The sequence below is a fragment of the Aeromonas sp. S41-2 genome, assembly GCF_027705845.1.
GTDB classification, from domain to species: Bacteria; Pseudomonadota; Gammaproteobacteria; order Enterobacterales; family Aeromonadaceae; genus Aeromonas; species Aeromonas hydrophila.
Genome location: NZ_JAPDCG010000003.1, coordinates 115151 through 172502, shown reverse-complemented (window position 1 = coordinate 172502; position 57352 = coordinate 115151). Strand labels below are relative to the sequence as shown.

The following is a 57352-nucleotide window of genomic DNA, read 5'->3' as shown; positions in this document are numbered from 1 at the left end:
AAGATCCCCTACCTGCAATCCCTCGGCGTCACCGCGGTCGAGCTGCTGCCGGTGTTCCAGTTCGATCCCCAGGACTCCCCCAGAGGGCTCTCCAACTACTGGGGTTACAGCCCCATGTCGTTTTTTGCCCCCCACGCCCAGTACGCCAGCGGCGAGGATCCCCTCACCGAGTTTCGCGACATGGTCAAGGCGCTGCACCGGGCCAACATCGAGGTGATCCTGGACGTGGTCTACAACCACACCGCCGAGGGGGGCGACGATGGCCCCACCTTCTCGTTTCGCGGCATCGACAACGAGGCCTACTACATCCTCGACGCCAATCAGAAGGACACCAACTATTCGGGCTGCGGCAACACCTTCAACGGTGCCCACCCGGTGGTGCTGCGCATGATCATGGACAGCCTCCACTTCTGGCGCCAGGAGATGCACGTGGACGGCTTTCGTTTCGACCTGGCGGCCATTTTGTCGCGGGACGAGTCGGGCCAGCCCCAGGCCAATGCGCCGACCCTGCGCACCATCGATACCGATCCTCGCATCGCCGACATCAAGCTCATCGCCGAGGCCTGGGATGCGGGGGGCCTCTATCAGGTGGGCAGCCTGGCCGGCGCCCGCTGGCGCGAGTGGAACGGCCAGTTCAGGGACGACGTGCGCCGCTTTCTGCGCGGGGATGACAATGCGGTGATGCCCTTCGTGGAGCGGCTGTGCGGCAGCCCGGACATCTACCACTACCATCACGCCGATCCGGAGAAGAGCATCAACTTCGTCACCTGCCACGATGGCTTCACCCTGTGGGACTGGGCCAGCTACAACGGCAAGCACAACGACGCCAACGGCGAGCAGAACCGGGATGGGTGCGATCACAACTTCAGCTGGAACCACGGCCAGGAGGGACCGAGCGAGGATCCCCAGATCAACGCCCTGCGGCTGCGACAGGCCAAGAACATGATGGTGGCCACCCTGCTCTCGGTGGGTTCCCCCATGCTGCTGATGGGGGACGAGGTGCTGCGCACCCAGCACGGCAACAACAACGGCTACTGCCAGGACAACGACACCTGCTGGATGCAGTGGCAGCCCGACGTCATGGGCCAGGAGATGTTCCGCTTCATGAAGGAGCTGATCCAGTATCGCAAGCACCTGTTCCAGCGCCCGGAGCAGGAGAGCATGCCGCTGTCGCTGACCGAGATCCTGCGCCACAGCGAGATCTGCTGGCACGGGGTCAACGCCGCCCAGCCGGACTTCAGCCCCCACTCCCACGCCATCGCCATGTCGGCTTTGTCGAGCGAAACCAGGCTGGCCCTCTACGTGCTGTTCAACGCCTACTGGGAACCGCTCACCTTCAACTTGCCGAGCCCCCCCAAGGGAGTCGGTGGCTACTGGCGCCGGATCCTGGATACCGCCCTGCCCTCGCCCGAGGACATCAGCACCTTCGGCATGCCGCTGGAGGGGCTGACCCGGGAGTACCTGGCCCAGCCGCGCAGCAGTTGCCTCTTCATCTGCGGCGCCGACGACTTCTACTAAGAGGTGGCTTGCGGCCAGCAAAAAGCCCACCCCGGGCAACCGGGGTGGGCTTTTTCATGACGCCAGTCTGTCAGGCCAGCTGGTGCAGCACGCTGGTCGCCGCAAGCTGGGCGATGATGAGGCCGCACAGGGCGGTGGAGACCACCACCGGCGCCGTCTCCTGCTGGCGATAGAGCGGGCTGAACCAGAGCAGCAAGGCCGCGATCAGCAGGGCAGCCTGGGTCAGCACGCCAGGGATCAGCGCATCGAGGCTGGCGCTGCTCCCCTGCCAGCCCACCAGCACCGCCAGCCAGAGCAGGCTCAGGATGGCGGCCACCAGCCCGGCCAGCGGCAGCAGGGTATTGAACGCCTGCAGGCGGTGACGGGCCCGCAGCAACATCAAATGGGCAAAGGCCGCCCCCAGCAGCACCATCTGCAGCAGACCGCCAAGCCAGCCCTGGATCTGCAGCAAGCCGATGCCATAGACCAGCAGCGGCATGGCCGGCAGCCAGAACAGCGTGGCGGGAATGGCGCGCTTGCCCTCCAGCCTGGATTGGGCCAGCGACAGCACCACCCCCAGGATCAGGGCGGCAGCACCGCTCCAGATCAGCCAGTCGGCCGCCTTGGCCTCCACCGCCAGCATCAGGGAGAGGCCGGTGATCACCCAGACCGAGAAGAGCTGGGTGGTGATCCGCGAGCGCTGGCCCGGGCAGAGATCACCGCGCCAGAGCACCAGGCCCAGCGCGATGAGGGCCCCCAGCGCCATCAGGCCAGTCAGGGGAAAGAGCCAAAAAGGGAGTTGGACGAACATGACGCCTCCAGCAGCAAGGATTCAGAACGCGCCGATGGGCGCCGGATGAAGGGGCCGAGTATACCCAAAGCCGCCGCCATCCCCAATCCCTGCCAGGAGCGCGTCCGTCATTGATCAGTGGCAATCAGGCATCGGCAACGGGCGCCGGCCGCCTTGCCTGCCAAGATTTCAAGGCCCTCGCCATCCGCTGCGACCAGGGCCGACAGCGGTCAGCCCTGGCCGCGGGCCAGCGCCACCACCCGGGCGAACATCTGGCGCAGCACCGGCGGAATGTGCTCGCCGCCGAGTCGCTCCGCCTCCTCCACCACCGCCAGCGCCATGCCCGGCTTGCTGCGATGATGAATCGCCTTGTTGATGATACGCCCGGCGTTGAGGGTCGAACGCCCCCCCACGCCGGCTTCACGCCGGAACACCGCCTCGAAGCCGTTGTGATAGAGGTAGTGCTCTATGTCCGCCGCCGGCAACTGGGTCAGACGATCCCGCTCCCGCTCCCCCTTGAGCAGGGAGCGGGCCGAAGTGGCGTACTTGACCCCCGCCTCGTCGCCGTCGGTGAGCAGATGCCACTCGATGCCGAAATCCCGCGCCACCTTAATAAGCGGAGACTGGCCGCACTGGGCGAACTCGATGATCCGCACCCCCTCCGCCCGCAGGCTGTAGCCGCAGATCTGGGCAAGCTCGGAGAGCAGCCAGATCTCGGTCTCCCCCTCCACCAGCAGCCAGCAGCGGGCAAACATCGACATGGGGCGGTTGATGCGCACATGGAAGGCTATCTTGCGCAGATCGTCGCTGCTGTAGCGCTCGCCCCCCAGCTGATGGCAGACGATGTCCTGCTGGCGGCGCACCAGCCGGCGGATCTGGTTGAGGGGCAGCGAAGAGAGCAGGTCCCCCGAATTGGTGGTGAGCAGCTTCTGCCCCGGCAGCTGCTCCAGCAGCCCCCAGGCCAGTGCCAGCATGGTGGGGTGCAGGCGGCTCTCCGGGTCTTCCAGGATCATGATGGGGCGCGCCCCCTGCTCCAGCTCCCGGTTGCCCCGCGCCTGCAGCAGGGTGGCCGCCATGCCCGCCATCGCCAGTTGCAGCGCCCGATTGTCGGCATTGCGCAGCAGCGCCTGCAGGTTGCCGGGGTTGCGCAGGGTCATGGGGCGATTGACGATCTCCCGCTGGCTGCGCGGCTTGTTCTTGATGGGGGCCAGCGCGTTGAAGTAGTGATCCATCAGCTGGCGCACCGCCTGCAACGCCTCCTTGAGCTCGGGCTCGCCGATGCGCTGAGGCTCGTCGATCAGCTTGTCGGCCAGCTCGCTCAGCCGGTGCTCGGAGAGATCCCCCCACTGCAGGGTCTCCACCCCGTTGCGGGCGGTGCGGGCATCCCGCAGCCGGAACACCGGGTTCATGGTGATGAGCAGGCAGACCAGCTCATGGGCATCGTCGATGGGCAGGCTCTTGCCGATGCCGTCGAGAAAGTCGTGGGTGGTGGTGACGGTGCCGTCACTCTGCAGTTCGGCGCTGGCGCGGTAGTGAATGCGGTGAAACTTGTCCTTGTGCTTGACCCAGGCCGCACCAAGTCTAGCCAGCCGGCGGGAGTGCAGGCACATCTGGGGTCTGTGCTCGCTGAAGGTGAGCACCAGTTGCAGGTGGCGGGCCGGCTCGAGTTCGGGGTCTTCGGGCTGGTGAAAGTCATCGCTGCTGAACTGATAGGGCTCGGCATCCTGACCCAGAAGACACCAGAGGGCGCGCAGCAGGCTGGACTTGCCCCAGGCGTTTTCGCCGATAAGCACTGTGGTGTTGTCCAGCCCGAGCGAGAGGCGATTTATTCCGCGAAAACCTTTGACTTCAATGCGTTCCAGAAACATGCGGCCATATCCAGTCCATCCTGATGGCGCAATAGTGGCAAAGTTGTCGGGAAAATCCTATCGGGTCGTGGCGATTTTCAGCGGGAACTGTGAGGAACGAGCGGTTCGGGCGGGGTCGGCATGCCAAGGCGGCCCTGAGGGGCATTCCAGTGGCTGAACCAGAGGTGGCGGGTACGGGTCTGACGTTTGCGATGATTCAAGGGCAACTCCTGTGCAGGTTGAAGGAACGAGGCTCCTCCTCGTTGCCAACCAATCTGCCGCCTATCTGTGACAGGAGGATGACAGCTGGCTGCGCCACTGGCCTGGGGTCAGACCAAACGCCTCCCGGAAGCGGTTGCCAAGATGAGCCTGGGACGAGAAGCCGCACTGGATGGCGATGCTGGCCAGGGAGTCGGCGCCGGCCAGCAGCTGCTTGGCCCGCTTGAGCCGCAGCCCCAGCAGGTAGCGATGGGGCGGACAACCCAGGCTCTGGCCGAACATGCGGGCGAAGTGGTATTCGCTCAGGCCCGCCTCCTGCACCAGCTCGGCCAGGGTGACAGGTTCGGCCAGATGGGCCAGCAGGTACTCCTGCACCCGCCGGATCACCGCCGGCGCCAGGCCGCCACGCACCTCGGGCAGGGGCGGCGCCTCCCGGGTGTGGTGGCGATAGGCGTGCAACATCAGCATCCAGGCACCGTGGGAGAGCGCCATCCGATCCACCTGGTGCTGCCAGTCCAGCTGCATCAGCTGGCCCTGCACCAGGGTGGCGGCCTTGGGATCGTCGATGAAGGTCTTGTCTTCCAGCAGCAGGTGGCGCCCCTCCTTGTCGCACACCTCTTCAGCGATGCGGGTCAGGTGGGCCGGGGTGAAGTAGAGGTGGAAGAAGCGAAACTCCTCGCGCACCAGCCACTCGGATCTGTGGTGATCCGGCATGATGCACACCTTGCCGGTGCCGCCGTGGCCGCCCGGGCCGTCCAGCCGCTCGGTCTGCTCGCCCCCCTGCAGGTAGACGCTCAGGGTATGGTGGCCCGGCTTGTGGTAGCGGGTCTGATCGTAACAGTTGCGCCAGCTGGCAACGCCAAGGCCGGGTTCCAGCCAGCAGGCGTTCTCCAGTCGCGCGCCCGTGCTGACCAGTGCATCGAATACTCCCGCCGGCTTAGTCTGCAGCACCCGCTCCGTTCCTCTTGTTGCTTGCCTGATGGCCCTTGTGCGCCATCTTAACGCGGCGCGGCGGCAAAGGCTGCGGCTGCCCGCAAAAAACCGCAAGATGGTGTAAGCCCGCCGCCACCGCCCCCTGCATGCTGATCCCATGTCGTTGTCATCTCACCGGATACCCCATGAATCTGATTCTCTATCTTGCCACCGTCCTTATCTGGGGCAGCACCTGGATCGCCATCGCCTGGCAGCTTGGCCCCATTCCCATCGAGGTCTCGGTGCTCTATCGCTTCGCCCTGGCGGCGCTAGCGCTGTTTGCCCTGCTCACCGCCAGCGGCCGTTTCCCGCGCCTGCCCTGGGCGGGTCAGCGTTATGCCGCCCTGCTCGGCGGCCTGCTCTTTTCCACCAACTTTCTCTGCTTCTATCACGCCACCCTCTACATTCCGAGCGGCCTGTCGGCGGTGATCTTCGCCAGTGCCAGCATCTTCAACGGCCTCAACCTCTGGCTGTTCGAGGGGAAAAGACCCGGCCTGCGCTGGCTGCAAGGATCCTTGCTGGGGCTCCTTGGCACCCTCTTGCTGTTCTGGCCGGTGCTGGCGGATGCGCAACTGGGTGCAAACGGCTGGAAGGGGCTGCTGCTCGCCTGCGGCGGCACCCTCTGCTTCTCGCTCGGCAACCTGGTCTCGGCCCGCGGCCAGCGCCAGGGCTACCATGTGCTGCAGCTGGTGCCCTGGGGCATGGTCTACGGGGTGGTGTTGCTGCTGGGCTGGGTCACCCTGCTCGGCCAGCAGCTGGTGATCCCGACCGACGGTCACTACCTGGCGGCCATGGTCTATCTCGCCCTGTTCGGCTCGGTTATCGCCTTCACCGCCTACCTCACTCTGGTTGGGCGGATCGGCGCCAGCAAGGCCTCCTACGCCACCGTCTTGTTCCCCCTGGTGGCGCTGACGCTCTCCACCTTCTACGAGGGGTTCGTCTGGCAGCCGGTGTCGGTGGTGGGGGTCATGATCAGCCTGCTTGGCAACCTGGTGATCTTCGCACCGCCCCTGCGGGAGTGGCGCCTGCGCCCCGTCAGGGCGGCGAAGGATGCTTGATCCCAACCCCGCCAGCCCCTAAGGTAACGCCTTCCTATGAAGATGACGGGAGGCGATATGTTACTGGAAGGGCTGGAGACTCTCTGCCTGCTGGCCAGCGAAGGCACCATGGCCAAGGTGGCCAGCCGGCTCTATATCAGCCAGTCGGCGGTGAGCAAGCGCATCGCCCAGCTGGAGCAGCGCCTCGGCAAGAAGCTGGTCGAACCGGACGGGCGCCAGATAAGGCTCACCCCTCAGGCACAAGAGCTGCTGGCCCGGGTCGCTCCCAGCCTCGCCGAGATGAAGGGGGTGCTGGCCGACAGCCAGACCCTCACCGACCTGACTCCCCTGCCCGTCGCCTGCTCCGAGACCCTGCTGGCGGGCTACCTCGCCCGCTTCATGCACGACTACCTGCGACAAGATCCCCACCTCGCCCTCTCCACCCACCATACCCCGGTCATTCTGGCGCGGGTGCGCAGCGGTGATGCCCTGCTCGGCATCTGCGCCGGGCGCCTGCCACCGGGCCATGGCCTTGAGGCCAGACTGCTGCTGGAGGAGCCCTTCTATCTGGTGGAGGGCGATCAGCGCGAGGGGGAAAACGCCGATCAAGGGCTGCGCCAGATCCTCACCATGGACCTGGACAACCCCTCCAACCGCTACCTGCGCGAACCGCTGGCGGCCCTTGGCCTCATCCCCGCCATGGAGCTCGACTCCTACCTGGCGTTGATCGAGCTGGCCAAGGCCGGCATCGGCCCTGTGCTGCTGCCGGCCGGCCTGCTGGCGCTGGTCGGCGCACAGGGGACCCAGGCTCGCCCCCTCGCCGGGCTCGCCCGCCCGCTGCACCTGGTCTATCGGCCAAACAGCCTCAAGCGTGTACGCATCGCCCAGCTGGTGCAGGCCCTGCAAGCCCACTTCCAGCCGCTGGCCGGCTGAACGCCACAATGCAAGGGGGCCCGATCTTGCTGATCGGGCCCCCTTGTGTAGACAGCCATGACTGTCGTTGTCAGCGAAAAGCGCTTACCCCAGCCAGGCAAACAGTTCGGGGTACTGGCTCCACACCAGCTTGGCGGACATCAGCAAGGAGACGGTCACCAGCAGCGGCTTGATCAGCTTGACCCCTTGCTTGAGCACCATTTTCGAGCCGAAACGGGCACCAATGAACTGGCCCAGCGCCATGCAGAAGCCGACGCTCCACACCACCTTGCCCCCCAGCGCGAAAAACAGCAGCGAAGCGATGTTGGAGGTGAAGTTGAGCAGCTTGGTGTGGGCGGTGGCCCGCGCCATGCCAAAGCCTGCCAGCGCCACGAAACCGATGGCAAAAAACGATCCCGTGCCCGGTCCGAAGAAGCCGTCATAGAAGCCCACCCCGCCGCCCACCAGCAGGGCGAACGCCATGGGAGCGAGGCGGCGGGAGCTCTCGGCATCGCTCACCCGGGGAGAGAAGAAGAAGTAACAGGCGAAGGCCATCAGCAGGAAGGGCAGCAACCGCTCCAGGATGGCGGCGTCGATGGTCTGCACCGCCAGGGTGCCGAGCGCCGCGCCGATGAAGGTGCAGATCACCGCTGGCCAGATGATGTGCCACTCCAGCAGCCCCTTGCGGGCATAGAACCAGGTAGCGGAGAAGGAGCCAAAACTGCTCTGCAGCTTGTTGGTGCCGAGCACCAGCGCCGGCGGCATGCCGGTGGCGAGCAGGGCGGGCACCGTCAGCAGGCCGCCCCCGCCGGCAATGGCATCGATAAAGCCGGCCACCAGGGCCACGCCGAACAGGGCAAGCAGGGTAAACAGTTCCAATTCCATCCATAGCCTCACAACATTGACGGGGCCGGCAAGGGCCCGCACGGCGCAGGCTCGCCATGAGCCTGATGAACAACGCTGGTCGCTATCCTAATGGGGCTTGGCTCATGAAGCTAACGAAACAGTGGCAGGCAATTGATTCCTGATTTTCATCAATTAATCATCCCTGTGAAACGGCTGGCAAGCATGCCGGCTCCCTCACCCCCCTGCTCAGGCAGCATCGGGGGCACAGGTCGCCTCATTGCCCTTGATGTCGGCCAGCGCCTGCTGCAGATGAGCTTCATCCTCGCCGGGGGCCCGGCTGACCCGGCCCGCCATGTAGCGGCTGCTGAAGAGATTGAACCAGAGCTGCAGTGCCTGTCCCGCCGCCAGCTCGCCGGCCACCTCCAGCACGCAGGCCGCCACTTCGGCGGTGCACAGGTGCTCGTCGCAGTGCGCTACCCGCATGCCATAGGTGGAGAGCGCATCGGGCTTGATGGAGAGCACCGGCAAGCCGTCCAGATAGGGGCTTTTGTTGAACATCTTGCGCGCCTCGGGCCAGGTGCCGTCCAGCAGAATGAACAGCGGCTTCTTGCCTGGGAGCGGGGTCACCACCGAGGTGAGCCGGGCCGGCTCCTTCTCGCAGGCGGGAAACACCACATAGGGTTGCCAGACGGGATCCGCCAGCAGGGCCAGCAGCTCGGGATGGGGCTTGGTACGCGACCAGAGAAACGCCCAGGTGGTATCCGGCAGCACATCGGCGATGAGACGGCCGGTGTTGGAGGGCTTCATCGGCTCGCTGTCGTACATCAGCAGGCAGAAGCCGGCCTCGGCCTTGAGCTCGGGGCGCCATTCGCAGGCACACCAGTCGTGGCGCAGCTGACAGGCTTCGCAGCGCGGCACGCTGCCGCCACGGGCGAGAAAGGGTCGGGTCGAGACGCTCTTGCGCCAGATGCGCAGGCGATTGACGGCGTGATCGGGAATTGGCTTCATGGAACGCGGCTCTGGCGATGCCTGTGGCAGGACAAAAAGGGGGCAGATTGTAACGAGCCGTCCACCGCGCAGCAAGGCCCCCCATCCGGGGCAAGCCGGGAGGCCACGCCTCTCTATACTTGGTCGTCAACCCATGCACCCACGCATGGGACACAGGAGGACGACGATGGCAGAACAAGATATTGCCCGCGAGCACGCCCTGGCCGAAGGCACTACCTTCACCTGGCACGAGCTCTATCTGCCCGATGCCGAGGCCGGGATCCGTTTCTACACCGAGGTGCTCGGCTGGGAGAGCCAGACCATGGCGATGGAAGGCGGCGACTACCCCATGCTGGTTGCCAATGGCAGGCCGATCGCCGGCGTGCAGACCACCCGGGGCAATCCCGAGATGGCCGGCGTACCACCCCACTGGGCAACCTATATCGCGGTGGATGACGTCGATGCCAGAGTGCTCAGGGTCAACCAGCACGGCGGCAGCGTGGTGGTGCCCGCCATGAATATCCTGGGGGTCGGGCGCATGGCGCTGATCGCAGATCCACAAGGGGCGCACATCTGGCTGTTCACCCCTGATCCCATGTGACATCGCCCACCGCAACAACGACAGAGGGGCCCGCAGGCCCCTCTTCATCATTCAGCTCGCCCTGCTCGGGCGCCGGCCTCAGACCGCCTTGCGCAGGATCTGCACAAGGTAGTCGGCGAAGCGGTGACCGTGATGCTCCAGCAGTTTCGGGAACATGGAGATGGAGGTCATGCCCGGGAAAGTGTTGATTTCGTTGAGCAGGATCTCGCCCTCTTCGGTCAGGAAGAAGTCGATGCGCGACAGGTGGGTCAGTTTGAGCTGACGGAACGCCTTGAGCGCGTACTCGTGAATGGCATCAGCCTGCGCCTGGGTCAGCCCCTCGGCACGCAGTGCGGTCTCGGTGTGACTGGCGCTGCTGTACTTCTCTTCATAGGTGTAGAACTTGTCCTGCGGCACGCAGATCTCGCCCGGGTAGGTGGCCACCAGCTCGTCACCGTACTGGTACACCGCCACTTCCAGCTCGCGCGGCTTGACTGCTTTTTCGATCAGTACCTGCTCGGAGTAACCGAAAGCATCGGCAATGCCCTTCACCAGATCTGCTTCGTTGCTGGCGGAGTAGCAGCCGACGGAAGAACCCTGGGAGGCCGCCTTGATGAAGACCTTGCCCCACTTGGCCAGCGCGGCTTTCGCCTCGCTCAGCGCCGCGTCATTCTGCTCGGTCAGGAACAGATAGGGGGTGTTGGGGATGCCGATGGCGGAGAGCCACAGCTTGGTGCTGATCTTGTTGAAGCAGATCTTGCTCGCCTCGGCATCGCAGCCCAGATAAGGCAGGCCCGCCAGCTCGAGGAAGGATTGCAGGTCGCCGGTCTCGCCAGGGTAGCCGTGGATGCAGGGCACCACGTAGTCCACCGGACGGGCCACGCTGTCAAACGACAGCAGCTTGTCCAGCCCCAGCTTGCATTCGCGGCCGTCGGCGCTGAGCCAGCGGTCGGCAAACATCTCGACCCGGGTCACGTCGACCCCAGGCAAAAGACCGAGCTGTTGCTCGAGAAAATTTGCGCTTCGCAGAGAAACTTCGTGCTCGGAGCCACCGCCGCCGCACAGCAGCAAGACATGCATGTTCTTCATTAGATGTGATCCCTTGGGAAAAGCGGCTTCGCCATCACCATTTAAAACCCAACCGCATTAAAACCGGACGAAGCCAGATACGAAGATAAGTGCGGGCCAGTGTAGCAAGGGAGATCGAGCCTTGTCAGCCGATGGGAGCCCCATCCGCCGACAACGGCCATAAAAATTCCCGCCTGTGTCAGAAATTGGATGAAAAGAGTTCAGCGCGGCGGATCGAGCCGGCCGTTGCCGCTGCCGTTGACCCGAAACCAGCCGGCGATGCTGTAGCGCTCCTGGTTGGCGGGCAACACCTCGTGGGGGAACTCTTCGGATAAAAACAGTACCAGCCGCCCGCCCCGGGGCGAGACATCCATCAAAAACTGCTCGTCGTCATCGTACATCCGCAGCACCCCGCCCGCCTGGGGTTGCCAGTCGTTGTTCAAGTAGAACACCGAGGTGAGGCGACGGTTGGAGCGCCCGGCGAAGGCGTCGCGATGGGTGGCATAGAAGTCCCCGCTGCGATAGCGGGCAAAGTGGGCCTCGTAGTCGAACAGCCCCAGCATCAGCATCCGGTTGGCGGCCAGCCGCAGTGCTTCCATGCGGGCCAGATAGTCGGCCACCGGCGCGCCGAGGGAGGGTTCGAGCCAGTGGATCTGATCCCGGCGAATGGCGCGATTGTCCTGATGCAGGGCATCGCGGCCGATCCCCGCCGGCCGCCACGCATCCGGCAGGCACGCCTTGAGGGCATCCACCTCGGCGGCGGTTAAAAAATCATCCACTATCACCCATCCCCGGGTGTATATGGCGTCCATGACGGCTTGATAGTCCAAGATTGACTCGCAACAAGTGGAGAGAGGGCGCTTTTTAGCGACTTCCAGGGCAAGACACAAACCGGTTTGCTTATCCTCAGAAGTCCCACCATCAATACGCTATCCGGGCGCACAAGGCCCCCATTATCTGGTCGCCCTCGCCAGCCTGTGATCCGGCGCACTCAAATGGCCTCAGACCGGGCCAGATCTTTCATGGCAAAGGGGAAAGTGGCGCTTGCTCCGCGCCGTCGCGCCCGTTACCGTGGAGCGATACGCCCTGAATGGGCCCCATGCAACAGGAGTGCTTCATGTCATTGCCCGACCTTATCCTGCAACGCCTTGACGGTACCGAACTGCCCTTGTCCACCCTGCAAGGCCAGGTCGTGCTGGTGGTCAACGTCGCCAGCCGCTGCGGCTTTACCCCCCAGTACACCGGACTGGAGGCGCTTTATCGCGAACTGGGCCCACGCGGGCTGGTGATCCTGGGCTTCCCCTGCGATCAGTTCGGCCATCAGGAGCCGGGAGACGCAGAGGAGATCGCCCGCTTCTGCTCCCTCGACTATCCGGTCAGCTTCCCCATCATGGCCAAGTGCGAGGTCAACGGCGAACAGGCCCACCCCTTCTATCAGTGGCTCAAGAAGGAGAAACCGGGCCTGCTGGGGCTGGAGAACGTCAAGTGGAACTTCACCAAGTTTCTGATCGACCGGGACGGCAAGGTGGTTGACCGCTGTGCCCCCACCACCAAACCCGAGAGCCTGCGAGACGATATCCTGGCCCTGCTCTGAGGCCGCGGCACGCGGCGGCCGGACAACGCGACACGGCTGCTGCGTGCAGGGCGCGCATCTGCTATATTACGCCCCCGTTATCATTTCCATCTTGTGGCGGGTGCCAGCGCACCTGCCATCCGCTGAGCCCAAGGCTCACCAGAGGAGTCTCTCTCGAACATGTCATTCAACGAACTGGGTCTGTCTCCGCACATCCTGCGGGCCGTCAAGGAGCTGGGTTACGAACAGCCAACCCCCATCCAGCAACAAGCCATCCCCGCCATTCTGGCCGGACAGGATGTGCTCGGCGGCGCCCAGACAGGCACAGGCAAAACGGCCGGATTCACCCTGCCCATGCTGCAGCGCCTGCTGGCCAACCATGGCCGTGGCCGCCGTCAGGTACGGGCCCTGGTGCTGACCCCGACCCGCGAACTGGCTGCCCAGGTGGGTGAGAGCATCATCAAATATGCCCACCACCTGCCGTTTCGCACCCTGATCGCCTACGGCGGCGTCAGCATCAAGCCCAATCTGGACGCCATCAAGCTCGGCATCGACATCCTGGTGGCCACCCCGGGCCGTCTGCTGGACCTGCTGACCCAGGGGGCGCTGACCCTGTCCGAGCTGGAAGTGCTGGTGCTGGACGAAGCGGATCGCATGCTCGACATGGGCTTCATCGTCGACATTCGCCGTATCATGAAGGCACTGCCGGCCGAACGGCAGACCCTGCTGTTCTCCGCCACCTTCTCAAGCGAGATCAAGGCGCTGGCGGATGACCTGCTGAGCGACCCCACCCTGATCGAGGTGGATCCCAGCAACACCGCCGCCGAGCAGGTGACCCAACGCATCATCCAGGTCGACCGGGAACGTCGCCGCGAGCTGCTCTCCCACATGATTGGCCGCGGCAACTGGCAGCGGGTGCTGGTGTTCGTGCGCACCAAGCAGATTGCCGATCGCCTGGCCCAGCAGATGCAAAAAGACGGGCTCGATACCGTCGCCATCCACGGCGACAAGAGCCAGGGTGCCCGCAACCGGGCGCTGGCAGATTTTCGGGAAGGCAAGGTGCGGGTGCTGGTGGCGACCGACATCGCCGCTCGCGGCCTCGACATCGATCAGCTGCCCCACGTGATCAACTTCGAACTGCCCCAGATGGCGGAGGATTACATCCACCGCATCGGCCGCACCGGCCGCGCCGGTCGTGGCGGTGAGGCCATCTCGCTGGTGAGCCAGGACGAGCTGGGCCAGCTCAAGGGGATAGAGGCGCTGATCGGCCAATCCCTTTCGGTGGAGATCCTGGAAGGGTATGAGCCCAGCGGCAAGCCGAGCCGGCAGACCCTGCCGGGCAGCAAGCCGGTACAAAACCCGCCGCGCGCCCGTGGCGCCGCCAATGCCAAGGGCGGCAACGGCAAATCCGCCGCAGGCAAGAGCAAGGCAAAGAGCGATGGCGGCAAGAAGCCAGCCCCAGCCCGTAAGCGGGAAGTGGTGGGCGAGGATATCGGCTTTACCCCCATGCGCCGCCTGCCCAAGGCCCAGCGCGACGACTATCAGGACAACTCCAACGAGGAGTAACAGGCCGACCTGAGCCCGTCATAACAAAAAACCGCCCTCGGGCGGTTTTTTTCATGATGGCGTCACTGGCCTGTCAGTGCCAGCTGTCGCAATGGACATGTGCAGCAACGGATAGGGTCTGCCCTGCCCGTCCAGCGCCGAGCGCCCCACCACCTCGAAGCCCAGGCGGCGGTAGAAGCCGAGCGCCTGCTCATTCTGCTCGTTGACGTCCAGCCGGGTCGCCCCCAGCCGGTCGATGGCATCGGCCACCAGCAGGCGACCCACCCCGCCTCCGCGCAGCGCCGGGTCGATGAACAGCATCTCGATGTTGTCCTCGTGCACTCCGCAAAAGCCGGCGATCCCCTGCTCACTGCGGGCGCAGGTGAGGGTCACGGCGTCAAAGTAGTGTTCCAAAATGAGCTCGCGCAGGGTGGCGATCTCCTCATCCGGTAAGAAATGGTGGGTGGCGCGCACCGACGCCTCCCACAGCGCGATCAGGGCCTGATAATCCCCGCGCTCTGCCTGCTCCAGTCTCATATCGTACTCACTCAACAGATTGGTTGTTCGGGGCCTGCCCAGCCGGCGCCATGGCGTCGACCTGCTTGAGGACAAACCCCTTCTCGATGCCGGCCTTGAAGCCGAGCGACGCATAGAGCCGGTGGGCCGCCTCGCGCCCCTCCCCCGACAGCAGCATCACCTTGTAGCAATCCTGCTGCCAGGCGAGCGCGAGGGCATGGGTCAGCAACTGCCGGCTGATGCCCCGGCGCCGAAACGCAGAGGCCGTCACCACGTGCTCCACCATGCCAAACGGCCGGCCGCCGTTGGTCAGGGTCGCTACCACGCCGAGCTGGCAGGTGGCCGCCAGCTGGCCATCCACCTCCGCCACCAGCAGGTGGAGATGGGGCTGCGCCAGCAAGGCCGTCAGCGCCGTGCGGGCCGCATCCGGCGCAAGCGCAGGGTCATGGGGGCGCAATTCCCGATAGAGCGCCAGCAGACCGGCCATATCCTGTAGGGTACAGGCCCTGATGAGCGTCATCCTTCTTCTCCTTGAGCTGCGGGCGATGCGGCTTCACGCCTCGCGGGGGGCAAACATGATGATGGCCATGCCGCACAGGGCCACCAGCGACCCCACCAGATCCCACAGGCTGGGCCGGATGCCGTCCACCAGCCAGAGCCAGAGGATGGCCACGAAGATGTAGACACCGCCATAGGCGGCATAAACGCGCCCGGCCGCAGTCGGGTGCAGCGACAGGAGCCAGGCGAACAGCATCAGGCTCAACCCCGCCGGCAGCAGCAGCCAGACGCTGCGCCCCTGGGTCAGCCAGAGATAGGGCAGATAACAGCCCAGGATCTCGGCCAGCGCCGTCACCAGAAACAACCCCATGGTTTTCAACTCGCCCATCGGCTACTCCATTGTTTGACAACCTGCTCGACAACGTGTTCGGCAAAAAGAGCAATGGTAAGCCAAATGGCCGGGCCGGGTAAGCGGGATCAGGCAACAAACCCGAGGGGGAAGGATAGCGGATGCAATGCGCGGCCGGCCTCCCCCCGCCAGCACGGGGGAAGGCCTGGTCATCAGCGGGTCTTGACCGCCTGCAGCAGCACCGACAGATCCGGCCCGAACTGACGGGTGCGAATGGCCTCACGGATATCACTTTCGCTATAACGGCTGGCCGGATAGAGCAGCACGCAGGCGGTGTCGCCGGGCTTGAGGAAGTGGGTCTCGCCAAACGGGGTATAGCGGGTGGCGCCGATGCTGATGAGGGCATGGGCCGGACGCCCGGCCTGGGCCAGCAGCCCCTGGATGTGCTCGGCCGGCCCCTCGTCCTGCTGATGGTTGAACTTGTCGATGGCCCACGTCAGCAGCTGGCCGTGGAAGTAGCTGTAATCCACCGCCGCGCTGTCGACCCCGTAGGGGTGCAGCTCGCCGTCCCGCTCCAGGTAGCAGGCGATGCGGTAGTCATCGAGCTCGCAGCCGGCGGCAAAGTGGGACAGGGGCAGCAACGCGGGGGCCAGCCCCTTGCTCTCTTCGCCCCAGTTCTTCTTCTCGCTGATCTTTTTGGCGTTGGGACGGCGGATGGAGCAGTCGTTGTAGGCACCAAAGGTGCGCGGGTGGATGGCCACCACCTGCTCCCCCGCGTACTCCAGCTCGCACCAGAGCGCCACTTCCGGCTCTATCTGCACCTTCTCATCGCCGCTCACCGCTGCTTCCGGCAAGAAGATGGCGTTGCCGCTCAAGGGGAAGACGCCGAGCTGGCCGGGGTGACCCGGCACATAGAAGGGGAACAGCGCCTTGGGGGCGCTGGTGTCGCGCACCACCACCGCCACGAAATCCGAGGCCTCGCCGGCCTGCTCCAGATGACCGGCGAAATTGCCCGCCACCCCGAGTCCGATAAACTTGCTCTCTGCTGTCACTTGCATTTTGCTCACCTGCCTCTTGCCAAAGCGAAGGCAGCGGCCCGGCACGGGGCGGCTGCCGCAAACGTGGCGAGGATTAAAACACAAGGGTCTGCCCTCGCCCAGCCTGCACGCCCCATCCTGTGCGCCAGCGCGAACTTTTGCCGGCCGCTCGGCGAGCTTGTGAGCAACCGCCATGCCCGAACTGGCTCGACCGTGTGCGGTGCCTGCCCTTGATCACGGCGACAGGCTGCGCATTGATCAACCATGGCCCCCGGAAACAGATCGTTTCCACATCCTGCCGCCTTGCCCCTTGGGCCAGCCCGCCAACTTTGCTAGGCTGCCCGCCATGCCAATCTGCACACTCAAGGATGCCTGCCGATGTCAGCACAGCACTTTCAGGGCCGCTTCGAGGTCGAGTTCAAATACAGGCTCGGCGATGTCGAGGCCTTCACCACTGCCCTCGCCGCCCTCAATCCCGAGGTGATGCTGGAGCGCAACCAGGAGCAGGACACCTACTTCGACACGCCGGACCGCAGCCTGAGCGCGGCGGGCAAGAGCCTGCTGATCCGCGCCATGCAGCCCTCCGGCATCCGGCTCTGGATCGTGAAGGGGCCCGAACCCGATCGCTGCGAGGCGGTCAACATCACCGACGCCGACAAGGCCATCAGCATGCTGCACACCCTGGGCTACCAGCCGATACTGACCCTTCGCAAAGTACGCAGCATCTATTTCGTCGGCCCCTTCCACGTCACCCTGGATCACCTGGCGGGGCTCGGCGATTTTGCCGAGCTGGCCATCATGACCGATGACGAAACCCTGCTGCCAGATTATCGCCGGCAACTGCTGTCCCTGGCCGCCCAACTCGGGCTGGACCCGGAACGGCTGGAGACCCGCTCCTATCGCACCCTGTGCGAACAAGCCACCACCCCATCACCAGAGAGACGTTCATGATCGACAAACTCGCCTGGCTGACCTTCAAGGATCAGCAACTGCTCTGTGCCCGCTCCCACGGCAAGCAGATCTACTACATTCCCGGCGGCAAGCGCGAAGCGGGAGAGAGCGACGAGGCGGCGCTGATGCGCGAAATCGAGGAGGAGCTAGCCGTGGCCCTCAAGCCCGACACCCTGGCGTTTGCCTGCGAGTTCAGTGCCCAGGCCGACGGCAAGCCGCAGGGGGTCAACGTCAGGCTGCGCTGCTACACCGGCGAGGCTGACGGCACTCCCGTCGCCTCGGCGGAGATCGCCGAGCTGCGCTGGCTCGACAGCCGCCATATGGCCGAGATCTCGCCGGTTTCCCGGCTGCTGTTTGCCTGGCTGGTCGAACAGCAGCTCATCCGCTGAGGGAAACCCGCCTGGAGGGCGTGATCGGGCGCACCCGGCGAGCGACAACGACTTGAAATTGGTGGCAGAAACGGCGAGTCTAGCCAGTCATCCTGCCGCCGGTCCCGTTGGCGGCAGGCGCCGCGGCAGACCGGGCCGACGGCGTGAACTTCGTTGACAAGGACTCCTGATGGACATAGTTGAGGTTGATACCACCCAGGGCATCAAGCCTGCCCTCATCACTTTGCTGCAAGACAGCGTCGCCAGCGGCGCGTCGGTGGGCTTTCTGCCGCCGCTGACCGAAGAGCAGGGGCTCGTCTATTGGCAGGGCATAGAGACGGAGCTGGCCGCGGGCAGCCGCCGGCTCTGGGTCGCCTTCCTGCAGCACCAGCTGGTCGGCGCCCTCCAGCTCTCGCTGTGCACCAAGGCCAATGGCCGTCACCGCGCCGAGGTGGAAAAACTGATGGTGCACAGTCTCCACCGTGGCAAGGGGGTCGGCCGTGCCCTGATGGCCAGCATGGAGCAAGGGGCCAAAGAAGCCGGCCGCAGCCTGCTGGTGCTCGACACCCGGGTGGGCGATGCCGCCTCCCACCTCTATCGCCAGCTCGGCTACCAGGAGGCGGGCCAGATCCCCGCCTTTGCCCGCAGTGCCGACGGCACCCTGGCGGCCACCCTCTTCTTCTACAAGCAGCTCTGAGCCGCGCACCGCCTCCGCTTCGCACGCCTCTACACTGCTCGCCTCTACTCTGTAACCACAGTGCGCCCTCCCCATGGAGGGCGCGTTGCGTTATTCTCCTGGCCGCAGAAAACAATCAAAATAGCATCAAGATTAATTTTGAGTCTGCTATAGCCCCATTTGTGTATGATTGTTCCTTCACCTCACCCTAGACGAGGCGTATGGTGTGGCAGAAAGACCCGTTTGCATACCAATCGGATACCGCTCACTGCCTTAAGGAATACTGCATGCCTATCCTGCCTCGTACCGTCACCTCCCCCAAAAAATTCATCATCGGCCACGATCTGCTGCCCCAACTCCATGATCACGTAAAAGATTTCGGCGACAATGCCCTGCTCGTCAGCGACGAGTTCATTCTGGAGCGGGTGCGAGAGGAGGCGCTCGCCGGCCTGCTGCAGGCAGGCCTGAAGGGGACGGTCGAGAAGTTCAACTACGAATGCACCGACATCGAGATCCGCCGCCTGTGCGATCTGGCCGAACAACAGGGGGCCAACGTCATCGTCGGCATCGGCGGCGGCAAGACCCTGGATGTCGCCAAGGCGGTGGCCTTCTACCTGCGCCGCCCGGTGGTGCTGTTTCCCACCATTGCCTCCACCGATGCCCCCTGCACCGCCCTCGCGGTGATCTACAACCCGGCGGGCGAGTTCGAGCGCTATCTGTTCCTGCCCCAGAACCCGGATGTGGTGATCGCCGACACCGCCATCATAGCGGCGGCCCCCGCCCGCTTCTTCGCCGCCGGTGTGGGCGATGCGCTCGCCACCTACTTCGAGGCCCGTGCCTGCTACCGGGCGGACGGTATCAATCTGGTGGGCAAGCGCCCCTCCCGCACCGGTCTCGGGCTGGCCCGGCTCTGCTACGAGCTGCTGGGGGAGAACATCGAGCTGGCGATGGACGCGGTGCGCCACCATGTCACTACCCCGGCGCTGGAGCAGACCATCGAAGCCACCATCTATCTGAGCGGCGTGGGCGCCGAAGCGGGCGGCCTGGCGGCGGCCCATGCGGTCAACAACGGCATGTCGGTGGTGGCGGATCTGCACCGGGCCCAGCACGGCGAGAAGGTGGTGTTTGGCCTGCTCACCCAGCTGGTACTCGAGCGCGCGCCCCAGGCCGAGCTGGACGAGGTGATGCGCATCATCCAGCTGGCCGGCCTGCCCATGACCCTGCAGGAGATGGGGCTGAGCCGTTTCGTGGAGAGCGAGTGGCGCCAGGTGGCCAAACTTGCCTGCGATCCCCTCGACACCATGGGTAACATGCCGATGAGCGTCAGCGAGCAGGATGTCTACCACGCCATGATCGCGGCCAACGCCATGGCCGAGCGCTACCGGGCCCGCCACCCACGCGCCTGATCGGCACTCAAGCAAAGCCGTGATCACGCCGACAAGGCCGGCCCCAGCGGCCGGCCTTGTCATTCCCTGCCCGACCTGCTGCAATGGCCCCTTTATCCTTGGGACAAGGAGTCACCATGATATTGGAAGTCGCCCCTCTGCAGGTCATCCCCGGTCAGGCTGCCGCCTTCGAGCTGGCATTCTCCCGGGCCCAGCGCATCATCAGCACCATGCCGGGCTACGGCGGACACCAGCTCCAGCGCTCGCTGACCGCTCCCCACCGCTATCTGCTGCTGGTCCACTGGCTGCGCCTCGAAGATCACACCCAGGGCTTTCGTGGCTCGCCCCAGTACCAGCAGTGGAAGGCCCTGCTCCATCACTTCTACGATCCCTTCCCCACGGTCGAGCACTACCAGCAGGTAGTATTCGATGAGGCAGAGCAGCGGGAACAGGGCAACGGCCAGATCTGAACCCGATGCCCGGCGTCAGGACCAAGGTGACGGCTGAGGCGGCATTGCCTCGCTCGGTGTGCAAGCAGATAAGCGGCGCAGCGGGGAGCTGGTAACTGATAGATGAGGAAGAGTGATCAGGCGGCCAAGCTGGGCGCGGATCATCCGCGCCCAGGCCCTTCCCCTGATGGCCAGATCAGGCCAACCGTTCGGCCCGCGCCTTGATCAGAGGGGCGGCAAAGGCCTCCTGGGCCGCGATCAGCTGCAACTCATAGGCATCGGCCTGCCAGGTGTGCAGCAGTACCGTATCCACCGCCGCATTGGTGCGCTCGAACGCGCTGACGGCATCGTAACCCGCCTGCAGATTGGCCAGCATCAGCGCGCTGATGAGGTCCCCCACTCCCACCGGCTGGCGGACAAACTCGTAGAGCGGGCGGTCGATCAAATAATCCCCCTCGGTGGTGGCCAGCAGCATCTCGAAACGACCCGGCTCGCGAGCGGCGCGTCCAAGATGCTTGACCAGCACCATCTTCACCCCGCGCGCCAGCAGCTGATGGGCGGCGGCCCGCGTCTGCGCCAAATTCGTCAGATGGACGTCGCACAGGGTCTCCAGCTCCAGCAGATTGGGGGCCATGATGTCGGCCGCCGGCAGCGCCTTCTCGGTCAAGAAACGGGTCACCCCAGGAGCGACGATGCACCCTTTCTCCGGGTGACCCATCACGGGATCGCAGAAATAGATGGCGGCAGGATTGGCGGCCTTGACCGCGGCCACTACCGCCAGGATCTCGTCTCCCTGCTCCGCCGAGCCCAGATAACCGCTCAGCACGGCGTCACAGTGGGCCAGCACCTCGATATTCGAGAGCCCTTCGCACAGGGCGCTGATATGCCCTGCGGGCATCGCCATTCCTTGCCATCCGGCCGCATATTGGGTGTGGTTGGAGAACTGCACCGTGTTGATGGGCCATACCTCCATACCGAGACGGCGCATGGGAAACACGGCGGCGCTGTTGCCGGCACAGCCGAACACCACGTGGGACTGGATAGAGAGAATGCGTTTCATCGACATCACCGCAGAGAAGAGTCAGGGGAAAGGCGCAATATATCGGATGAAGATATTGATCTTCCACCCTTGATCAGCATAAACCCTTATTTGGTCGGCAAAATTCTCGATGACGCCCTGGTTGCCATCGCCATCACCGGCCCCCTCTTTACTGACATGCCGCAGCTTGCAACCGCGAGCATGGCCGGCATGGCCTGATAAGGGGGTACAAAACTCTTGTTTGATGGCATATGAGATTAATAAATGGGCTTTTGGTGCGCAGAGCCATCTGATGGCGAGTAAACAAGTGGGTGTCTGTGGCAGCCCCGGCCCTCAGGCAGCAAGGCAGCAAGGCAGCAAGGCAGCAAGGCAGCAAGGCAGCAAGGCAGCAAGGCAGCAAGGCAATGTAGTGGAAGGAGGCAACGGCGTCGGTGCAAGTAAAGAGATCACCAATCGACCAGAGGCTGGATCGGGCTGGTCGGCCCGATCCGGTTCATCAAGGGCGAGCGAAGTGGTAGACCCAGCCCTCGTCCAAAGCCATCTCGGCGGGCGGCGCCACCAGAGCCGGCAACAGGGAGACGCTCCCCTTGGCGGCGTATTGCAGCGCCATCAGGGCGCAGATGGCGGCATCGTAGCGATCGGTCCCCGCCGTCACATCGGCCGGTAGATGCGCCAGCAGCTCGGCGCGCACCGCCGATGCCTTGCCACCCACCTTGGCGAGAGCGGGATAGACCTCCAGCACGGCGCGATCGGCCTGTGGTTGCTGCTTGGGCACCAGCTGCAAATCGGCCAATCGGGGCAGCATGGCGAGCGCTAGGGTCGCGTTGTTGCCGAGCCTGTCGAAGGTGGCCGAGAGCGGCTTCTTGCCATATTGCCGGTGCAGCCAGCGCTCGCAGTCCCGGTAGGCATAAGGGTTGTCTATCTCGCGCTGGGGCACGGCGCACTCGGTCGCCCTCCCCGCCAGCAGCTCTCCCAAGGCGCGAGGAAACGCCAGTGGCGCGTCGATCCCCAGCGCCAGCTGCGGGCAGGCCAGCACCTGCAGCAGGTGGATCTCGTCGTGCAGTGCTGGACGCAGCAAGGCATCCAGATCCGGCGCAACCCGTGAGCTCAGTCGAAACAGGGGCGATACCCCAAACCAGTGCAGTCGCTGTTCACGCGCCTGCCACCCCACCACGGCCACCGCCTGGGCACTGCCCTGCCAGCCTCTTACGTCCCAGCCGATGCCGATGGCATCCATGTGTTCCATTGTCATGCCAGTGTCACCTCTGCACGCTATCAATGCAGCACAGGGTAATGGCTGGAGCCCCTAAAGCAAGGTTGGCGGCGCCGCTTAGAAGGATTTCTTGAAATTGATCAGCGGCAAGATGGGGAAAACCCCGTTCTCGGCGTAGTTGGCGAGGCCAATCTGCAGACCGTCCAGGTGCTTGGTGGCGTTGATGAAGCCCAGCTGGAAGGTGGTGCGCTCGGCATAGTTGACGAAGCCGACGTTGGCCAGGGCATTGCCCTTGGCGATGTTGACGGCACCCCAGTTGAGGCCCTGCACATTGTTGGTCAGGTTCACGAAGCCAAGGTTGACGCCCTTGTCCTGGCCCTCGTGCCAGTTGACCGCGTTGATGGCCACCCCGCCAAATTGGTGGCGTACCCGGCCGGCACCGAGGAAGATGCCAAGCTGCAGACCGGTGAATTGATCCACGTCGGAGAGGGCGAAGACCGGCAGATCGATCCCCTTCACCTGACCGGTGCGGCCATAGAGAACAGAGGCTCTGGCCCCCTCGACCTGATGGGACGCGGGCAGATTGACGCCGGGCAAGGAGAGCTGGACAGGGGTACTGGCGTGGGCAACGCCACCAAGGGCCGCAGCCCCCAGGGCAAGCAGCAGGCGAGCAGGTTTCATCGATGCATTCCTCAAGGCTCAGGGAGTGGCGTCAGCCTACCAGCCCCGCGGCCTGGGAACGAGACCCGACGGACGTGGCTGCGTCACCCCTCGTCTGAATCGGGCCAATCAAACTGGACAGACCAGAATCAATATTTCGCCAAAAATTAACATTTATATTATTTACATCAAGCCTCATTTGGTAACACAATACCTAAACGTGCGTTTGAACAGAGCAAACGACACGTGACGACTTAAGGATGTAGTCGAACGGATGTAACCGAAGAATGGGCCCATCGGCCTTTTGCAATACCCTTCTGCCAACCACGGAGACACGCGATGAATATGGACGTAATCAAGACCTTTACCGAGCAGATGCAAGGCTTTGCTGCCCCCCTCACCCGTTATAACCAGCTGCTGGCCAGCAACATCGAACAGCTGACCCGGCTGCAGCTGGCGTCCGCCAACGCCTATGCCGAGCTGGGACTGAACCAGCTGCAGGCCGCCGGCAAGGTGCAGGATGCCCAGAGCCTGGCGGCCCTTGGCACCGTCCAGCTGGAGACCGCCAGCCAGCTCTCCCGCCAGATGCTGGACGACATCCAGAAGCTCAACACCCTCGGCCAGCAGTTCAAGGATGACCTCGACGCCCTGGCTGCCGACGGCATCAAAAAGAGCACGGGCAAGGCCTGATATCCCCCTGGCTGCCCGCGACGGGCAGCCACATCTCCCCATGCTCCGTCACGACAGGCTCGCCCTGCGCCGGGGATGGGTGAAGGAGAGAACATGAGCCAATCATCTTACGGCCCGCTGTTCGAGGCCCTGGCCCACTACAACGACAAGCTGCTGGACATGGCCAAGGCGCAGACCGAGCGCACGGCCCAAGCCCTGCTGCAGACCAATCTCGACGACCTCGGCCAGGTGCTGGAGCAGGGTAGCCAGCAGCCCTGGCAACTGATCAATGCCCAGATGAACTGGTGGCAGGATCAGCTCAAGCTGATGCAGCACACCCTGCTCAAAAGCGCAGGCCAGCAGAGCGAACCGCTCATCGCCCCGGAGCGCAGCGATCGCCGCTTCAAGGCCGAGGCCTGGAGTGAGCAGCCCATCTATGACTACCTCAAACAATCCTATCTGCTGACCGCCAAGCACCTGCTGGCTTCGGTGGATGCCCTCGAGGGGGGGCCTCAGAAGAGCCGGGAGCGGCTGCGTTTCTTTACCCGCCAGTACATCAACGCCATGGCCCCCAGCAACTTTCTGGCCACCAACCCGGAGCTGCTCAAGCTGACCCTGGAGTCCGACGGCCAGAATCTGGTGCGCGGGCTGGCATTGCTGGCCGAAGACCTCGAGCGCAGCGCCGATCAGCTCAACATCCGGCTGACTGACGAGTCCGCCTTTGAGCTGGGGCGGGATCTGGCGCTGACGCCGGGCCGGGTGGTGAAGCGCACCGAGCTGTATGAGCTCATTCAGTACAGCCCGACCACGGAAACGGTGGCCAGGACGCCGGTGCTGATCGTGCCGCCCTTCATCAACAAGTACTACATCCTGGACATGCGGCCCCAGAACTCCCTGGTGGCCTGGCTGATCGCCCAGGGCCAGACGGTGTTCATGATCTCCTGGCGCAACCCGGGTCTGGCCCAGGCCGACATCGATCTCGACGACTACGTGGTAGACGGGGTCATCGCCGCGCTGGATGGCGTGGAGGCGGCCACTGGCGAGCGGGAGGTGCACGGCATCGGCTACTGCATCGGCGGTACCGCCCTCTCCCTGGCCATGGGCTGGCTGGCTGCCAGACGCCAGAAGCAGCGGGTTCGCTCCGCCACCCTGTTCACCACCCTGCTCGACTTCTCCCAACCGGGGGAGCTTGGCATCTTCATCCACGAGCCCATCATTGCGGCGCTGGAAGCCCAGAACGAAGCCAAGGGCATCATGGACGGGCGCCAACTGGCGGTCTCTTTCAGCCTGCTGCGGGAGAACAGCCTCTACTGGAATTACTACATCGACAGCTACCTCAAGGGGCAGAGCCCGGTGGCGTTCGATCTGCTGCACTGGAACAGCGACAGCACCAACGTGGCGGGCAAGACCCACAGCAGCCTGCTGCGCCGGCTCTATCTGGAGAACCAGCTGGTGAAGGGGGAGCTCAAGATCCGCCACACCCGCATCGACCTCGGCAAGGTGAAGACCCCGGTGCTGCTGGTATCGGCCATGGACGATCACATCGCCCTCTGGCAAGGGACCTGGCAGGGCATGAAGTTGTTCGGTGGCGAGCAGCGCTTCATCCTGGCCGAATCGGGCCACATCGCCGGCATCGTCAATCCGCCGGACGCCAACAAGTACGGCTTCTGGCAGAACGACGCCGAGGCCGCCAGCCCCGAGGCGTGGCTTGCCGACGCAAGCCACGCCCCAGGCTCCTGGTGGCCGCAGATGGCAGCCTTCATCCAGAGCCGGGAAGAAGACCCCGCCCCTCTCCCCGCCCGCATCCCGAGCGAAGGGCTGGAAGCGGCCCCCGGCAGCTACGTCAAGGTACGGCTCAACCCGGTCTTTACCCAAAGCCCCGAGGAGGAGCCAGCATGAGCATGCGTCCCTTCGAGGTGGGCCAAAAAGCCAGCCTGACCAAGCGGTTCGGGGCGGCAGAGGTCGAGGCGTTTGCCGGACTGTCGGAGGATTTCAATCCGCTGCACCTGGATCCCGCCTTCGCCGCCACCACGCCGTTCGAGCGCCCCATCGTGCACGGCATGCTGCTGGCCAGCCTCTTCTCGGGGCTGCTGGGCCAGCAGCTGCCGGGCAAGGGCACCGTCTACCTCGGTCAGAGCCTCGCCTTCAAGCAGCCGGTGTTTGTGGGAGATGAGGTGACGGCAGAGGTGGAGATCATCGCCCTGCGCAGCGACAAGCCCATCATCACCCTGGCCACCCGCATCCTGACGGCAACCGGCGCCATCGCCGTCAGCGGTGAAGCCGTGGTGAAGTTCGGCTGAAAGCAGTTTGCCCCATGATCTCAGTCAGCCCGGCCACAGCCGGGCTGACTGCTATGGTGTGCGCCCCAAAAATGGTCTTGCAAGCCACAATTGCCCGCAGAGAGGTGCCCTTGCCCTTTCTTTGGCGGCCCGAACTGCCTAGAATAACCGCCCTGCTGTTTCAGCCATTCATCCACTAGAGGATTTCCCATGGAGACGTTTCTGCTCGAAGGCCACCCCTTCGTTGCCTTGTGCGACCTTATCAAACATCAGGGTTGGGCCGATTGTGGCGGTGCGGCCAAGGCGCTGGTCGCCGAAGGGCTGGTCGAGGTGGACGGTCAGGTCGAGACCCGCAAACGCTGCAAGATCGTGGCCGAGCAGGTAGTCAACTTCAACGGCATGAAAGTCGTGGTGAAAGAAGGCGTCAGCCCCGAGATCCTCTGATCCCGACGCTTTGCCACGCAAGTGCTACCCAGCACAGTGGCTGAGCAAGTGGTCAACTTCAACGGCATGAAGGTCGTGGTGAAAGAAGGCGTCAGCCCGGAGATCCTCTGACCCCGCTTGAATAAGGGCGCCGACGCGCCCTTTGGCATTAGCTGGCCTTGATCGACAGGGTCAACACGAAGCGCGCCATCGCCTCATCTCCGTTCAGTGACGGACAGGTGGCCACCACCTGGATGGGACGGTTGATGCGCTGACCGCTCGCCAGCGACTCGTCGATCATGGCGTCGATCTCCTCCCCGGCCGCACAGTCAAATTGCACATCCCCCTCGGGCCGTTTCAAAAACTCCCCCTGCACATCCTTGAAGGCGAAGTGCACCTTCTTGCGCCGCTGCCGCCCCTTCTCCATCACCAGCAGACCGCCCACCAGATCGGCGCCGGTCGCCAGCGCGCCGAAGTACATGCTGCCCAGGTGGTTGCGGGTGCGCCAGCCGAGCGGAATGCGAATGCGCAGCGCCTTGGCGTTCATCTCTTCGATGACGGGGGCACAAAAACCGATGACGGGGATGTAGCGCCAGGCAAAGAGCCGCAGTGCCAGGTTGGCCTTCAAACGTTGCAAATCCATATGCGAACTGATCCGATGAGTTGATGTAAACAACATGTTGCCAGCATGGCTGGCGTTCGACAAGGACGCGGATCACGCTTGCCACCTTTTCACCACCCAAAAAAAGAGGGAACCGCACGGGTTCCCTCTGCTCATTCCTGTGGCGGTCGATCAGGCCCGCTTCTCTTCCAGCCAGGCTCCCTGGCTCTGCATCTCGAACAGCTGGGCATAATGGCCACCCAGCGCCATCAGCTCGCCATGGCTACCCCGCTCGTTCACCTGACCGCGCGAGAGCAGCAGGATCTCGTCCGCATCCACGATGGTCGAGAGGCGGTGGGCGATGGCGATGGTGGTACGGCCGCGCCGTGCCGCCGCCAGCGCCGAAGAGAGGGCCAGCTCAGTCTGGGAGTCCACGCTAGCGGTCGCCTCGTCCAGAATGAGGATGCGCGGATCGCCCACCAAGGCGCGGGCAAAGGAGAGCAGCTGGCGCTGGCCGGCGGAGAGGTTCTTGCCCCCCTCCTCCATCAGGGTATTCAAGCCCGCCGGCAGGCTCAGCACGAACTCGGCCAGCTGTACCTCGGTCAGCGCCTGCCATAGGCGCGCCTCGTCGATGCCGTCGCGACCAAGGCGCAGGTTTTCCGCCAACGTCCCAACGAAGATAAAGGGATCCTGCTGTACCAGCCCGATGCTGCGGCGCACCGCCGAGAGCGACAGGCTCGCCATCGGATGATCATCGAAGCGGATAAGGCCCTGATCCAGCGGGTAGAAGCCCATCAGCAGGCTGATGATGGTGGACTTGCCGCTGCCGGTATGACCCACCAGCGCCAGCATCTGGCCCGGTTTGGCGGTAAAGCTCACGTCGCGCAGCACCTGCTGCTCGCCATCGTAGGAGAAGCTCACCCGCTCGAAGCTCACCTGCCCCTTGAGCGGGTGCATCTCGCCCTCGGTGCTCTCGCGCGCTTCATCGAGCAGGGCAAAAACCCGCTCCCCGGCCACCATGGCCTGCTGCAACTGGTTGAGCTGGTTGGTCATCTCGATGAGCGGCTCGATCATCCGCCCCAGATAGCTGATGAAGGCGTAGAGCACCCCCACCTGGATGGCGCCCTCCACACTTAGCCCCTCGCGGGCAAACAGCGCCAACAGGCCGATCAGCACCATCATGTAGAAGAGATCGATGAGCGGGCGCAGCAGGATGCCGTTGATCTTGAGGCTCTTGAGGCGCGCCGCCCAGTGCTGCTGGTTCACCTCGGCAAAAGCGTTGGCGAAATGGTGCTCCTGCACCATGGCCTGAATGACCGGCATCCCCTGCAGCGACTCGTTGAGACGGCTGTTGATGTCGGAGAGCAGGCTGCGGGTCGCTCGCACCACGGGCACACTCAGTTTCTGATAAAGCCACATCACCCCGCCCACCGCCGGCAACAGACAGGCACACACCAGCATCAGCCGCAGATCCAGCAGCGCCATGGAGATGAGGATGCCGCACAGCAGCACCACCTTCTGCACCAGCAGCCCGATCACCTGTACATAGAGGTTCATGATCGCCTCGGTGTCGTTGGTGATGCGGGAGATGAGCGAACCGGAGCGATGCTGGTCAAAGTAGCGGGCCGGCAGCCGGATGGCGGTGGCAAACACCTGCTCGCGCAGTCGCTGCACCACCGCCTGGGCGATGCGGTTGAAACGCAGGGATTGCAGGTAAAAACCGGCCGCAGACAATACCTGCAGGCCGAGATAGCCGGCGGCGATGGCCGCGATGGCGGGCCACACCAGCTGGCGCGGCGCCAGATAGTCGTCGATGAACAGCTTGATGAGCAAGGGACCGGCCACTTCGGCGCCGGTGGCCAGCAGCAGGCAGATCCCCGCCTGAATGAGCCAGCGCGGATAACGGGCACAGTACCCGAGCAGTCGTTTGATGGTCGGGTTCACAGGCGCTCCTCCACGTCTTGCTCGAGACGCTGATAACGCACCATATCGGCGTACCAGCCGTTGTGGGCCATCAGGGCACCGTGGCGACCGCGCTCACTGACATGGCCCTCTTCCAGCACCAGGATCTCGTCGGCCTGCTCTACCGCCGTCATCCGGTGGCTGACCAGGATCAGGGTACGCTTGTGGGCCTTGAGGGCATGCAGGATCTGCTGCTCGGTGTGGGCATCCACCGCCGAGAGGGCATCGTCGAGCACCAGGATGGGCGCCTCCAGCAGCAGGGCTCTGGCGATGGCGAGCCGCTGTTTCTGACCGCCGGAGAGGGTCACCCCCTTCTCTCCCACTTCGGTCTCATAGCCTTTGGGGAAACGGCTGATGTCGTCGTGCACGCAGGCGATGCGCGCCACCCGCTCAATCTCCTCCCGGCTGGCATCGGGGCGGCCGAGGGCGATGTTGGCGGCAATGGTGGTGGAGAAGAGAAACGGCTCCTGCGGCACATAGGCAAACTGACCGCGCAGCTCACCCAGCGCCAGCTGCGAGATGGGCACCTCCCCCATGCGGATCTCCCCCGCGGTGGGGTTGGCCAGTCGCATCAACAGCTTGAGCAGGGAACTCTTGCCCGCGCCGGTGCGCCCGACGATCCCCAGCATGCCACCGACTTGCAGGGTGAAATCCACATTGCGCAGCAGAGTGCGCTGCTCGAGCTGGTAGCTGAGCGCCACGGCGCGCAGTGGAAAGACCGAGGTCAGCGCCACCGGCTGGGCCGGCTCTTCGATGTCGCTGCGCTCGCCGAGCAGGCTTTCGATCCGCGAATAGGCGGCGCTGCCACGCTCGATGATGTTGAACAACCAGGCGATGGCGAACATGGGCCAGATCAGCTGGCCGAGGTACATGGTGAAGCTGGTGAGCTCCCCCAGGGTCAGCTCGTCACGCAGCACCAGGGCGCTGCCGCCCGCCACCGCCAGAAAGTAGGAGCAGCCGATGCAGAGGTAGATCACTGGATCGAACTTGGCATCGATGCGGGCCACCGCCATGTTGCAGGCGCCCGCCTCCCGGGTCAGCTCGGCAAAACCGCGATCTTCGAGCGACTCCACCGCATAGGACTTGAGCACCCGCACGCCGGAGAGGGCCTCCTGGGTCTTGTTGTTGAGCCGGGAGAAGGCTCCCTGCGCCGCCTTGAACTCCTTGTAGATCTGGGTGCCGAAGCGGTTCATGAAGAACGCCATCACCGGCAACGGCAACAGGGAGAGCAGGGTCAGTTGCCAGGAGTACTGGCTGCACATGATGGAGAGCACCAGCACCCCGACGATGATGGAATCCACCAGGGTCAGCACCCCTTCCCCGGCGGTCATCTCCACCGCCTGGATGTCGTTGGTGGCATGGGCCATCAGATCGCCGGTACGATGGCGCTGATAAAAGTCCGGGCTCATGCGGGTGAAGTGGCTGAACAGCCGGTTGCGCAGCACATAGGCTAGCCGGTATGAGGCGCCAAACAGCATGACCCGCCACACGTAGCGCAGCAGATAGATGAGCAGACCAAGACCGAACAGCCCGGCCAGATAGCCCGTCAAGGTTGCACTATCAAGGGACCCTTTGGCGATGCCATCCACCACCCAGCCCACCACCTTGGGCGGGATCACGGTCAACAGGGCCACCATCATCAACAGGGAGATGGCGATCAGGTAACGCCGCCACTGCTCCTTGAAGAACCAGCCCAGCCTTGCAAATACGCTCACGTAGATATCCTTTGTCGCGACCGGCCCAGGGCCGGCGCCCATCACGGGGAAACTCAATGCAATCGCCCCCGGCTGGGGGCGATACGAAGGGGTCATGATAGCCTGAAGCAAGCGGCTTGAGAATTATTGCTATTTCACCTGTTACAACAAGCGATCATCACGCTGTCCGAAGCCGGCGTACGGTGTTTCATGCTGCTCCCCGGTGAGCAGGAAGTGGGACACCTCCTCCCGGGTCAGACTGAACACCTGTTGCAGCTGCTCCAGATCCTGCTCGGTCAGCTCCTCCTGCTGGCGCAACCGCCACTCCAGCTCGCCAGCCATGATCTGCAGACGGGAGGCGGAAATATTGGCGGAAACCCCCTTGAGGGTATGCAGCAACCGGCAGGCGATATCGGGCTGCTGACGACGCAGGGCGGAGCGGATCTCCCACAGGTCGTCCTTGTGCTCCGACATGAACAGCTTGAACAGGATCTGCAGCGCCTCCTTGTCCTGCTCCAGCCGCCTGAGGGCATCCTCCAGATCCAGCACTCCCATCAAATCGGGCGGTTTCACCTCGAGCGGCACCCGCCGCTCGCCGCTGGCACTCTTCACCCACTGCAGCAGGTTGTTGTAGAGATCGAGCTTGCTGACCGGCTTGGTGACATAGCCGTTCATGCCGACCCCGAGGCAGCGCTCCCTGTCCCCCGGCATGGCGCTGGCGGTCAGGGCGATGATGGGAACATCGTGCTTGTCGACCATCTTGCGGATCTGGCGGGTGGCATCCAGCCCGTCCAGCACCGGCATCTGCAAGTCCATCAGGATCACGTCGAAGGGCTGCTCGGCCACCCGCTCGACCGCCTCTCGGCCGTTGCCCACCACGGTCACCAGGGCATCGACCCGGCGCAGGTATTCGATGATGAGCTGCTGGTTGACCCGGTTGTCCTCGGCCAGCAGTACCCGGATGCCTTGCAGCAGCTCGCGAAAATGCTGCTGATCCCCCTGCGCCTCGGCCTGGCGGAACTGCTGATCGTGGGAGCTGCCGTTGAGCAGCTCGTCCACCTTGGCCAGCAGGGCATTTTCGGTCATCGGCTTGGGCAGGAAGTGGGTCAATCCCATGCTCTCCATCCGCCCATGCAGTCCCTCCTTGGCCCAGGCACTGGTCATCAGGATCGGCAGACGGCGCCACTGGCTGTGCTGATACATCTCGAGCGCCAGATCCAGCCCGTCTTCCTGCCCCATGCGCCAGTCCAGAATGGCCAGCCGGATATTCTGCCCCTCTTCCCGCAGCACCTGGCGGGCCCGGGAGAGGCTGTTGACTGCCATCACCCTGGCACCGGCCCGACCCAGGATATCCTTGGCCAGATCCAGCACCAGCTCGTTGTCATCCATCACCAGCACCAGTGGCTGATGTTCGAAGAAGACCCGCCGCCCGGAGACACCGTAAACCGCCTTGGTCATGGGGATCTCGAACTGGAAGACCGAGCCCGTCCCCGGCTTGCTCTGTACCGTGATCCGGCCCCCCATCAGTTCGACCAGACGCTGGGAGATGTTCAGACCCAGCCCGGAGCCGCCGTATTTGCGGGTATTGCCTGCCTCCAGCTGGGTGAAGGGCTGGAACAGCTGGGCCTGTTTCTCCTCGGCGATGCCGATGCCGGTGTCACGCACGCTGAAACGCACCTGCATCGGGTGCTGGTTGACCAGGGTGATGGCTACTTCCACCTCGCCCCGCTCGGTAAACTTGATGGCGTTGTTGACCAGATTGACCAGCACCTGGCCGAGGCGCAGCGGATCGCCGCGCAGAAAATCCGGCACGGCCGGCGACTTGTTGATGATGACCTCGACCTGCTTGCGCTCGGCCAGGTCGGCAAACATGCCGGCCAGCGAGTCGATCTGCTCGCTCAGATCGAAGTCGATCTCCTCCAGGGTCAGCTTGCCGGACTCCACCTTGGTCAGATCCAGAATGTCGTTGATGAGCAGCAGCAGGGTGTCCGACGAGGATTTGATCTTGCTGAGATAGTCCCGCTGCTGCTGATCCAGCTCGGTCTGCAGTGCCAGCGAGCTGAACCCGATGATGGCGTTCATGGGGGTGCGGATCTCATGACTCATGTTGGCCAGAAAATCGCTCTTGGCCTGGGCCAGCAAGCCGGTCTGGCGCGACAACTCGCTCAGCTTCTGATTGCGTCGCCACAGGGTCACCGCCACCAGCCCGAAACAGAGCATGGCCCCCCCCAATACCATCAGATAGAAGCGGCTCTTGAGGGAGGAAGCCTGCTCCATCTTGCTCTGCTTCCAGAGTGACAGCCCCTCCAGTTCGTGCATGTCGATCACCTGGTTGCGCAGCACGTGGTACTCCACCACCTGATGGCTGACATCCTCACTCAGCTGGGCCAGCCCTGCCACTTCGGGATTGGCGGGATAGGCCGTCTTGAGGCGGCGCTGCAGGGCCTGCAGCCGCAGCTGCTCGCCCTTGTCCCAGCTGCGTTTGAGGTAGTGACTGAGCTGGGCCAGCTCGGTCAGGTCGATGGCAAGTGGAGAGTCTGCCGGCAAGGTGGCCAGCAAGCCGTTGAGCTGCTTTTGAAAAGGCTGCTCTATGTACTCGATCGCCATCTCCATGGAATAAAGCTTGGCCAAGTCGAGCAAATAGCTATCGATGTCATGCAACAGGGATTGGGAGTGGGGATTGTCGGCAGAGTCGGGATCGTTGCGCACCTGGCGTACAAAGCTGTCGAGGTTGCTCGACAACTGATTGAGACGTTGCTGTACGTTGCCGTCGTTGGCCTTCTCGCGGCCAAGCAGATAGACGGTGTCGGTATTGACCCGGTTGAGGATCAACTCTGCGGCAACGCTGAGCTCGGAGGCCTTCTGCTGCTGGCTGAGCAGCTGACAGCAATAGCCGGAAAACGCCAGCAGCGATACCATGATCAGGCTAAGCACAACACGATTGACCCGTGTCACATTATTCATCCCGTCTCGATTCTCATGTCATGGCCACGCATCCACCGACATCATGTCGACACAGGATAACTGGCTGTGAAAGATAACTGATTACTATGTTACCGTTACTCTGCCCTGTCAGTGCAATAAGATGTTGCAGGGCTTATGCATACAGGAATCAATTATGTCATTTATCACTACCTATTGTAGCCATTGCTTCACCAGGAACCGCCTGCCTGAAGAAAAAGTGGATTCAAATGCGAAATGCGGCCGCTGCAAGAGCGAGCTGTTCGCCACCACCCCGGTCAACGGCCAGGAACAGCAGTTCGATACCCTGATCCAGTCTGACATCCCGGTCGTGGTCGACTTCTGGGCCAGCTGGTGCGGGCCATGCCTTCAATTTTCACCTGTTTTTCAACAAGTTGCCAGTGAACTTGAACCAAGACTCCGCTTCGTCAAGGTCGATACCGAGCAACAAGCCACCATTGCGGCCCGTTACGCCATTCGCAGCATTCCCACCCTGATGGTCTTCAAGCAGGGCAAGATGGTGGCACAGCGCAGTGGCTCCCTTCCTCCCAGTCTGTTCAAGGAGTGGTTGCACAGCTTCATCTAGGCCACAAATGATACCGAAATGTTTAATTTGTGTTTATTTAATGTTTTAATTTGCCTTGACTCTGTGAGTCCCGGCATGCTTTGACCAGTTCCCCCTGTTTCAAACGGGGGGATGAATGTAATCTCGGCAACACAACAACAACCATAAATTAACCGAGAGAACAATATGCACACATCTGCAGTACCCTCCACTACCCCATCACGCTGGCTGGACATCAAATCCGGGATCGTCATCCTGGATGTGTTGCTGCTCTGTGCCATGCTGGCCTGGCTCCCCTTTGACCCCAACGTCAACAAGGGGCTGGGGATCCTGGTCTTCATCGCCATCCTCTGGCTGACTGAAGCAGTCAACATCACCATCACGGCCCTCTCCATCCCGGTACTTGCCACCCTGCTCGGGGTCTTTGACATGAGCAAGTCGCTGACGGACTTCGCCAACCCAGTGCTGTTTTTGTTCTTCGGCGGCTTTGCACTGGCTGCCGCACTCTCCAAACAGGGGCTGGATACCCAGATCGCCGCCAAGGTGATGCAGCTTGCCAGAGGCCACCTCGGCTGGGCCTCCATCGTGCTCTTCACCATCACGGCCGCCCTCTCCATGTGGATCAGCAACACCGCCACCGCCGCCATGATGATGCCGCTGGCCCTCGGCATGCTGAAAGGTCTCGACGCCCACAAGGAGCGCCGTACCCTGGTCTTCGTCCTGCTGGGGGTCGCCTACAGCGCCAGCATCGGCGGCATCGGCACCCTGGTCGGCAGCCCACCCAACGCCATCGCAGCTGCCCAGATGGGGCTGGGTTTCACCGACTGGATGAAGTTTGGCATCCCGGTGGTACTCATCTTCATGCCAGTGGGCATCGGCCTGCTTTATATGGTGACCCGTCCCAACCTCTCCCACCAGGTCAGCACCGAGCAGGTCACCATCCAGTGGACCGGTCAACGCAAGATCACCCTGCTCATCTTCCTGACCACAGTACTGCTGTGGATCGGCTCCCAGCCCATTGCCAAGGCATTGGGAGGCATTCCCCAGTTCGATACCCTGATCGCCATGGGCGCCATTGTGGCGATTGCCATCAGCCGGGTGGCCAGCTGGGATGACATCAACCAGAACACCGACTGGGGCGTGCTGATGCTGTTTGGTGGCGGCCTCACCTTAAGCGCCATCCTGAAGCAGACCGGGGCCAACGCCTTCCTGGCGGAGCACCTCTCCAACGGTCTGGCCACCATGCCGATCTTCATCATCCTACTCTGTCTGGCCGCGTTCGTGGTGTTCCTGACCGAGCTGGTCTCCAACACCGCCACCGCCGCCCTGCTGGTACCGCTGTTTGCCGGGGTTGCCCAGGCGCTGGGCGTATCACCCATCGTTGTCTCCGTGCTGATCGCTGTCGGCGCCTCCTGCGCCTTCATGCTGCCGGTGGCCACCCCGCCCAACGCCATCGTGTTCGCCAGCGGCCATATCAAGCAGCGTGAGATGATGCGGGCCGGCCTGGTGCTGAACCTGGTCTTCACCGTCATTCTGACCCTGCTCGCCTACTTCATGGGTGACATACTGCACTGATATGCCGAGTACCAAGGCCCCTGACGGGGCCTTTTTATTGCCTCTTCTGTATGCAGTCTCGACCAAACATCGCCCCTTCTCACCCGTTCACCACCTTTGAACAGCCACTGTTCTCAGCCAAAAGAGCCGTATGGTGAAGGTGGGTGTTTGACGTTTTCTCTTGTGCTCTCTTTTCCGCAATCCCCCATCACCAACACCGACCACCCAAAATAAAAAACCCCCGCATGGCGGGGGTTTGCTCGTTTACCGTCTCATCAGCCGATGCTGCAGGGTTTCAATTGCCAGATGCGATCCACATAGTCCTGGATGGAGCGATCGGAGTTGAACTTGCCCATGGTGGCCGAGTTGATGATGGCCTTCTTCGCCCACAGGGCCGGATCCCGATACCAGGTATCGATCAGCTTGTGGGCTTCCGAGTAGGAGGCGAAATCGGCCAGGGTCAGGTAGGGGTCCCCCCCTTCCAGCAAGGAGCGCTTGATGGAGGAGAGCTCGCCCGGACGACCCGGTGTGAAGTAGTCGGTATCAAACCAGTCCAGCACCGCCTTGAGCTCGGAGTTGGCATAGTAGAAGTCGTACGGGTTGTAGCCGCGCCCCTTCAATGCCTTCACCTCATCCACGTTCAGACCGAAGATGGCGCAGTTCTCGGCTCCCGCCTCTTCGGCGATCTCGATGTTGGCGCCGTCCAGCGTGCCGATGGTGATGGCACCGTTGAGCGCCATCTTCATGTTGCCGGTACCGGAGGCCTCATAGCCGGCGGTGGAGATCTGCTCGGAGACATCAGCCGCCGGGATCAGCTTCTCGGCCAGGCTCACGCGGTAGTTCGGCATGAACACCACTTTCAGCTTGCCCTGGATGCGAGCATCGTTGTTGACCCGCTCCGCCAACTTGTTGATGGCGTAGATGATGTCTTTGGCCAGCTTGTAACCGGGCGCCGCCTTGGAGCCGAAGATGAACACCCGCGGGTGCATGTCATAGTCCGGGTTGGCCAGCAGGCGACGGTAGAGCGCCATGATATGGATGAGGTTCAGCTGTTGACGCTTGTACTCGTGCAGGCGCTTGATCTGGACGTCGAAGATCGCCTCCGAGCTCACCTCGATGCCGGTTTCGGCCTTGATCACCTTGACCAGCTTCTCCTTGTTGTGGCGCTTGATGGTCATGAACTGCTGCTGGAACGCCTTGTCGTCGGCAAACTTGACCACGCTGCGCAGCTTGTCGAGCTGCAGCGGCCACTCTTTGCCCACCACCTCGTTGTACAGCTCGGCCAGTTCCGGGTTGCAAGCCAGCAGCCAGCGACGCGGGGTCACGCCGTTGGTGACGTTGCACATCTTCTGGGGCCACAGCTCAGCATACTCGGGGAACAGATCTTCCTTCACCAGCTTGGAGTGGATCTCGGCCACACCGTTGACCTTGGAGGAGCCGATGACGCACAGGTTGCCCATGCGCACCTTGCGCACATCACCCTCTTCGATGATGGAGAGCTTGGCCTTGATGGCATCGTTACCCGGCCACTTGGGCTCCACCAGCTCGCTCAAGAAGCGGGCGTTGATCTCGTAAATCACTTCAAGATGACGGGGCAGTACCTTCTCGAACAGACTGACCGACCACTTCTCCAGCGCTTCCGGCAGCAGGGTGTGGTTGGTGTAGGAGAAGACCTGATAGCTGATGGCCCAGGCCGCGTCCCAGGTCAGCCCCTCTTCGTCCACCAGCACCCGCATCAGTTCGGGGATGGCCACGGTGGGGTGGGTATCGTTGAGCTGGATGGCAATCTGGGCGGCAAAGTTGCTGAAGTCGGTGCCATGCACCCGCTTGTAGCGACGCATGATGTCCTTGATGGAGCAGGCACAGAAGAAGTACTGCTGGATCAGGCGCAGCTCTTTGCCCGCATCGGTCTCATCGTTCGGATAGAGCACCTTGGAGATGGTCTCGGCCTGAGCTTTCTCCGCCTGGGAATCGATATAGCCACCGGCGTTGAACACGTCCCAGTCAAAGAACTCGGAGGCGCGGGATTCCCACAGGCGCAGGATGTTGACGGTATGACCGCCAAAACCGACCACCGGGATATCCCAAGGCACCCCTTTGATCTTGCGGCCGGCGTGCCACACCTTCTTGAGGCCACCGTTGTCACCAAAGACGGTCTCGACATAGCCGTAGAGCGGGATCTCCTGCACGGATTCCGGGCGGCAGATCTCCCAGGGGTTGCCATATTCACGCCAGGAGTCGGGGCGTTCAATCTGGCGGCCATCCTGAATTTCCTGACGGAACAGGCCGTGCTCGTAGTGGATACCATAACCGACCGCCGGGTAGTTCAGGGTCGCTAGGGAATCGATGAAGCAGGCGGCCAGACGGCCCAGACCGCCGTTGCCGAGCGCCATGTCGGGCTCTTGTTCACACAGATCGGTCAGCTCCAGACCGAGTTCACCCAGCGCCTCTTCGCAAACTTTGTACAGGGAGAGGTTGTGCAGGTTGTTGGAGGTCAGACGCCCCATCAGGAATTCAGCAGAGAGATAGTGAATCGCACGAGTATCTTTCTTGAAGTGAGTCTGCTGAGTGCGGGTCAGGCGCTCGTACACCTGTTCGTTGACGGCGGCTGCGGTCGCTTTCCACCACGCTTCTGGCGAGGCTTTCTGTTCGCTTGTACCCAAGGTAGAACGCAGGTGACGCACGATACTCGCCTTGAGCTGATCTTTATCCAGTTGGAGATCCTGGTCTGTCTTCTTCTTGGTAGCCATAAACCATTTCCTTCGTTACAGAATAATAAATTGTTATCCCATCAGGGACCGGCGCTGTTGTTATCTCAGAATATGTTCCGGCGTGGGCATACTAGCTAAAGCCGCTGGTTTAAAAGTTAACGCAAGTCACACTTTAACGCATAAAAATGACAGTTCAAGCTTGAAAACCCTTTCCTGAAACCTGCCATTATGAATCTTTAATTTCATTAAAAATCATGCAGTTAATCTCTTCATGAAAATATAAATACGTGAATAGGTTTTCAATGATTGCCAAGTGCTGAAAATCCTTGAAAATAACTGAAAATTCAGCGCACATTGAAAACGATTTCAATGTGCGCTGTTCATGAAAAGCAAAGACCAAGGCTGTTCGGTTGATTTCTGCGGGTCAACCATGGGCCTTGAACTGGTTGCTCATGGGATCATAGTGATAGCCTATCTGCAATAAGCGGGTGGCCAGCTGATCTTCCGTCATGTCGTAGTAGGCCAGCAACTCTTCCAGCCCGTCACACTCCAGCCGCAGCTTCTCGTTGATGATCCCGAGCAGGATATTGGCATCCAGTCGTTGCAAGGTGCTGACGTCCATCTCATCTCTCCTCTGTGCAAGACATACTGTATAACCATGGGCGTCCCCTCCTGCTTTGTCCATAGGCTAAAAAACACTCATCGCCAACACCAAATAAATAACCTTTATAATCAATACCATAGACTCACCCACTGCCAATTCGATCACATTTTAGAGCACAAATGGCTTGTCACTGGCACCAACAGCAACTACTGTATGTGTATACAGCATGGTTATTCATACAGGACAAACATATGAGCCAGCCCATGAGTCAGCACCCCATCACCACCTCAGCCGGTATGAGCAATCCCTGGCCCACCCGGCATCAAGGCAACAGGGACGATGAGCGTTATAGCGCAACGATTGCCCATGAAGCCCCGCTGCTTGATGAGCTGGTGAGACTGAGCCATGGCGATACCGGCTGGATCCTCTTGATTGCACCACCCGGTCTGCCAGTAGCCAAGCAGCTGCAGGCACAGGGGATCAATCCCGCCAGAGTATTGGTGCTGCACAGCCCCAAGATCAAAAACTGGCAGCGGACGCTGGAACAGAGTCTGGGCAACGGCCGCTGCGCCGCCGTGCTGACCTGGCTGCCGGAACAGGTCATGCTGGATCGCGCCAAGTTGAGCAAGTTGGGACAACGCTGCGGGGTTCTGACCCGCTTCTTCGAGCCGGCCGCATCCTCTCCTGTCCACAGTGGTTCACTGGTCTATGGCGGGCAGGATGTCTATCTCAACCACTGACATGCCAAGAGTGCGAGGAGATGCCTTGCAGGATTGGCTGGTGAGTTGAACGGGCTTTTCGTTGGGCGCTGAACAACCCAGCAATCACTGAGTGACAAGAGCCCTGCAGCCATCAGATAACAACGGCAAGTGCCTGCCGATAGACGGAAGTGGAAGGCGGCATGAAAGCAAGGCGCAGAACGCCTCACTCTGAGCACAGTTGGCAGTTGGCACTCATGCAACTGCACGCAGGCCAAAAGAGAAGGCGACCCAGGGGTCGCCTTCGTTCTGTCTGCTATGGCTGCAGCGGTATAACGGTGGTATCGATAACAGTCACGCGCCGCGTCCGTTTACGCGGAGCCTCGAGACAAGTCTCCAGATCGCAAATGGACAGCCATCAAACAGCTTTCGCTCACGCCAGTTTGCCGTCAAGCTCGGCAATCTTGGCAGACCAGTAAGCCGGGCCTGTCTCATGGATATTGTTGCCTTGGGAATCGACCGCCACGGTCACCGGCATGTCTTCCACCTCGAACTCATAGATGGCTTCCATACCCAGGTCGGCAAAGGCCACTACCCGCGCCTTCTTGATCGCCTTGGCCACCAGATAGGCGGCGCCACCGACGGCCATCAGATAGACAGCCTGGTGCTGCTTGATGCTCTCGACCGTCTTGGGGCCTCGCTCGGATTTACCGATCATACCGATGAGGCCGGTTTCTCCCAGCATCATATCGGTGAACTTGTCCATCCGGGTAGAGGTGGTCGGGCCGGCCGGACCGACCACTTCATCACGCACGGCATCGACCGGGCCAACGTAATAGATGAAACGGTTGGTGAAGTCGACCCCTTCCGGCAGCCCCTCGCCTTTTTTCAGCATGTCGGCAATGCGTTTGTGAGCGGCATCGCGACCGGTCAGGATCTTGCCGGAGAGCAGCACGGTATCCCCGCTCTTCCAGCTGGCAAGCTCTGCCTTGGTAATGCCGTCGACATTGACACGGCGCACGTTGCCGCCAGCCGAGCGGGTGATCTCCGGCCAATCTTCCAGCTTCGGCGGAGTCAGCTCGGCCGGGCCGGAGCCATCCAGTTCGAAGTGCACGTGACGGGTCGCCGCGCAGTTGGGGATCATCACCACCGGCTTGGAGGCAGCGTGGGTCGGCGCAGATTTCACCTTCACATCCAGCACGGTAGTGAGACCGCCGAGCCCCTGGGCACCGATCCCCAGCTTGTTGACTTTGTCGTAGAGCTCGACCCGCAGCTTCTCTTCGGTGGTCTCCGGACCACGGGCGATCAGCTCCTGGATGTCGATATGCTCCATCAGGGCCTCTTTGGCCAGTACGGCCGCCTTCTCGGCGGTACCGCCGATGCCGATCCCCAACATGCCCGGTGGACACCAGCCGGCGCCCATGGTCGGCACGGTTTTGAGCACCCACTCCACCACGTCGTCGGAGGGGTTGAGCATCACCATCTTGGACTTGTTCTCGGAGCCGCCGCCCTTGGCCGCGATGCTCACTTCCACCTTGTCACCCGGGATCATGTCGATGTGCACCACGGCCGGGGCGTTGTCCTTGGTGTTCTTGCGACTGCCGGCGGGGTCGGCCAGCACGGAGGCGCGCAGCGGGTTGTCCGGATTGGTGTAGGCACGGCGAGTGCCTTCGTCCACCATCTCCTGCACCGTCATGTCGCTGTCCCACTGCACCTGCATGCCGATCTTGACGAAGCAGGTGACGATGCCGGTATCCTGACACAGGGGGCGATGCCCTTCGGCGGACATGCGGGAGTTGATCAGGATCTGGGCCAGGGCATCCTTGGCGGCTGGGTTGATCTCGCGGTCATAGGCAGCCTTGGCGGCCTGCACGAAATCGAGGGGGTGGTAGTAGGAGATGTACTGCAGGGCGTCGGCGATGGAATCGATAAAATCCTGTTTTTTAATGATGCTCATATCATCCTCACTGGTCCTTGTCTCCGGCGCGATGCAGAGCAAGGGCTTCCATATGAGCCGTGCTTCGGTGGGGTGGTGCCAGGCGGCTTGCCTGTCGGCCCGATAAGACAACGGCGTGTTTTTTCTAAAAATTCCGGCGGCTATGATACGCTTGCCACCCCCGTACCGGCTAGGGAGCAGGCTGTAAACTGTTGCCTGTGTAACAAAAAATGAAACCAACGCTGCATATCCACCATTTTGATCACCAGACGGCGCTCCATGCCCTGTTCGCACGCCTTCATCATCTGCCCTGGGCCATGTTGCTGGAATCCGCCGGCCCGCTGGGAGCAGACAACCGCTTTGACATCATCACCGCCGATCCGCTGGCCACTTTACAGACCGAGGGGACGCTGACCCGCATCGCGCAGGGTGATCAGCACGAATCCCGTGAAGATGATCCGTTGACGCTGCTGGCCCAACGCCAACACGCCCTACTGGGAGAGATCATCAGTCAAGCGACCCCCCTGCCCTTCATCGGCGGTGCACTCGGCCTGTTTGGCTATGATCTGGGCCGCCGTTTCGAGCGTCTGCCGAGCCTGGCCGCCCGTGACGTGACCATCCCGGACATGGCGGTCGGCATCTATGACTGGGCCCTGCTGCGAAACGTGGCAACGGGCCAGTGGCAGTTGGTGCACTGGGGCGATGAGGCCGGCTTTGCCCGCCGCCTGCAGTGGCTTGAAGCGATGCAGGCAACCGCTACTGAGCCCTTTGCGCTTCAGGGAAGATGGCAGAGCAACATGAGCCGCGCGCAATACGGTGACAAGTTTGCCAAGGTCCAGGCCTATCTGGCCGCCGGGGACTGCTATCAGATCAACCTGACCCAGCGCTTCAGCGCACCCTATCGGGGCGACGAGTGGCAGGCCTATCAGGCGCTGTCCCAAGCCAACCGCGCCCCCTTCTCGGCCTTCCTGCGCTTGCCGCAGGGCGCCATTTTGAGCCTCTCCCCCGAGCGTTTCCTGTTGCTCGACCAGCGCCATATCGAGACCAAGCCCATCAAGGGCACCCGCCCGCGACTGGCCGACCCGGAGCAAGATCAGGCCAGCGCCCTGGAGCTGGCTGGCGCCGACAAAGACAGATCGGAAAATCTGATGATCGTGGATCTGCTGCGCAATGACATCGGCCGGGTGAGTCGACCCGGCTCGGTCAGCGTGCCCAGCCTGTTTGCGGTAGAGTCCTTTCCGGCGGTGCATCACCTGGTGTCCACCATCCACGGCGAACTGGATGCGCAGTGGCAGGCGGTGGACCTGCTGCGCGCCTGTTTCCCCGGCGGCTCCATCACCGGCGCCCCCAAGATCCGGGCCATGGAGATCATCGAAGAGCTGGAGCCCCAGCGGCGCAACGCCTACTGCGGCAGCATCGGCTATCTGAGCCAGCATGGCCGGATGGATACCAGCATCTGCATCCGCACCCTGATCGCCGCACAGGGCCAGCTCCACTGCTGGGCCGGTGGCGGCGTCATTGCCGACTCCGACGTGGACGACGAATATCAGGAAACCTATGACAAGGTGGCCCGCATTCTGCCGCTGCTGGACACACTGCGTTGAAAACCTGACAAAATGGATCACAGCAACTGGAGCGAAGAAGAATCGAGATGGAACGTGCCGAACTGCTGACCCGCTTTTTATTGCAACGCCCCGCCCCCGCCCACCGGCTGACGGTGGCCGGGCTCAAGCCCGCCGCCGTGCTGCTGCCGCTGGTCGAGCGGGCCGACGGCCTGCAACTGCTGCTGACCCGGCGCAGCCCGCACCTGCGCCACCACGCAGGGCAGATAAGCTTCCCTGGCGGCAGGCAGGATCCGGACGACCGGGACTTGATCCACACGGCGCTGCGGGAAACCCAGGAAGAGCTCGGCATAGTCCCTGCCCAGATAGAGGTGCTTGGCACCCTCACGCCCCTCAACACCGTCTCCCAATACGACGTGCTGCCGGTGCTGGGGCTGGTCACGGCCGACTATCAGCTCACCCTGAGCCGGGACGAGGTCGACCAGGCTTTTGAGGTGCCGCTCAACCACCTGCTGGATCCACGCCACCATATCGCGCTCACCATTCCCAGAGCCGATCACCTGCACACCATCTACTGGATCCCCTGGCAGCACCACTTCATCTGGGGCGCCACCGCCAGCATGATCCGCCAACTCTCTCGGCAACTTGCCATATAACATTTTGCCTACAAAAGATTGTGCAACATTCGTGCATTAACATTAAACTAACGTAGGTTTTTATAAAAAATAATTGATTAATTCTTCTTTCGATCACATTTCCACAAAAGAATGCGGGTTTGAGCCCCATAAAGGTGAATTTGATCAACATTTTTGATTAAAAAAACCGTATCCTTGCGCCGATTCAATAAAAACCACAATTCGGGGTGAGACACATGTCTAATACTGTCACCGGCGCACAGGACGTTGCGACCTCACAGGAGCAAGGAACCCGCTCCATCCAATCGCGTGGTTGGACCAAACAAGACACCAGCTGGGTGATCAGCCTGTTCGGCACCGCCGTCGGCGCCGGCATTCTGTTTTTGCCCATCAACGCCGGCATGGGTGGCTTCTGGCCACTGGTGGTGATGGCGCTGCTGGTCGGCCCCATGACCTACCTGGCCCACCGCGGCCTCGCCCGCTTCGTACTCTCCTCCAGCAGACCCGATGCCGACATCACGGAAGTGGTGGAAGAGCACTTCGGCGTGGGAGCCGGCAAATTAATCACCCTGCTCTACTTCTTCGCCATCTACCCCATCGTGCTGATCTACGGGGTGGGCATCACCAACACGGTTGAGAGTTTCATGGTCAACCAGTTGCAGATGACGGCGCCCCCGCGCTGGATCCTCTCCATCGTGCTGATCATGGGCATGATGTCGGTGATGCTGGCTGGTGAAAAACTGATGCTGAAGGTGACCGAGTTCCTGGTCTACCCGCTCATCGCCATCCTGGTGGGGATCTCCTTCTACCTGATCCCGGACTGGACCGGCGCGGCCCTCTCCCAGATGCCGTCCGGCAAGGACTTTGCCATCACCCTGTGGCTGACCATTCCGGTGCTGGTGTTCTCCTTCAACCACAGCCCGGCCATCTCCAGCTTCTCGCTGGCCCAGCGCCGCGATCACGGCGAGCACGCGGTCGAGAAGTCTGACGCCATTCTCAAGCGCACCGCCACCATCCTGCTCGGCTTCGTGATGTTCTTCGTCTTCTCCTGCGTGATGAGCCTGACCCCGGCACAGCTGGCAGAAGCCAAGTCCCAGAACATCGCCGTGCTCTCCTACCTGGCCAACCAGCACGCGAGCCCCATCATCTCCTACTTCGGCCCGCTGGTAGCGTTCGTGGCCATCGTCTCCTCCTTCTTCGGCCACTACCTGGGTGCCCGTGAAGGCCTGAAGGGGATGATCGTCCAGAACCTGCGCAAATCCGGCAAGGAGCCGAACCACAAGAAGGTCGAGATGTTCATCATCGCCTTCTTCATCCTGACCCTGTGGGGAACCGCGGTGATCAACCCCTCCATCCTCGGCATGATCGAGTCGATGGGCGGCCCCATCATCGCCACCATCCTGTTCATCATGCCGATGTACGCCATCAAGCGCGTACCGGCCATGGCGAAGTATCAGGGCCATATCAGCAACGTCTTCGTGGCTGTGATGGGGATGACGGCCATCTCCGCCATCCTCTACCAACTGCTCGGCTGACACTCGGCCATACCAGCAAACATGCCAGCCGGGTAACCGGCTAGCATTTTTATATGGCGCCAACAGCAGCGGATGATGGCTCTCCAGCAAGCGAGTATGCGTAGACATGTGGGCCAACTAGCCACTCGCCAAACACCGGCCCTGCTCCCCATCCAGACAATTCCCCCTCTACCCGTTAGCGCCCCTCGAATAGCAACCGACAATGGCCGGCCCATAGCCCATGCAGCCTTATACAAGCCGGTGCCACAAAGCCTGCCTGGCAAGCCATTTATCCGTGCTCTTGATGTGCCCACTGCACCAACTTCATCCAGCCCCCTCACCTCCTGCAAATGTGGATCGGACCAGTCCCCAAACCACCAGACAATAAAAAACGCCCTCGAATGAGGGCGTTTTCAATGTGGTGAAGGCTGTGCTATCAGGCTTCGCTGTTGGGCACCGGCGCGGCATCCAGCAGGGTTTCATCTTCGGCCATGCAGGCCGCAGCGGTGAACAGCACGTCGGTGGAGCTGTTGAGAGCCGTCTCTGCAGAATCCTGCAGTACCCCGATGATGAAGCCCACGGCCACCACCTGCATGGCGATGTCGTTGCTGATGCCAAACAGGCTGCACGCCAGCGGGATCAGCAGCAGGGAGCCGCCGGCCACGCCGGAAGCGCCGCAGGCACTGATGGTGGCGACCACGGAGAGCAGAATGGCGGTGGCCAGATCCACTTCCATCCCCAGGGTGTGTACCGCCGCCATGGAGAGCACTGTGATGGTGATGGCGGCACCGGCCATGTTGATGGTGGCACCCAGCGGGATGGAGACCGCATAGGTGTCTTCCGGCAGGCGCAGCTTCTCGGCCAGCGCCATGTTGACCGGGATGTTGGCGGCGGAGCTGCGGGTAAAGAAGGCGGTCACGCCGCTCTCTTTCAGGCAGGTCAGCACCAGCGGATAGGGGTTGCGCTTGATCTTCCAGAACACGATCAGCGGGTTGACCACGAAGGCGATGAACAGCATGCAGCCGATCAGCACCATCAACAGCTGGGCATAGCCGAACAGGGCGTCAAAACCGGTTTCCGCCAGGGTGGAGGCAACCAGGCCCAGAATACCGAGCGGCGCGCAGCGGATCACCGCTTTCACGATGGTGGAGACACCGTGGGACAGGTCGGTGATCACCGCCTTGGTCCCCTCGCTGGCGTGGCGCATGGCGATGCCAAGGCCGATGGCCCAGGCCAGAATACCGATGTAGTTCGCATCCAGCAGCGCCTTGACCGGGTTGGTCACCACGTTGAACAGCAGGGTCTGCAGCACCTCGGTGATGCCGCCCGGCGGGGTGATCTCGGCACTGTTCGCCACCAGATGCAGGTTGGAGGGGAACAGGAAGCTGGCCACGACGGCGACCGCAGCAGCCAGGAAGGTACCCAGCAGATAGAGCAGCAGGATCGGTTTCATGTTGGTCTTCTGGCCCTGCTTGTGGCCGATGATCGCCGCCATGACCAGTACAAAGACCAGCAGCGGGGCGACCGCCTTCAGGGCGCCAACGAACAGGCTGCCGAGCAGACCCGCTGTTTTGGCCCATTCCGGCATAAACATGGCAAGGAGGATACCGAAGACCAGACCGACCAGGATCTGGCTAACCAGGCTGGTACTGTTGACCAGTCTTACGAGGGGGTGTTGTTGTGTCATCAAATAGTCCCTGAGCACCGAAGTGCGTGAATCATTAGTCCTGTTGGCAACCGCTACGCCAGGCGACACCCATGTCACGGCTGGCGTCATCTGCTCCGGCAAGCTTTCTGTTGAGCCTGTCCGGTAACACACGGGATTGCGGACAAGGAATATCCCATCTGCAACCGCTTTTTTCCATATAATCACTGAAAAATATCCGGTTTACCTCACAAAAAACCCACAACAATGCGATAACACAATATCAACAGCATTCAAATGGATGCCGTTTTCCCTCGCTTGGCCATCCAGACACTCCCCGGCGGTGGTATCATGACGGTTTTTGCGCTGGAGCCCTGCCATGATCTCATCCCTGTTGACCCGTCACTTCGGCTTCGATCGGTTAAGACCGGGACAGGAGGCGGTGATCAGCCGATTACTGGCCGGCCAGAGTGCCGCCGCCATCTTCCCCACCGGCTCCGGCAAGTCCCTCTGTTATCAGTTGCCGGCGCTTGCCCTGCCCCACCTGACCCTGGTGATCTCGCCGCTGATCGCGCTGATGCACGATCAGCTCGCCTTCCTTCGCAGCAAAGGGATCGCCGCCGCTACCCTCGACTCGAGCCTGACGCCGGAGGAGAGCCGCCGGGTGATGCAGCAGGCCAGCGATGGCCAGCTCAAGATCCTAATGATCTCGGTAGAGCGGCTCAAGAACGAACGCTTTCGCCGTTTCATTCAGCAGGTGCCGCTGTCGATGCTGGTGGTGGACGAGGCCCACTGCATTTCGGAGTGGGGCCACAACTTTCGCCCTGACTATCTCAAGCTGCCGGATTACCGCCGTGAATTGCAGATCCCGCAGGTGTTGCTGCTGACGGCCACCGCCACCCCGGCGGTCATGGCCGACATGCAGGCCAAATTCGAGATCGAGGATGAGGGGCTCATCGTCACCGGCTTTTATCGCGCCAACCTGGACTTGGCCGTGGTGCCGCTGCCTGACGAGGCTCGCGATAGCTGGCTGCATGCCGAGCTGGCTCGTGACCCCGCCGCACCGACCATCATCTATGTCACCTTGCAGCACACCGCAGAGCAGTGCGCCACCCGCCTGCAACAAGCCGGGATCAGGGCGCGCGCCTATCACGCCGGGCTCGATGCCACCCTGCGCAGCCAGATCCAGCACGACTTCATGGCCGGCAAGCTGGACTGCATCGTGGCGACCATCGCCTTCGGCATGGGGATCGACAAGGCCGACATTCGCCGGGTGATCCATTACGATCTGCCCAAATCCATCGAAAACTACAGTCAGGAGATAGGCCGCGCCGGCCGGGATGGTCTGCCTTCCCGCTGCATGGTACTGGCCAACCGCAGCCAGTTGCCGGTACTGGAAAACTTCGTCTATGGCGACACCCCGGACAGAGCGGCCATCGTCACCTTGCTCGAGATCCTGCAGCAAAGCGGCAGTGAGTGGGAATTTGGTTTGCTGCGCCTCTCCAACGACACCAATATCCGCCAACTGCCGCTCAAGACCCTGCTGGTCTACCTGGAGATGGCGGGCATCATAGCGCCGGCCTACAGCTATTTTGCCGAGTACCGCTTCAAGTTCGTGCTGGACAAGGCCGACATCCTGGCCCGGTTCAATCCGGCGCGACGCCAGTTTCTGGAGCAAGTGTTCGCCAGTGCCCCGCAGGCGCGCAGCTGGTGCACCATGGACTTCGAGGCGCTCTGGCAGGGTTATCAGGGGGAGCGGTCGCGGGCCGCTGCCGCGCTGGATTACCTGCAGCAGCAAGGCTGGATCGAGCTGGAGAGCAAGCAGATGACCGAGGTTTATCGGGTGCTGCAACAAGATCTGGACATAGCACCGCTGGCCGATCAGCTGCACGGACTGTTTGAAAAGAAAGAGCAAAGCGAGCTCGCGCGTCTGCAGGCATTGCTGGGTTTCTTTACCTCCAGCAGTTGCCTGAGCCATGAGCTGGCCCGCTACTTTGCCGATCAGGCCGCGCCCACCCATTGCGGGCACTGCTCGGTCTGTCGGGGAGAGGTGGCACAGCTTCCCTCCTTACCCAGCCGGACACTCCCCAATGAACAGGGGCTCAGAGCCTGGTGCGATCCGCTGGTGGCCCTGTGCCACAGCCGGGATCCCCGCATCCTGACGCGTTTCCTGTGTGGCATCACCACCCCGCTCACCACCCGGCTCAAGGCCAAAAGCCTGGCTGGATTCGGCCAGCTGGCGTCCCACCCCTTTGCCGATGTGCTGGCGGCCGTATCCAACATTTATACCGCTCGCCAACAGGGATAAACGGCTTAAACATCGGGTAGAGCCCAAAAAAATAAGACCCTCGCATCTGCGAGGGTCAAGCCAACGGAAACGTGCTTAAACAGAGCTTTGCATCAGCAACCAGCCACTCTCTTGCTAAAGCGCTGACTGCCTGACACAGGGCCAATCTAGAGTAGTCGCAATGTAGCGTCAATGTAAAAATTAGAGCTAAAACACCAAACAAAACACTTTCCGTGCACGTAAACGTAACACCATTTCGTCTCGTCTACGCCCTGCCCCTTGCCCCGTCTGTGCTGCAGCCAGTCTCCCAAATAAACGCGATGTCATTTCCATTTTCTGACAAACATTTATTTTTTATGTCTTTGACATTTACCTCACTATCGTGGCAAAAATAATTTAACAGTCAGTAACATAGGTGTGTCACTGATTGCGCCTTCCCGCATTGGGTCGGGAAGTACCCTTGCAAATTTAAACCAATAGTTGGTGATGGATTACTGGGGGCTGTTGACTAGGCTTAATGAGGTAAACAGAACAAAAGTAGTGATCCACTCTTTTCAGGGTAAGCGACTATAACGAGGGCAAAGTTATGGGCATCTTCGAGCATTATCAACAGCGATATGAGAAAGCCAGGGAAGAGGAATACACCATCCAGGAATTTCTGGATATGTGTAAGCAGGACAAATCCTGCTACGCCTCTGCCGCCGAGCGTTTGCTGGTCGCCATAGGCGAACCGGAAATGATCGACACCTCGGTCAACCCCAGACTCAGTCGCCTTTTCTCCAACCGCGTCGTGGCACGCTATCCCGCCTTCAAAGATTTCTACGGCATGGAAGAGGCCATCGAACAGATTGTCTCCTATCTCAAGCACTCGGCTCAGGGCCTGGAAGAGAAGAAGCAGATCCTCTATCTGCTGGGGCCGGTTGGCGGTGGTAAATCCTCGCTGGCAGAGAAACTAAAATCCCTGATGCAAAAAGTGCCTGTCTATCGTATCAAGGGTTCACCGGTCAACGACCACCCCTTCTGCCTGTTCGACATCGAAGAAGATGGCGAGATTCTGGAGAAGGAGTACGGCATCCCGCGCCGTTATCTGCGCCCCATCATGTCCCCCTGGGTCGCCAAACGACTGCACGAGTTTGGTGGCGACATCACCAAGTTCAAGGTGGAGAAGGTCAATCCCTCCATCCTCGACCAGATCGCCATCGCCAAGACCGAACCGGGTGATGACAACAACCAGGACATCTCCTCGCTGGTCGGCAAGGTGGATATCCGCATGCTGGAGCACTTTGCCCAGGATGATGCCGACGCTTACTCCTACTCGGGCGCGCTGTGCAAGGCGAACCAGGGGATCATGGAGTTCGTCGAGATGTTCAAGGCGCCCATCAAGGTGCTGCACCCGCTGCTGACCGCCACTCAGGAAGGCAACTACAACGGGACCGAGGGGCTCTCCGCCCTGCCCTTCGACGGCATCCTGCTGGCCCACTCCAACGAATCCGAATGGCAGCAGTTCCGCAACAACAAGAACAACGAGGCTTTCCTCGACCGGGTCTATATCGTCAAGGTGCCTTACTGCCTGCGCGTGTCGGAAGAGGTGAAGATCTACGAGAAGCTGCTGGTCAACAGCGAGCTGACCGATGCCAAGTGCGCCCCCGGCACCCTCGAACTGCTGGGCCAGTTCTCCGTGCTGTCACGCCTCAAGGAGCCGGAAAACTCGAGCCTCTACTCCAAGATGCGGGTCTATGATGGCGAGAGCCTCAAAGACACGGATCCCAAGGCGAAAAGCTATCAGGAGTATCGCGACTACGCCGGCGTGGACGAAGGGATGAATGGCCTGTCGACCCGCTTCGCGTTCAAGATCCTCTCCCGCGTCTTCAACTTCGACCACGCAGAAGTGGCGGCCAACCCGGTGCACCTCTTCTATGTGCTGGAACAACAGATCGAGCGCGAGCAGTTCCCGCAAGAGCTGCATGATCGCTACCTTGAGTTCATCAAGGGCTATCTGACCCCGCGCTATGTGGAGTTCATCGGCAAGGAGATCCAGACCGCCTACCTCGAGTCCTACTCCGAGTACGGTCAGAACATCTTCGACCGCTACGTCACCTACGCTGATTTCTGGATCCAGGATCAGGAGTACCGTGACCCCGAGACCGGCCAGCTGTTTGACCGCGCGTCGCTCAACAGCGAGCTGGAGAAGATTGAGAAACCCGCCGGGATCAGCAACCCGAAAGATTTCCGCAACGAAATCGTCAACTTCGTGCTGCGTGCCCGGGCCAACAATGCAGGCCGTAACCCCAACTGGACCAGTTACGAGAAGCTGCGCACCGTGATCGAGAAGAAAATGTTCTCCAACACGGAAGAGCTGCTGCCGGTTATCTCCTTCAACAGCAAAACCTCAGCCGAGGAGCAGAAGAAGCACGATAACTTTGTCGAACGGATGATGGAGAAAGGCTACACCCGCAAACAGGTGCGACTGCTCTCCGAATGGTATCTCAGGGTACGCAAGTCATCCTGACCCTGACTGTTCAAGGGGGAGTTATGGCGCATTTTATCGACCGCAGGCTCAACGGCAAAAACAAAAGCGCTGTCAATCGGCAGCGCTTCATCCGCCGCTACAAGAAGCAGATCAAACAAGCGGTCTCTGATGCTGTCTCCAAGCGCAGCATCCAGGACGTAGACACGGGCGAGAGCATCAGCATCCCGACCAAGGATATCGGCGAGCCCCATTTCCATCAGGGGCAAGGCGGCAAACGGGAGATGGTGCATCCCGGCAATGACCAGTTTGTCTCCGGCGACAAAATTGACCGCCCCAAGGGAGGAGGTGGCGGTCAAGGCTCTGGCGAAGGGCAGGCTTCCAACCAGGGAGAAGGGGCGGATGACTTCGTCTTCCAGATCTCCAAGGACGAGTACCTCGACCTGCTGTTTGAAGATCTTGAGCTGCCGCGGCTGCAGAAAACCCAGCTCAACCAGCTGATGGAGGTCAAAACCTACCGGGCGGGCTACACCTCCAACGGGGTGCCGGCCAACATCAACGTAGTGCGTTCACTGCAAAATTCGCTGGCCCGTCGGATGGCGCTGCAGGCCGGCAAGAAACGCCAGCTGCATGAGCTGGAAGATAGGCTGGCCCTGCTGGCGGCAGATCCCAACGAGCATTTTGCCGAAATAGCCCAGCTCGAGAAGGAGATCAGGGAGCTGAAAAGACGGATCGACGCGGTCCCTTTCATCGACACCTTCGATCTCAAATTCAACAACTTCGTCAAGCGGCCCGTCCCCTCCAGCCAGGCGGTGATGTTCTGCCTGATGGACGTGTCAGGCTCCATGGATCAGGCCACCAAGGAGATGGCCAAGCGCTTCTACATCCTGCTCTATCTGTTCCTGAGCCGGACCTATAAAAACGTCGAAGTGGTCTATATCCGCCACCATACCCAGGCCAAGGAGGTGGACGAGCATGAGTTCTTCTACTCCCAGGAAACCGGCGGCACCATCGTCTCCAGCGCCCTCAAGATGATGAACGACATCATCAACGAGCGTTATCCTGCCCATCAGTGGAACATCTATGCGGCGCAAGCCTCGGATGGTGACAACTGGGCCGACGACTCGCCACAGTGCCGGGAGATCCTGGCGCGGGACATCATGCCGCGAGTGCGGTACTACTCCTACATCGAGATCACCACCCGTGCCCACCAGACGCTGTGGCACGAATATGAATCGGTCGCCAGCGAGTTCCCCCACTTCGCGATGGAGCACATTCGCAAGGTAGAGGATATCTATCCGGTATTCCGGGAGCTGTTCAAGAAGCAAGCGGCGTGAGGGAGGCCATATGGTAGAAACCGAAAGAAAAGTCGCACCGCTGGACGATGGCCCGGACTGGAACTTCGACCTGCTGGACATTTACCATCAGGAGATAGCCCGGGTCGCCAAGTTCTATCGACTGGATACCTACCCCAACCAGATCGAGGTGATCACGGCAGAGCAGATGATGGATGCCTACTCCAGCGTCGGCATGCCCATCGGTTATCAGCACTGGTCATTCGGCAAGCGCTTCATTCACACCGAGCGCAACTACAAACGTGGCCAGATGGGGCTGGCCTACGAGATCGTCATCAACTCGGATCCCTGCATCGCCTATCTGATGGAGGAGAACACCATGCCGATGCAGGCATTGGTGATGGCTCATGCCTGCTACGGCCACAACTCCTTCTTCAAGAACAACTACCTATTCAAGACCTGGACCGATGCCTCCTCCATCATCGACTATCTGCTGTTCGCCAAGAACTACATCACCGAGTGTGAAGAGAAACACGGCATCGATGCGGTGGAAAAGCTGCTCGACTCCTGCCATGCCTTGATGAACTTCGGGGTAGATCGCTACAAGCGGCCCCAGAAGATCTCGCTGGCCGAAGAGAAGCGACGCCAGAAGGCACGGGAAGACTATCTGCAGACCCAGGTCAACGAGCTGTGGCGCACCCTTCCCAAGCAGCACAAGGCCTCCGGGGTGGAGGACAGGCGCTACCCGGCTGAACCACAGGAGAACATTCTCTATTTCATCGAGAAGAATGCCCCTCTGCTGGAGCCCTGGCAGCGCGAGATAGTACGCATCGTGCGAAAGATCAGCCAGTACTTCTATCCGCAAAAGCAGACCCAGGTGATGAACGAAGGGTGGGCCACCTTCTGGCATTACACCATCCTCAATCACCTGTATGACGAGGGCAAGATCAGCGATCGCTTCATGATAGAGGTGCTGCACAGCCACACCAACGTGGTCTACCAACCCCCCTACAACAGTCGCTACTACTCGGGGATCAATCCCTATGCCCTCGGCTTTGCCATGTTTACCGACCTGCGCCGTATTTGCGAGAACCCGACCGAGGAGGACAGATACTGGTTCCCCGATTATGCCGGCAGCAACTGGGTCGATACCCTGCATTTCGCCATGCAGAACTTCAAGGATGAGAGCTTCATCAGCCAGTTCCTCAGCCCCAAGGTAATGCGCGACATGAAGCTGTTCGCCATTGATGACGACGATCTGAAGAACTATCTCAAGGTCTCCGCCATCCACAATGACGAGGGCTACCGCCAGGTGCGCAATACCCTGTCGGCCCAATACAACCTGAGCAACCTGGAGCCCAACATTCAGGTATTCAACGTGGCGGTGAAAGGCGATCGCTCGCTGACGCTGCGCTACGTGCCGCACAACCGGATCCCGCTGGGGGACTCCCGTCACGAGGTGCTCAAGCATCTGCATCAGTTGTGGGGATTCGATGTGGTGCTGGAACAGGATAATGGTGAACTGCCAGCCGATATCATCGGGCGTTGCCCGGAGAAAAAACCGGCTTGAGCAACCAGCCATCCACCATAAAAAAACGCGCCATTCGGCGCGTTTTTCTTGTATCAGAATCCGATCAGTTGTCGCACAGATTGCTCGGCATGTCCTGACGCAGACGGGTCCACAACTTGCCTGACTCGATGCCGTACTGACGTACCGTCATGAACACGGCCTCGTGATTCTTGGTCTCAGCCAGGTTCAGCAAGGTCTTGTAGTAGGCATCGGCTGCTTCACGGGCCTGCTTGTCGGAGAAGTAGTAACGGCCAACCCGGCTATACAGCCCCTTGAAGCCGTTGAGGATCAGGGCATAAATCGGGTTGCCGGAGGCAAAGGAGAGCTGGTGGTGCAGGCGATAATCAAACTCGGCATACGCTTCCGGGGAGTTCTCTACCGCGTCGGCACCGCGCAGGATCTCGGCGGCTTGCTCCGGATTGTTGCGGATCGCGCCACGAATGAAGATGGTGCAGATGTTGGTGCGCGCCGACAGCAGCTGGGCCACCAGATCCGGCACCTTGTCCTGATCCAGCCTGGCCAGGGTCTCCAGAATGTTGAGTCCAGAGGTTTCCCAGAAATTGTTCACCTTGGTCGGTTTGCCATGCTGAATGGTGAGCCAGCCATCACGGGCCAGACGCTGCAGCACTTCACGCAAGGTGGTTCGAGTCACGCCAATCAGCTCGGACAGCTCACGCTCGGCCGGCAAGATGGATCCTGGAGGAAAGCGATTGTTCCAGATGGACTCGATGATATATTCCTCGGCAAACCCTGCAGGGCTCTGCGCTTTTATGACCATGTAGTGACTCTGTTGTAGTACGTAAAAAGGCTCACGAATAATAGCAAAGCAGGGAGGGCTGGCAAGCAGAAGGTCGGTCCTCTGCTCACATAAGCAGGCCATTTTGTTAAAAATATGTATTGATTCCCGCAATTGGTGTCAGCCAACCCCATCGATTGGCGATAAAACGGCCAATCTCGTGGGCAAGGCCGACTATGTTATTTATAGTTAATGCTCTTTTTGATTAAAATCATGAGGAATCAATCTGATAAGGGACAACATCCGGATGTTCTGGTCGAGCCTGTCTTGACTGCATAGACGCAGATACCAACCACAACACAGAGACCCACTATTATGCCAATCAGCTTAGGGCAAGCCTTTGCCAAGAACTTTCTGGGCAATGCGCCCCAGTGGTACAAGGCCGCTATTCTTCTATTCCTGCTGATCAACCCGATCGCCTTTTACCTCGATCCCTTCATCGCCGGCTGGCTGCTGGTCGTCGAATTCATCTTCACGCTGGCCATGGCGCTCAAGTGCTATCCGCTGCAACCTGGCGGCCTGCTGGCCATCGAAGCCGTGTTGATCGGCATGACCTCGGCAGAGCAGGTCAAACATGAGCTGGTGGCCAATATCGAGGTACTGCTGCTGCTGGTCTTCATGGTGGCCGGCATCTATTTCATGAAGCAACTGCTGCTCTATGTGTTTACCAAGCTGCTGATCCGGATCCACTCCAAGACCCTGCTTTCATTGGCATTTTGTCTGGTCTCCGCCTTCCTGTCAGCCTTCCTCGACGCCCTCACCGTGATCGCCGTGGTGATCAGCGTCGCCACCGGTTTCTACGCCATCTATCACAAGGTCTCTTCCGGCAAGGAGTTCGGCAACCCGCACGATCACACCGATGATGACGCCGTCAATGAACTCAATCGCCAACATCTGGACGACTTTCGCGCCTTCCTGCGCAGCCTGATGATGCATGCCGCCATCGGCACCGCCCTCGGCGGTGTCTGCACCCTGGTAGGAGAACCGCAGAACCTGATCATCGGCGAGCAGGCGGGCTGGAACTTCGGCGAGTTTGCCATTCGCATGTCTCCGGTCACGGTACCGGTGTTCATCTGCGGTCTGCTCACCTGTGTTCTGGTCGAAAAGTGCCGCTGGTTTGGCTATGGTGCCAAGCTGCCGGACGCGGTACGCCGCATCATGGAGGATTACAACCGCTATGAAGAGGCCGGACGTACCGCCCAGGACAAGGCCAAGCTCATAGTGCAAGCAGTAATCGCCCTCTGGCTGATCCTGGGGCTGGCCATGCACCTGGCCGCGGTGGGCCTCATCGGCCTGTCGGTCATCGTGCTGGCCACCTCGCTTACCGGCATCACCGAGGAGCACTCCCTCGGCAAGGCATTCCAGGAGGCGCTGCCCTTTACCGCCCTGCTGGCCGTCTTCTTCAGCGTGGTCGCCGTCATCATCGATCAGCAGCTGTTCAAGCCGGTGATCCAGTGGGTGCTGGCAGCCGAGCCGGACGCCCAGCTCGCGCTCTTCTATCTGGCCAACGGCCTGCTCTCCATGGTCAGTGACAACGTCTTCGTCGGCACCGTCTACATCAACGAGGTGAAGACGGCGCTGCTCAACAACGCCATCAGCCGCGAACAGTTCGAACTGCTGGCCGTGGCCATCAACACCGGGACCAACCTGCCGTCGGTGGCCACTCCCAATGGCCAGGCCGCCTTCCTGTTCATGCTGACCTCGGCGCTGGCACCGCTGCTGCGCCTCTCCTACGGGCGCATGGTGTGGATGGCGCTGCCCTATACCCTGGTGCTGGGACTGGTGGGTTTCTTCTCGGTGGAGATGCTGCTCGGGCCGCTCACCGACTGGTTCTATCAGGCTGGCTGGCTGGTGCTCGACAACGTCACGCCAGCGGCGCTGCCCGCCCTGCATTGATACCATAAGGGCCC

The 57352-nt window shown here is 61.6% G+C and carries 51 protein-coding genes (1 of these 51 only partly in view); 27 read left to right on the top strand and 24 right to left on the bottom strand.

Annotation, left to right across the window (positions count from 1 at the left end; genetic code table 11):
- Window positions 1-1518, top strand: the 3' portion of a protein-coding gene (gene glgX, locus OKC44_RS08760) for a glycogen debranching protein GlgX (protein ID WP_270812306.1). The gene continues 546 nt to the left of window position 1, outside the view; only the last 1518 of its 2064 coding nucleotides appear in the window; its start codon lies beyond the left edge, outside the window; it ends in the stop codon at window positions 1516-1518.
- 70 nt (window positions 1519-1588) lie between these two features.
- On the opposite strand, the gene OKC44_RS08755 is transcribed toward glgX, so the two are convergent.
- The 4 genes from OKC44_RS08755 to OKC44_RS08740 all read right to left on the bottom strand — a co-directional run bounded on the left by OKC44_RS08755 (window position 1589) and on the right by OKC44_RS08740 (window position 5304).
- Window positions 1589-2308: a hypothetical protein gene (locus OKC44_RS08755; RefSeq protein ID WP_029303116.1), complete on the bottom strand. Its 720-nt coding sequence runs from the start codon at window positions 2306-2308 to the stop codon at window positions 1589-1591.
- Between the two features lie 209 nt (window positions 2309-2517).
- Window positions 2518-4155 carry an ATP-dependent endonuclease gene (locus OKC44_RS08750; protein WP_011706231.1) on the bottom strand — a complete coding sequence of 546 codons (1638 nt, stop codon included), beginning with the start codon at window positions 4153-4155 and terminating at the stop codon, window positions 2518-2520.
- A 77-nt stretch (window positions 4156-4232) separates the two neighbouring features.
- A complete protein-coding gene (locus tag OKC44_RS08745) occupies window positions 4233-4355 on the bottom strand; it encodes a hypothetical protein (RefSeq protein ID WP_254902163.1) in 123 nt (40 codons plus the stop codon).
- Between the two features lie 61 nt (window positions 4356-4416).
- Entirely contained in the window at window positions 4417-5304 is an 888-nt protein-coding gene (locus tag OKC44_RS08740; protein WP_270812305.1) for a helix-turn-helix domain-containing protein, read from the bottom strand.
- 167 nt (window positions 5305-5471) lie between these two features.
- Here OKC44_RS08740 and OKC44_RS08735 point away from each other — a divergent pair, with 167 nt between their 5' ends.
- A complete protein-coding gene (locus OKC44_RS08735) occupies window positions 5472-6383 on the top strand; it encodes a DMT family transporter (RefSeq protein ID WP_270812303.1) in 912 nt (303 codons plus the stop codon).
- A 57-nt stretch (window positions 6384-6440) separates the two neighbouring features.
- Window positions 6441-7295, top strand: coding sequence for a LysR family transcriptional regulator (locus OKC44_RS08730; protein WP_270812301.1), 855 nt, complete (start codon window positions 6441-6443; stop codon window positions 7293-7295).
- 84 nt (window positions 7296-7379) lie between these two features.
- Here OKC44_RS08730 and OKC44_RS08725 read toward each other — a convergent pair whose 3' ends face one another.
- Together OKC44_RS08725 and OKC44_RS08720 are read right to left on the bottom strand one after the other, a co-directional pair.
- On the bottom strand, window positions 7380-8159 hold the full coding sequence (locus OKC44_RS08725; protein WP_011706235.1) for a TSUP family transporter: 780 nt from the start codon (window positions 8157-8159) through the stop codon (window positions 7380-7382).
- A gap of 207 nt (window positions 8160-8366) precedes the next feature.
- The gene (locus tag OKC44_RS08720; protein WP_029301009.1) at window positions 8367-9128 is read right to left on the bottom strand and encodes a tRNA-uridine aminocarboxypropyltransferase; all 762 of its coding nucleotides are present in this window, start codon (window positions 9126-9128) and stop codon (window positions 8367-8369) included.
- A 166-nt stretch (window positions 9129-9294) separates the two neighbouring features.
- On the opposite strand from OKC44_RS08720, the gene OKC44_RS08715 reads away from it, so the two are divergent.
- The gene (locus tag OKC44_RS08715; RefSeq protein WP_270812299.1) at window positions 9295-9708 is read left to right on the top strand and encodes a VOC family protein; all 414 of its coding nucleotides are present in this window, start codon (window positions 9295-9297) and stop codon (window positions 9706-9708) included.
- 78 nt (window positions 9709-9786) lie between these two features.
- On the opposite strand, the gene OKC44_RS08710 is transcribed toward OKC44_RS08715, so the two are convergent.
- On the bottom strand, window positions 9787-10776 hold the full coding sequence (locus OKC44_RS08710) for a D-alanine--D-alanine ligase (RefSeq protein WP_270812297.1): 990 nt from the start codon (window positions 10774-10776) through the stop codon (window positions 9787-9789).
- Window positions 10777-10976: 200 nt separating this feature from the next.
- The gene (locus OKC44_RS08705; RefSeq protein ID WP_016350596.1) at window positions 10977-11585 is read right to left on the bottom strand and encodes a 2OG-Fe(II) oxygenase; all 609 of its coding nucleotides are present in this window, start codon (window positions 11583-11585) and stop codon (window positions 10977-10979) included.
- A gap of 287 nt (window positions 11586-11872) precedes the next feature.
- Here OKC44_RS08705 and OKC44_RS08700 point away from each other — a divergent pair, with 287 nt between their 5' ends.
- Together OKC44_RS08700 and OKC44_RS08695 are read left to right on the top strand one after the other, a co-directional pair.
- Window positions 11873-12349, top strand: coding sequence for a glutathione peroxidase (locus OKC44_RS08700; RefSeq protein WP_270812295.1), 477 nt, complete (start codon window positions 11873-11875; stop codon window positions 12347-12349).
- Window positions 12350-12508: 159 nt separating this feature from the next.
- Entirely contained in the window at window positions 12509-13894 is a 1386-nt protein-coding gene (locus OKC44_RS08695; protein ID WP_042067490.1) for a DEAD/DEAH box helicase, read from the top strand.
- Between the two features lie 51 nt (window positions 13895-13945).
- Here OKC44_RS08695 and OKC44_RS08690 read toward each other — a convergent pair whose 3' ends face one another.
- The 4 genes from OKC44_RS08690 to OKC44_RS08675 form a co-directional block, all read right to left on the bottom strand.
- A complete protein-coding gene (locus OKC44_RS08690; protein WP_270812294.1) occupies window positions 13946-14410 on the bottom strand; it encodes an acetyltransferase in 465 nt (154 codons plus the stop codon).
- Between the two features lie 7 nt (window positions 14411-14417).
- Window positions 14418-14909, bottom strand: a complete 492-nt coding sequence (locus OKC44_RS08685) for a GNAT family N-acetyltransferase (protein ID WP_060389525.1) — start codon at window positions 14907-14909, stop codon at window positions 14418-14420.
- 33 nt (window positions 14910-14942) lie between these two features.
- Window positions 14943-15275, bottom strand: coding sequence for a YnfA family protein (locus tag OKC44_RS08680; RefSeq protein WP_011706244.1), 333 nt, complete (start codon window positions 15273-15275; stop codon window positions 14943-14945).
- Between the two features lie 173 nt (window positions 15276-15448).
- A complete protein-coding gene (locus tag OKC44_RS08675) occupies window positions 15449-16294 on the bottom strand; it encodes a DUF5718 family protein (RefSeq protein WP_270812291.1) in 846 nt (281 codons plus the stop codon).
- Window positions 16295-16651: 357 nt separating this feature from the next.
- Between OKC44_RS08675 and cyaB the strand changes: the two genes are divergently transcribed.
- From cyaB to OKC44_RS08650, 5 genes are all read left to right on the top strand, one after another.
- The gene (gene cyaB, locus OKC44_RS08670; protein ID WP_270812290.1) at window positions 16652-17224 is read left to right on the top strand and encodes a class IV adenylate cyclase; all 573 of its coding nucleotides are present in this window, start codon (window positions 16652-16654) and stop codon (window positions 17222-17224) included.
- Window positions 17221-17613: an NUDIX hydrolase gene (locus OKC44_RS08665; protein ID WP_270812288.1), complete on the top strand. Its 393-nt coding sequence runs from the start codon at window positions 17221-17223 to the stop codon at window positions 17611-17613. The genes cyaB and OKC44_RS08665 overlap by 4 nt, the downstream gene beginning before the upstream one ends.
- Before the next feature lie 169 nt (window positions 17614-17782).
- Window positions 17783-18289: a GNAT family N-acetyltransferase gene (locus OKC44_RS08660; protein ID WP_219252977.1), complete on the top strand. Its 507-nt coding sequence runs from the start codon at window positions 17783-17785 to the stop codon at window positions 18287-18289.
- 266 nt (window positions 18290-18555) lie between these two features.
- Window positions 18556-19674 (top strand): glycerol dehydrogenase, encoded by a 1119-nt coding sequence (locus tag OKC44_RS08655; protein ID WP_166464475.1) that lies wholly within the window; start codon window positions 18556-18558, stop codon window positions 19672-19674.
- Window positions 19675-19790: 116 nt separating this feature from the next.
- On the top strand, window positions 19791-20123 hold the full coding sequence (locus tag OKC44_RS08650; RefSeq protein ID WP_270812286.1) for an antibiotic biosynthesis monooxygenase family protein: 333 nt from the start codon (window positions 19791-19793) through the stop codon (window positions 20121-20123).
- Between the two features lie 175 nt (window positions 20124-20298).
- On the opposite strand, the gene pdxY is transcribed toward OKC44_RS08650, so the two are convergent.
- Window positions 20299-21162, bottom strand: coding sequence for a pyridoxal kinase PdxY (gene pdxY, locus OKC44_RS08645; RefSeq protein WP_270812285.1), 864 nt, complete (start codon window positions 21160-21162; stop codon window positions 20299-20301).
- A gap of 69 nt (window positions 21163-21231) precedes the next feature.
- Here pdxY and OKC44_RS08640 point away from each other — a divergent pair, with 69 nt between their 5' ends.
- Window positions 21232-21360 (top strand): hypothetical protein, encoded by a 129-nt coding sequence (locus OKC44_RS08640; protein WP_270812283.1) that lies wholly within the window; start codon window positions 21232-21234, stop codon window positions 21358-21360.
- A 277-nt stretch (window positions 21361-21637) separates the two neighbouring features.
- On the opposite strand, the gene OKC44_RS08635 is transcribed toward OKC44_RS08640, so the two are convergent.
- Both OKC44_RS08635 and OKC44_RS08630 read right to left on the bottom strand, forming a co-directional pair.
- Window positions 21638-22393: a DUF429 domain-containing protein gene (locus tag OKC44_RS08635; RefSeq protein ID WP_101616071.1), complete on the bottom strand. Its 756-nt coding sequence runs from the start codon at window positions 22391-22393 to the stop codon at window positions 21638-21640.
- Window positions 22394-22471: 78 nt separating this feature from the next.
- The gene (locus OKC44_RS08630; RefSeq protein WP_017409548.1) at window positions 22472-23035 is read right to left on the bottom strand and encodes a VC2662 family protein; all 564 of its coding nucleotides are present in this window, start codon (window positions 23033-23035) and stop codon (window positions 22472-22474) included.
- A 318-nt stretch (window positions 23036-23353) separates the two neighbouring features.
- Between OKC44_RS08630 and OKC44_RS08625 the strand changes: the two genes are divergently transcribed.
- From OKC44_RS08625 to ybcJ, 4 genes are all read left to right on the top strand, one after another.
- Window positions 23354-23704, top strand: a complete 351-nt coding sequence (locus OKC44_RS08625; protein ID WP_011706254.1) for a phasin family protein — start codon at window positions 23354-23356, stop codon at window positions 23702-23704.
- A 93-nt stretch (window positions 23705-23797) separates the two neighbouring features.
- Complete coding sequence (locus OKC44_RS08620; RefSeq protein WP_270812282.1) at window positions 23798-25582, top strand: class I poly(R)-hydroxyalkanoic acid synthase; 1785 nt, start codon at window positions 23798-23800, stop codon at window positions 25580-25582.
- Window positions 25579-25983: a MaoC family dehydratase gene (locus OKC44_RS08615; protein ID WP_270812280.1), complete on the top strand. Its 405-nt coding sequence runs from the start codon at window positions 25579-25581 to the stop codon at window positions 25981-25983. The genes OKC44_RS08620 and OKC44_RS08615 overlap by 4 nt, the downstream gene beginning before the upstream one ends.
- A gap of 189 nt (window positions 25984-26172) precedes the next feature.
- Complete coding sequence (gene ybcJ / locus OKC44_RS08610) at window positions 26173-26406, top strand: ribosome-associated protein YbcJ (protein ID WP_010674882.1); 234 nt, start codon at window positions 26173-26175, stop codon at window positions 26404-26406.
- Between the two features lie 148 nt (window positions 26407-26554).
- On the opposite strand, the gene OKC44_RS08600 is transcribed toward ybcJ, so the two are convergent.
- From OKC44_RS08600 to OKC44_RS08585, 4 genes are all read right to left on the bottom strand, one after another.
- The gene (locus OKC44_RS08600) at window positions 26555-27028 is read right to left on the bottom strand and encodes a DUF4442 domain-containing protein (RefSeq protein ID WP_065477649.1); all 474 of its coding nucleotides are present in this window, start codon (window positions 27026-27028) and stop codon (window positions 26555-26557) included.
- Between the two features lie 150 nt (window positions 27029-27178).
- On the bottom strand, window positions 27179-28930 hold the full coding sequence (locus OKC44_RS08595) for an ABC transporter transmembrane domain-containing protein (RefSeq protein ID WP_270812278.1): 1752 nt from the start codon (window positions 28928-28930) through the stop codon (window positions 27179-27181).
- On the bottom strand, window positions 28927-30663 hold the full coding sequence (locus OKC44_RS08590) for an ABC transporter transmembrane domain-containing protein (protein ID WP_270812276.1): 1737 nt from the start codon (window positions 30661-30663) through the stop codon (window positions 28927-28929). Before OKC44_RS08590 ends, OKC44_RS08595 begins: the two co-directional genes overlap by 4 nt.
- 141 nt (window positions 30664-30804) lie before the next feature.
- A complete protein-coding gene (locus OKC44_RS08585; RefSeq protein ID WP_270812273.1) occupies window positions 30805-33606 on the bottom strand; it encodes a response regulator in 2802 nt (933 codons plus the stop codon).
- Between the two features lie 154 nt (window positions 33607-33760).
- Between OKC44_RS08585 and trxC the strand changes: the two genes are divergently transcribed.
- Together trxC and OKC44_RS08575 are read left to right on the top strand one after the other, a co-directional pair.
- The gene (gene trxC / locus OKC44_RS08580) at window positions 33761-34189 is read left to right on the top strand and encodes a thioredoxin TrxC (RefSeq protein ID WP_270812271.1); all 429 of its coding nucleotides are present in this window, start codon (window positions 33761-33763) and stop codon (window positions 34187-34189) included.
- A 165-nt stretch (window positions 34190-34354) separates the two neighbouring features.
- Window positions 34355-35743: an SLC13 family permease gene (locus OKC44_RS08575; RefSeq protein WP_270812269.1), complete on the top strand. Its 1389-nt coding sequence runs from the start codon at window positions 34355-34357 to the stop codon at window positions 35741-35743.
- 254 nt (window positions 35744-35997) lie between these two features.
- Here OKC44_RS08575 and OKC44_RS08570 read toward each other — a convergent pair whose 3' ends face one another.
- Window positions 35998-38472 carry a glycogen/starch/alpha-glucan phosphorylase gene (locus OKC44_RS08570; RefSeq protein WP_270812268.1) on the bottom strand — a complete coding sequence of 825 codons (2475 nt, stop codon included), beginning with the start codon at window positions 38470-38472 and terminating at the stop codon, window positions 35998-36000.
- Window positions 38473-38857: 385 nt separating this feature from the next.
- A complete protein-coding gene (locus OKC44_RS08565) occupies window positions 38858-39055 on the bottom strand; it encodes a DUF4250 domain-containing protein (protein ID WP_005300391.1) in 198 nt (65 codons plus the stop codon).
- 233 nt (window positions 39056-39288) lie between these two features.
- Here OKC44_RS08565 and OKC44_RS08560 point away from each other — a divergent pair, with 233 nt between their 5' ends.
- The gene (locus tag OKC44_RS08560) at window positions 39289-39777 is read left to right on the top strand and encodes a cell division inhibitor (protein ID WP_244088445.1); all 489 of its coding nucleotides are present in this window, start codon (window positions 39289-39291) and stop codon (window positions 39775-39777) included.
- Window positions 39778-40168: 391 nt separating this feature from the next.
- On the opposite strand, the gene OKC44_RS08555 is transcribed toward OKC44_RS08560, so the two are convergent.
- Window positions 40169-41692: a fumarate hydratase gene (locus tag OKC44_RS08555; protein WP_024944465.1), complete on the bottom strand. Its 1524-nt coding sequence runs from the start codon at window positions 41690-41692 to the stop codon at window positions 40169-40171.
- A 296-nt stretch (window positions 41693-41988) separates the two neighbouring features.
- On the opposite strand from OKC44_RS08555, the gene pabB reads away from it, so the two are divergent.
- The 3 genes from pabB (at window position 41989) to OKC44_RS08540 (ending at window position 45403) form a co-directional block, all read left to right on the top strand.
- Window positions 41989-43275 (top strand): aminodeoxychorismate synthase component I, encoded by a 1287-nt coding sequence (gene pabB, locus OKC44_RS08550; protein WP_270812732.1) that lies wholly within the window; start codon window positions 41989-41991, stop codon window positions 43273-43275.
- 47 nt (window positions 43276-43322) lie between these two features.
- Window positions 43323-43889, top strand: coding sequence for a CoA pyrophosphatase (locus OKC44_RS08545; protein ID WP_011706269.1), 567 nt, complete (start codon window positions 43323-43325; stop codon window positions 43887-43889).
- Window positions 43890-44104: 215 nt separating this feature from the next.
- Window positions 44105-45403 (top strand): serine/threonine transporter, encoded by a 1299-nt coding sequence (locus tag OKC44_RS08540; protein WP_011706270.1) that lies wholly within the window; start codon window positions 44105-44107, stop codon window positions 45401-45403.
- A gap of 415 nt (window positions 45404-45818) precedes the next feature.
- On the opposite strand, the gene sstT is transcribed toward OKC44_RS08540, so the two are convergent.
- Window positions 45819-47069, bottom strand: a complete 1251-nt coding sequence (gene sstT / locus OKC44_RS08535) for a serine/threonine transporter SstT (protein ID WP_257702712.1) — start codon at window positions 47067-47069, stop codon at window positions 45819-45821.
- 337 nt (window positions 47070-47406) lie between these two features.
- On the opposite strand from sstT, the gene OKC44_RS08530 reads away from it, so the two are divergent.
- From OKC44_RS08530 to OKC44_RS08515, 4 genes are all read left to right on the top strand, one after another.
- Window positions 47407-49335 (top strand): RecQ family ATP-dependent DNA helicase, encoded by a 1929-nt coding sequence (locus tag OKC44_RS08530; protein ID WP_270812260.1) that lies wholly within the window; start codon window positions 47407-47409, stop codon window positions 49333-49335.
- Window positions 49336-49900: 565 nt separating this feature from the next.
- Entirely contained in the window at window positions 49901-51823 is a 1923-nt protein-coding gene (locus OKC44_RS08525) for a PrkA family serine protein kinase (RefSeq protein ID WP_011706273.1), read from the top strand.
- 23 nt (window positions 51824-51846) lie between these two features.
- Complete coding sequence (locus tag OKC44_RS08520; RefSeq protein WP_016350566.1) at window positions 51847-53118, top strand: YeaH/YhbH family protein; 1272 nt, start codon at window positions 51847-51849, stop codon at window positions 53116-53118.
- Window positions 53119-53128: 10 nt separating this feature from the next.
- Window positions 53129-54646, top strand: a complete 1518-nt coding sequence (locus tag OKC44_RS08515; RefSeq protein ID WP_270812258.1) for a SpoVR family protein — start codon at window positions 53129-53131, stop codon at window positions 54644-54646.
- A 64-nt stretch (window positions 54647-54710) separates the two neighbouring features.
- On the opposite strand, the gene fadR is transcribed toward OKC44_RS08515, so the two are convergent.
- Complete coding sequence (gene fadR, locus OKC44_RS08510) at window positions 54711-55424, bottom strand: fatty acid metabolism transcriptional regulator FadR (RefSeq protein WP_016350565.1); 714 nt, start codon at window positions 55422-55424, stop codon at window positions 54711-54713.
- 333 nt (window positions 55425-55757) lie between these two features.
- Between fadR and nhaB the strand changes: the two genes are divergently transcribed.
- On the top strand, window positions 55758-57338 hold the full coding sequence (gene nhaB, locus OKC44_RS08505) for a Na(+)/H(+) antiporter NhaB (protein WP_270812255.1): 1581 nt from the start codon (window positions 55758-55760) through the stop codon (window positions 57336-57338).
- Window positions 57339-57352: the final 14 nt, after the last annotated feature.

Bases quoted from the DNA above. Each gene is read 5' to 3' on its own strand.
- OKC44_RS08650 (WP_270812286.1), top strand. From the start codon at position 19,791: ATGATATTGGAAGTCGCCCCTCTGCAGGTCATCCCCGGTCAGGCTGCC.
- OKC44_RS08620 (WP_270812282.1), top strand. From the start codon at position 23,798: ATGAGCCAATCATCTTACGGCCCGCTGTTCGAGGCCCTGGCCCACTAC.
- OKC44_RS08555 (WP_024944465.1), bottom strand. From the start codon at position 41,692: ATGAGCATCATTAAAAAACAGGATTTTATCGATTCCATCGCCGACGCC.
- OKC44_RS08735 (WP_270812303.1), top strand. From the start codon at position 5,472: ATGAATCTGATTCTCTATCTTGCCACCGTCCTTATCTGGGGCAGCACC.
- OKC44_RS08635 (WP_101616071.1), bottom strand. From the start codon at position 22,393: ATGACAATGGAACACATGGATGCCATCGGCATCGGCTGGGACGTAAGA.
- OKC44_RS08530 (WP_270812260.1), top strand. From the start codon at position 47,407: ATGATCTCATCCCTGTTGACCCGTCACTTCGGCTTCGATCGGTTAAGA.
- OKC44_RS08630 (WP_017409548.1), bottom strand. From the start codon at position 23,035: ATGAAACCTGCTCGCCTGCTGCTTGCCCTGGGGGCTGCGGCCCTTGGT.
- nhaB (WP_270812255.1), top strand. From the start codon at position 55,758: ATGCCAATCAGCTTAGGGCAAGCCTTTGCCAAGAACTTTCTGGGCAAT.
- OKC44_RS08680 (WP_011706244.1), bottom strand. From the start codon at position 15,275: ATGGGCGAGTTGAAAACCATGGGGTTGTTTCTGGTGACGGCGCTGGCC.
- OKC44_RS08625 (WP_011706254.1), top strand. From the start codon at position 23,354: ATGAATATGGACGTAATCAAGACCTTTACCGAGCAGATGCAAGGCTTT.
- OKC44_RS08695 (WP_042067490.1), top strand. From the start codon at position 12,509: ATGTCATTCAACGAACTGGGTCTGTCTCCGCACATCCTGCGGGCCGTC.
- OKC44_RS08545 (WP_011706269.1), top strand. From the start codon at position 43,323: ATGGAACGTGCCGAACTGCTGACCCGCTTTTTATTGCAACGCCCCGCC.
- trxC (WP_270812271.1), top strand. From the start codon at position 33,761: ATGTCATTTATCACTACCTATTGTAGCCATTGCTTCACCAGGAACCGC.
- OKC44_RS08755 (WP_029303116.1), bottom strand. From the start codon at position 2,308: ATGTTCGTCCAACTCCCTTTTTGGCTCTTTCCCCTGACTGGCCTGATG.
- OKC44_RS08715 (WP_270812299.1), top strand. From the start codon at position 9,295: ATGGCAGAACAAGATATTGCCCGCGAGCACGCCCTGGCCGAAGGCACT.
- OKC44_RS08515 (WP_270812258.1), top strand. From the start codon at position 53,129: ATGGTAGAAACCGAAAGAAAAGTCGCACCGCTGGACGATGGCCCGGAC.
- OKC44_RS08615 (WP_270812280.1), top strand. From the start codon at position 25,579: ATGAGCATGCGTCCCTTCGAGGTGGGCCAAAAAGCCAGCCTGACCAAG.
- OKC44_RS08655 (WP_166464475.1), top strand. From the start codon at position 18,556: ATGCCTATCCTGCCTCGTACCGTCACCTCCCCCAAAAAATTCATCATC.
- sstT (WP_257702712.1), bottom strand. From the start codon at position 47,069: ATGACACAACAACACCCCCTCGTAAGACTGGTCAACAGTACCAGCCTG.
- OKC44_RS08660 (WP_219252977.1), top strand. From the start codon at position 17,783: ATGGACATAGTTGAGGTTGATACCACCCAGGGCATCAAGCCTGCCCTC.
- ybcJ (WP_010674882.1), top strand. From the start codon at position 26,173: ATGGAGACGTTTCTGCTCGAAGGCCACCCCTTCGTTGCCTTGTGCGAC.
- pdxY (WP_270812285.1), bottom strand. From the start codon at position 21,162: ATGAAACGCATTCTCTCTATCCAGTCCCACGTGGTGTTCGGCTGTGCC.
- cyaB (WP_270812290.1), top strand. From the start codon at position 16,652: ATGTCAGCACAGCACTTTCAGGGCCGCTTCGAGGTCGAGTTCAAATAC.
- OKC44_RS08525 (WP_011706273.1), top strand. From the start codon at position 49,901: ATGGGCATCTTCGAGCATTATCAACAGCGATATGAGAAAGCCAGGGAA.
- OKC44_RS08560 (WP_244088445.1), top strand. From the start codon at position 39,289: ATGAGCCAGCCCATGAGTCAGCACCCCATCACCACCTCAGCCGGTATG.
- OKC44_RS08570 (WP_270812268.1), bottom strand. From the start codon at position 38,472: ATGGCTACCAAGAAGAAGACAGACCAGGATCTCCAACTGGATAAAGAT.
- OKC44_RS08700 (WP_270812295.1), top strand. From the start codon at position 11,873: ATGTCATTGCCCGACCTTATCCTGCAACGCCTTGACGGTACCGAACTG.
- OKC44_RS08665 (WP_270812288.1), top strand. From the start codon at position 17,221: ATGATCGACAAACTCGCCTGGCTGACCTTCAAGGATCAGCAACTGCTC.
- OKC44_RS08575 (WP_270812269.1), top strand. From the start codon at position 34,355: ATGCACACATCTGCAGTACCCTCCACTACCCCATCACGCTGGCTGGAC.
- OKC44_RS08675 (WP_270812291.1), bottom strand. From the start codon at position 16,294: ATGCAAGTGACAGCAGAGAGCAAGTTTATCGGACTCGGGGTGGCGGGC.
- OKC44_RS08725 (WP_011706235.1), bottom strand. From the start codon at position 8,159: ATGGAATTGGAACTGTTTACCCTGCTTGCCCTGTTCGGCGTGGCCCTG.
- pabB (WP_270812732.1), top strand. From the start codon at position 41,989: ATGTTGCTGGAATCCGCCGGCCCGCTGGGAGCAGACAACCGCTTTGAC.
- fadR (WP_016350565.1), bottom strand. From the start codon at position 55,424: ATGGTCATAAAAGCGCAGAGCCCTGCAGGGTTTGCCGAGGAATATATC.
- OKC44_RS08720 (WP_029301009.1), bottom strand. From the start codon at position 9,128: ATGAAGCCAATTCCCGATCACGCCGTCAATCGCCTGCGCATCTGGCGC.
- OKC44_RS08600 (WP_065477649.1), bottom strand. From the start codon at position 27,028: ATGGATTTGCAACGTTTGAAGGCCAACCTGGCACTGCGGCTCTTTGCC.
- OKC44_RS08690 (WP_270812294.1), bottom strand. From the start codon at position 14,410: ATGAGACTGGAGCAGGCAGAGCGCGGGGATTATCAGGCCCTGATCGCG.
- OKC44_RS08685 (WP_060389525.1), bottom strand. From the start codon at position 14,909: ATGACGCTCATCAGGGCCTGTACCCTACAGGATATGGCCGGTCTGCTG.
- OKC44_RS08565 (WP_005300391.1), bottom strand. From the start codon at position 39,055: ATGGACGTCAGCACCTTGCAACGACTGGATGCCAATATCCTGCTCGGG.
- OKC44_RS08710 (WP_270812297.1), bottom strand. From the start codon at position 10,776: ATGAAGAACATGCATGTCTTGCTGCTGTGCGGCGGCGGTGGCTCCGAG.
- OKC44_RS08540 (WP_011706270.1), top strand. From the start codon at position 44,105: ATGTCTAATACTGTCACCGGCGCACAGGACGTTGCGACCTCACAGGAG.
- OKC44_RS08585 (WP_270812273.1), bottom strand. From the start codon at position 33,606: ATGAATAATGTGACACGGGTCAATCGTGTTGTGCTTAGCCTGATCATG.
- OKC44_RS08520 (WP_016350566.1), top strand. From the start codon at position 51,847: ATGGCGCATTTTATCGACCGCAGGCTCAACGGCAAAAACAAAAGCGCT.
- OKC44_RS08730 (WP_270812301.1), top strand. From the start codon at position 6,441: ATGTTACTGGAAGGGCTGGAGACTCTCTGCCTGCTGGCCAGCGAAGGC.
- OKC44_RS08750 (WP_011706231.1), bottom strand. From the start codon at position 4,155: ATGTTTCTGGAACGCATTGAAGTCAAAGGTTTTCGCGGAATAAATCGC.